This is a genomic window from Azohydromonas sediminis (assembly GCF_003574675.1).
Lineage (GTDB): Bacteria > Pseudomonadota > Gammaproteobacteria > Burkholderiales > Burkholderiaceae_C > Calidifontimicrobium > Calidifontimicrobium sediminis.
In genome coordinates, this window is record NZ_QOAZ01000017.1 from 1 (window position 1) to 53,563 (window position 53,563).

The following is a 53,563-nucleotide window of genomic DNA, read 5'->3' on the forward strand; positions in this document are numbered from 1 at the left end:
AGCCGCGCCAGCTCGCGCCCGCTGCCCACGCCTTCGAGCGTGGCGTACAGCCACAGCGCAAACAGGATGCGCGGGTCGATCGCCGCGCGTCCGGCATTGCTGCCGCGCGCCTTGATCGCATCGGTCAGCCGGCTCAGGTCCTGCCGCTCGACGTAGCCCCATACCAGCCGCGCTCGGTGATCCTCGCCCAGCAGCGACTCCAGGTCCGATGCTCGCAGTTCGATCTGCTTGCGGTTGGGCTGCAGCAGCCGCGGCGGCTGCGCGCGCAGCGCAACGGCTCGCGCTTGCACGGCGGCCTGCACCGCTTGCTCATCGACGCGCGCCAAGTCCTCGAACAAAACCCCGGCCACGCTGTCTTGGTGCTTCGGATCGCTCATGCCCAACAGCAAGCCAGAGACATGCCAGCACGAGGGCAGCGGACGAAAAACTCTCACGCTCTCAGGCCCGGCCCTGCGCGGCGACCGCGGCGGCGGCCTTCGCGGCTGCCTCGGGGTCGCCGAGGTAGTAGCTGCGGATCGGCTTGAGGTCGGCGTCGAGCTCGTAGACGAGCGGGATGCCGTTGGGGATGTTCAGCCCGACGATGTCGGTGTCGCTGATGCCGTCCAGGTACTTGACGAGCGCGCGCATGCTGTTGCCGTGCGCCGAGATCAGCACGCGCTGGCCGGCGCGGATCGCCGGCGCGAGGCGCTCGTTCCAGCACGGGATCACGCGCGCGACGGTGTCCTTCAGGCACTCGGTCAGCGGGATCTGCTCCGGCGCGAGCTTGGCATAGCGCGGGTCGTGGCGCTGGCCGCGCGGGTCGTCGGGGGCGAGCGGCGGCGGCGGCACGTCGTAGCTGCGGCGCCAGAGGAGCACCTGCTCTTCGCCGTACTGGCGCGCCGTCTCGGCCTTGTTCAGCCCCTGCAGACCGCCGTAGTGGCGCTCGTTGAGGCGCCAGTCGTTGACCACCGGCAGCCACGTGCGGTCGAGCTCGTCAAGCGCGTACCACAGCGTCCAGATCGCGCGCTTGAGCACCGAGGTGTATGCGATGTCGAAGTCGTAGCCCGCCTCGCGCAGCAGCCGCCCCGACTCGCGCGCCTGCGCGACGCCGGTCTCGGTCAACGGCACGTCGGTCCAGCCGGTGAAGCGGTTGTCGCGGTTCCAGGTCGATTCGCCGTGGCGGATCATCACCAGCTTGTACATGGCGCGCGCGTCGGTGGGAAAGGGGCGCGAATTCTATAATTCGTGGCTTCGCCAAAGCCTTTCGTCTCCTCCGTGCTGGACTTCCTGCTGCAGAACTGGATGCTCGTGCTCGTGGCCGTCGTCTCGGGCGGCATGCTGCTGTGGCCGGCACTCGGGCGCGGCGGCCCCGGCGCGGTGACGGTCAACGAGGCCGTGCAGCTGATCAACCGCGAGAAGGCGGTGCTGATCGACGTGTGCGAGCCGTCGGAGTACGCCGCCGGCCACGCGGTGGGCGCGCGCAGCGTGCCGCTGGGCACGCTCGAGACGAGCAAGGCGCTGCCGAGCAACAAGACACTGCCGCTCGTCGTCGTGTGCCAGAGCGGCGCGCGCGCGTCGCGCGCGGTGGGCGTGCTGCGCAAGCTCGGCTACGAGAACGCGCGCGTGCTCGCCGGCGGCATGGGCGCGTGGCGAGAGGCCAACATGCCGATCGAGAAATCCTCCTGAGGCGCGCGGCGCGGCTTGGGCCGACACCGTGCCGGGTTTTGCCGCCGCCGTGACAATGCGGTGACAGCCGTCCGGGGAGGCGGCATCGCGAGTCCACGATGAACCGAGTGAGGATGTACACGACGGCGGTGTGCCCGTACTGCGTGCGCGCCAAGCAGCTGCTGCGCCAGCGCGGTGTCGAGGACATCGAGGAGATCCGCGTCGACCTCGATCCCGCGCAGCGCGTCAAGATGATGGAGCTCACCGGCCGGCGCACCGTGCCGCAGATCTTCATCGGCGACACGCACGTCGGCGGCTGCGACGACCTGATCGCGCTCGACCAGCGCGGCGGCCTCGTGCCGATGCTCGGTGCGGGCTGACCCCGCCCGGGCGCCGCGCGGCGCTCGGCGATAATCGGCGCGTCTGCCCGCGACTTCGCGGGCTTTGTTTCGTGAGAGCACGCCATGGCCGAGCAAGACGCACAACCGGTGTTCAACATCCAGCGCATGTACCTGAAGGACTTGTCGCTGGAGCAGCCCAACTCGCCGCGCATCCTGCTCGAGCAGGCGCAGCCGCACGTCGACATCAACCTCGGCGTGTCGGCCGAGCCGATCGCCGACGGCGTCTACGAGGTCTGCGTGACCGCGACGGTGACGACGCGCGTGCAGGACAAGACGCTGTTCCTTATCGAGGCCAAGCAAGCTGGCATCTTCGAGATCCGCAACCTGCCCGACGACCAGATGCAGGCCATCATCGGCATTGCGTGCCCGGGCATGATCTATCCGTACCTGCGCGCGATCGTCTCCGACGTCTGCACGCGCGCCGGCTTCCCGCCGGTGATCCTGTCGGAAGTCAACTTCCAGGCGATGTTCGAGGCGCAGCGCCAGCAGCAGCTCGGCGGCAACGGCAGCGGCGTCATCGCCAGCGCCTGAGTGCCGCGGCGCGCGCGCCGTCTGCGACCGCCGTACCCGACGTTTCTCCCGCCATGCGCATCAGCGTGCTCGGCGCCGGCGCCTGGGGCACCGCGATGGCGGTGCACGCGGCGTCGCAGCACGACGTGCTGCTGTGGGGTCGTGACGCGGCGCAGGTCGCGTCGATGCAGCGCGAGCGGCGCAACGAGCGTTACCTGCCCGGCGTCGCGCTGCCCGCGGCGCTGGCGCTGGGCGCCGACCTCGACGCGGCGCTCGCGCACGCGCGCGACGGGCTGGCCGTGATCGCGACGCCGATGTCGGCGCTGGCGTCGATGCTCGCCGTCGTGCCTGCCAGCGCCGGCGTGCTGTGGCTGTGCAAGGGCTTCGAGGCCGGCAGCGGGCGGCTCGGTCACGAGATCGCGCAGGCGCTGCGCCCGGGTCTGCGCGGCGGCGTGCTGTCGGGGCCGAGCTTCGCCGAGGAGGTCGCGCGCGGGTGCCCGACCGCACTCGTCGCGGCCAGCCACGACGCGACGCTGGGCGAGCAGGCCGTGGCCGCGTTCCACGGCGGCACGCTGCGCGTCTACACGTCGGACGACCCGGTCGGCGTCGAGGTCGGCGGCGCGGTCAAGAACGTGATGGCGATCGCCACCGGCGTGTGCGACGGCCTGCAGCTCGGGCAGAACGCGCGTGCGGCGCTGATCACGCGCGGGCTGGCCGAGATGACGCGCCTGGGCGTCGCGCTCGGCGCGCGCGCCGAGACTTTCATGGGCCTGTCGGGCCTCGGCGACCTCGTGCTGACGGCCACCGGCGACCTGTCGCGCAACCGGCGCGTCGGGTTGCGGCTGGCCGCTGGCGAATCGCTGCCCGACATCCTGGCCGCGCTGGGCCACGTCGCCGAAGGCGTCTACAGCGCGCGCACCGTGCTCGCGCGTGCACGCGCGCTCGGCGTCGCGATGCCGATCACCGAAGCGGTGGTCGCGCTGCTCGACGGCACGCTGACGCCGGCGCAGGCCGTCGAGCGCCTGATGTCGCGGCAGGCGCGCGCCGAGGGCGACGCGCGCAGCGAGCGCGTCGCCGACCGCTGACGCGGTCAGACGCTGCCTTCGTAGCCGCAGCGTCGCCACGCCTCGAACACCGCGACGGCGACGGCGTTGCTCAGGTTCAGGCTGCGCTGGCCGGCGCGCATCGGCAGCCGCAGCCTCTGCGCGGGCGCGAAGCGCTCGAGCACGTCGGCCGGCAGTCCGCTGTCCTCGCGGCCGAACACGAGCCAGTCGCCGCGGCGCCAGTCGACGTCGTCGAAGCGCCGTTCGGCGCGCGTCGTGAACGCGAAGCAGCGCATCGGCGGCGGTGCGCACTCGCTGCACAGCGCCGCCCACGATGCGTGGCGCCGCACGTCGGCCCACTCGTGGTAGTCGAGGCCGGCGCGCCGCAGCAGCCGGTCCTCCATTGCGAATCCCAGCGGCTCGACGAGGTGCAGCGTGCAGCCGGTGTTGGCCGCCAGGCGGATCACGTTGCCGGTGTTCGGCGGGATCTGCGGCTGCACGAGCACGAGGTGGAACATCGCGCGGCGCCCCGTTCAAGCGTCGTCGGGCCGAGGCGTGCGCGCCAGCGCCCACACCTGCACCTCGGCCGCGCCGGCGTCGTGCAGCGCGCGCGTGGCTTCGGCCACCGTGGCGCCGGTGGTCATCACGTCGTCGACGAGGGCGATGCGCCGGCCCCGCACGCGGTGCGCGTGCGCCGGCTCGACACCGAAGGCACCGCGCACCGCGGCCGCCCGTGCCTCGCGCGGCAGCTCGGCCACGTGCGGCGTCTCGATCCAGCGCTGCAGCACGTCAAACCGGGCCGGCAGCGCGAGCCGGTGCGCGACGCGCCGCGCGAGCTCCCACGCCTGGTTGTAGCCGCGCTCCGCGAGTCGCCGCGGTGCCAACGGCACCGGCAGCAGCAGGTCCACACCGGCGGCGGCGTCGCGGCAGGCGGCCGCGAGCAGCTGCGCCAGTGCCGGCGCGCGATCGAGACCGCCTGCGAACTTGAACGCGGCGATCGCGTCGGACCACGGGAAGGCGTAGTCGACGGCGGCGAGCGCGGCGGCGAACGGCGGTGGCGCGCGAAGGCAGTCGGCACACGTCGTGACGCCGTGCGGCACCGCGATCGCGCAGCGCACGCAGCGTGGGTGCGCCGCGGCGAAGCGTGCGACGCAGTCGCCACAGCAGCGCGCGTCGCTCCACTGGCGGCAGACGATGCAGCGGCTCGGCCAGTGCAGGGTGGACAGGGGCGGCCGCAGCGCGTGCATCGGCTCAATATACTGACCGTCGAGGCGATGCGATGCGCCGTCTGCCGATCCTGCCGTGCCTTCGCGTCCCGTCGACTCCACCGCCCTTGCGCGCATCGTGCGCCGGCTCGCGGCCGCGCCGGCGGCGCCGTGGCTGCACACCGAAGTGGCGCGCCGAATGGGCGAGCGGCTGGCGCTGATCCTGCGCACGCCGGATTCGGTGTTGCAGTGGTGGGGGGGCTGCGGCGGTGGCGACGACGTGCTCGCTTCGGCTTACCCCGCAGCGCGGATGTGGAGCGTCGAGCCCGGTGCCGAAGCGGTGCGCCGGCGCGAGGCCGCGCTGCGCAGGCCATGGTGGTCGGCGCGCCGCTGGACCACGGCGACGCCCGTCGTGCTCGACGAGGCCGACACCGTGACGGCGCGCGTCGGGCTGCTGTGGTCGAACATGGCGCTGCACTGGATGGCCGATCCGCGCGCGACCTTCGCACGGTGGAAGCGCGCGCTGGCCGACGACGGCTTTCTGATGTTCTCGACCTGCGGCCCCGACACGCTGGCCGAGTTGCGCGCGCTGTACCGCGAGCACGGCTGGCCGTCACCGGCGGCCGACTTCGTCGACATGCACGACCTCGGCGACATGCTCGTCGAGGCCGGCTTCGCGGATCCCGTGATGGACCAGGAGCAGATCGTGCTGACCTGGCCCGACGCCGAGTCGGCCCTCGCCGAATTGCGACTGCTCGGCGGCAACGCCGATCCCCGGCGCTGGCCCGCGCTGCGCACGCCGCGCTGGCGACGCGAGCTGTGCGACGCACTCGCTGCGCGCCGCGACGCGCAGGGGCGCATCCGGCTGCGCTTCGAGATCGTCTACGGCCATGCGTTCAATGCGCCGCCGCGGGCCAAAGTGGCGGCACGCACCGAGGTCGCGCTCGACGACTTCCGTGCAATGACACGACGCCCTTCGCCGTCAACCGGGAAAGACCGCATATGAGTGTGCGCTAGAATTCTTTGCGAGAGGTTGCGAGAGATCAAAGTGATCGGAGCCACGCGATGTCATCGCGCGGCGTTCGGCGGGTCAGCAGTTCCATCCCGAGCCCCACGTCGCGTCATGAGCATCGCCGTCGCTTCGAGTCCGTGGTCGACAGCATTGACCGACGCCGCTTGGTCGGTGCGCGAGGTGTCGGGAGGCCAAGGTGTGGAGTGGGTGCTGCGGCGCAACTGTTCGATGACGCCGCGGCAGGTGATGGGGGTTTACCTGTCGCTGTGCGCCGTTTCGTCGGTGATCGCGACGGTGTTCTGGTGGCACGGGGCATCTGCTGTTCTGTGGTTCGCCGGTCTCGAGCTGTCGGCGGTCGGCGTCGCGTGGCTGGTGTATGCCTGTCACGCCACCGACCGCGAGACGATCACGGTCGAGCGCGGCGTCGTGCGCGTCGAGCACCGGTGCGGCCGGCGCGTCGAACAGGTGCAGTTCGACCCGACCTGGCTGCGCGTCGAGCCGGCGGGGGGTCTGGTCGAACTGTCGGCGCCGGGCGGGCGGGTGCGCGTGGGGCGCTACTTGCGCACGCAGTGTCTGCCGGCGTTGGTGCAGGAACTGCGGCGCGCGGTGCAGTGGAGCAGTGGATGCGCGCCATGGGCGAGCAGCGGACGTGAATGGGTAACGGGAACGCAGAGCAAGTGACGATGACGACGACGATGCAACTCGCCAGCCGCCTGCGCGGTGCGGCGTTCGGGCTGACGGCGCTGGCGGCCGCGCCGGTGTGGGCTCAGGTCAACAACCTCGCGGGCGGTCCGGCCGTCAATCAGCTCAACCTGCCGGTGCCGGCGACGCGCATCGCCGCCGACATCGAGTGGCTGCACTGGATGATGCTGGTCATCTGCGCGGTGATCTTCGTCGTCGTCTTCGGCGTGATGTTCTATTCGATCATCAAGCACCGCAAGTCGGTCGGCCACAAGCCGGCGAACTTCCACGAGAGCGTCGCCGTGGAGATCGCGTGGACGGTGGTGCCGTTCCTGATCGTCATCGCGATGGGCGCGATGGCCACCAAGACGGTCGTCGCGCAGAAGGACACGAGCAACGCCGACCTGACGATCAAGGTCACCGGCTACCAGTGGAAGTGGGGCTACGACTACCTCAAGGGCGAGGGCGAGGGCATCGGCTTCCTGTCGACGCTCGACGCGTCGCACCGCGAGGCATCCGACAGCGGCAAGCCGCCGGCGATGGACGACTACCTGCTCAAGGTCGACAACCCGCTCGTCGTGCCGGTGGACAAGAAGATCCGCATCGTCACCACCGCCAACGACGTGATCCATGCCTGGATGGTGCCGGCCTTCGGCGTGAAGCAAGACGCGATCCCCGGCTTCGTGCGCGACAACTGGTTCCGTGCGACGAAGACCGGCGACTTCTACGGCCAGTGCGCCGAGCTGTGCGGCAAGGAGCACGCGTTCATGCCGATCCACGTCAAGGTGGTCACGCAGCAGGAATACTCGCAGTGGGTCGCGGCCAAGAAGGCCGAGATGCAGGCGGCCGCCGACGACCCGAACAAGACGTGGGAACTGGCCGACCTGATCGCGCGCGGCGAGAAGGTCTACGCGGCCAACTGCGCGGCCTGCCACCGCGCCGACGGCAAGGGGGCGGGCCCGATCAAGCCTCTCGACGGCAGTGCGATCGTCACCGGCGATCCGGCCGCGCAGATCGCGATCCTGCTCAACGGTGCCGCCAACGGTGCGATGCCGGCGTGGCGACAGCTTTCGGACACCGAGATCGCCGCCGTCATCACCTATACCAAGAACGCGTGGAGCAACAAGACGGGCAAGCTGGTCCAGCCTGCCGAGATCGTTGCCGCCCGCAAGTAAGTCCGTTCGTCGCAGAGGGAACCCCATGAGCGCTGTCCTCGACCACCCCGCCGGTCACGCCCACGACCACGCCCACGATCACCCCCACGGCTGGCGCCGCTGGGTGTTCGCGACGAACCACAAGGACATCGGCACGCTGTACCTGTTGTTCAGCTTCACGATGCTGATGATCGGCGGCGTGCTCGCGCTGGGCATCCGCGCCGAGCTGTTCCAGCCGGGCCTGCAGTTCGTCAACCCCGAGCTGTTCAACCAGCTCACGACGATGCACGGCCTGATCATGGTGTTCGGCGCGATCATGCCGGCCTTCGTCGGCTTCGCGAACTGGATGATCCCGCTGCAGATCGGCGCGTCGGACATGGCGTTCGCGCGCATGAACAACTTCAGCTTCTGGCTGATGATCCCGGCGGCGATCATGCTGGTGGCGTCGTTCTTCATGCCCGGCGGCGCGCCGGCCGCGGGCTGGACGCTGTACGCGCCGCTGACGCTGCAGATGGGCCCGTCGATGGACGCCGGCATCTTCGCGATGCACATCCTCGGCGCGAGCTCGATCATGGGCTCGATCAACATCATCGTCACGATCCTGAACATGCGCGCGCCGGGCATGACGCTGATGAAGATGCCGCTGTTCGCGTGGACGTGGCTGATCACCGCCTACCTGCTGATCGCCGTGATGCCCGTGCTCGCCGGCGCGATCACGATGACGCTGACCGACCGCCACTTCGGCACGTCGTTCTTCAACCCCGCCGGCGGCGGTGACCCTGTGATGTACCAGCACATCTTCTGGTTCTTCGGGCACCCCGAGGTCTACATCATGATCCTGCCGGCGTTCGGCATCGTCAGCGCCATCGTGCCGGCCTTCGCGCGCAAGAAGCTGTTCGGTTACACGTCGATGGTCTACGCGACGGCGTCGATCGCGATCCTGTCGTTCATCGTCTGGGCGCACCACATGTACACCACCGGCATGCCGGTGACGGGCCAGCTGTTCTTCATGTACGCGACGATGCTGATCGCGGTGCCCACCGGCGTGAAGATCTTCAACTGGGTCGCCACGATGTGGAAGGGTTCGATGACCTTCGAGACCCCGATGCTGTGGGCCGTGGGCTTCATCTTCGTGTTCACGATGGGTGGCTTCACCGGCCTGATCCTGTCGATGGCGCCGATCGACCAGCAGCTGCACGACACCTACTACGTCGTCGCGCACTTCCACTACGTGCTGGTCGCCGGCTCGCTGTTCGCGATGTTCGCCGGCGTCTACTACTGGGGTCCGAAGTGGACCGGCGTGATGTACAACGAGACGCGCGGCAAGATCCACTTCTGGGGGTCGATGATCTTCTTCAACCTCACGTTCTTCCCGATGCACTTCCTCGGGCTGGCCGGCATGCCGCGCCGCTACGCCGACTACCCGATGCAGTTCGCCGATTTCAACGCGATCGCCTCCGTCGGTGCGTTCGGCTTCGGGCTGATGCAGGTCTACTTCTTCTTCGCCGTCGTGCTGCCGATGATGCGCGGCCAGGGCGAAAAGGCACCGCAGAAGCCCTGGGAAGGTGCCGAGGGCCTCGAGTGGGAAGTGCCGTCGCCGGCGCCGTTCCACACCTTCGAGACGCCGCCCAAGCTCGACGCGACGGCGACGAAGGTGATCGGCTGATCGATTCGGTGCGAGGTTCGCAACGATGGCTCCGACCCCCGAGCAGCGCAAGGCCAACCTGCGGCTGGCCCTGATCCTGGCCACCGTCGCGCTGGTCTTCGCGCTGGGCTTCGTCGCACGCTTCGTCCTCTTCGGCCGCTGAACGGGAAGGCTGCGTCGACATGGATCCTCGCCCCGCGTCGCGCACGCTGCGCAGCGACAACCTGCGCATGGTGGGCAAGCTCACCGTCGTCGCGGTGATGATGTTCGGCTTCGGCTACGCGCTGGTGCCGATGTACCGCGCGATCTGCGAGGCGCTGGGCATCAACGTGCTGTCGGTGTCGGAGCGCGTCACCAGCGGCCTCGGGCGACCAGGGACGGCGGTCAACACGCAGGTCGACACGAGCCGCACGATCACGGTCGAATTCGACGCCAACGCGCGCGGGCCTTGGGACTTCAAGCCCGCGGTGCGCTCGATCACGGTGCACCCGGGCGAGCTCGCCACCGTGATGTACGAGTTCCGCAACGTGCAGAACCGCACGATGGCCGCCCAGGCGATTCCGAGCTATGCGCCACGCCAGGCGACGGCGCACTTCAACAAGCTCGAGTGCTTCTGCTTCAACGAATACACGCTCGCGCCCGGCGAGACGAAGCAGTGGCCGGTCGTGTTCGTGATCGACCCCAAGCTGCCGAAGGACGTGACGACGATCACGCTGAGTTACACGTTCTTCGAGGTGGCCGGCAAGGGCTTGCAGGCGCAGTCCCGCGCGCAGGAGCCGCGGTCGTGAACAAGCCGAGCGGCGACTTGTCCGACGCGCTCGCGCGCAAGGGATCGTTCGTGCAGACGCTGCGCGCGGTCGCGTGGTCGTTCTTCGGCGTGCGGCGCTCGCGCGAGTACGAGCAGGACGTGCAGAAGCTCAACCCGGTGCACGTCATCGTCGCCGGCGTGCTGGCGGCGGCGGCGTTCGTGCTCGCGCTGGTGTTTTTGATCCGATGGGTGGTGGGCAGCGGCGTCGCCGCGGGCTGACACCGCCGTCAACGTTCTTGGTTCGAGGAGAGAGAAAGCAAATGGCGGCAGCGACGCACGGCGGTCAGACCCCGTACTACTACGTGCCCGGGCCCTCGCGGCACCCGGTGATGACGGCCATCGGCCTGTTCTTCGTGATCCTGGGCGCCGGGCAGTGGGTCAACGGCCACGGCTGGGGCGCCTACGCGCTGCTGTTCGGTCTGCTGTGGTGGGCCGTCGTGATGTGGCAGTGGTTCGGCGACGCGATCCGCGAGAGCGAGGGCGGCCTGTACAGCCAGCGCATCGACGTCTCGTACCGCTGGAGCATGAGCTGGTTCATCTTCAGCGAGGTGATGTTCTTCGCCGCGTTCTTCGGTGCGCTGTACTGGGCGCGGGTGCACTCGGTGCCGATGCTCGGCAACCTCGACCACCAGATCCTGTGGCCCGACTTCAAGGCCGTCTGGCCCAGCGCGTCGCCGGGCGCCACGGCGTCGCCGGCGGGCACCGTCGAACCGTTCCAGACCATCGGCCCGTGGCCGCTGCCGACGATCAACACCGCGCTGCTGCTGACCTCGGGGGTGACGCTGACGATCGCCCACCACGCGCTGATCGCCAACCAGCGCGCCAAGACGATCTTCTGGATGTGGATCACCGTCGCGCTGGGCGCGACCTTCCTCGGCGTTCAGGCCTACGAGTACATGCACGCCTACCGCGACCTGAACCTCAAGCTCAGCTCGGGCGTGTTCGGCTCGACTTTCTTCATGCTGACCGGCTTCCACGGCTTCCACGTGTTCGTCGGCATGCTGATGCTGATCTTCATCACGCTGCGTCTGATGAAGGGCCACTTCACGCCGCAGCGCCACTTCGGCTTCGAGGGCGCCGCGTGGTACTGGCACTTCGTCGACGTGGTGTGGCTCGGCCTGTACGTCGTCGTCTACTGGATGTGACGACGCGCGCCGCCTCGGCGACCCGCGCAAACGCCGCCCCGTGGCGGCGTTTGTGCTTTGTGCGCCGGCTCAGCGCCCGGCGGGGATGCCGGTGGGCTGGATCCAGCCCATCCAGTAGCTGAACAGGATGAACGCGAACAGCGCCACCGACAGCCCGACGCGCACCGCCAGTGCGCGCGCCATGTGCGCCGTCGCCGGTGCGCCGGGGTCGCGCTTGCGCAGCATGAACACGCCGGCACTGCCGAGGGCGGCGACGATGCCCGCCAGCGCGAGCACGATGATGAGCTTCATGGCGTCCGATTGTCCGCCATGCCGCGGCTGAGCGAGCGCCAGCGCGGCTGGCTCGTGCTCGCCGCCGCCGTCGTCGCGGCCAGCGTCACGGCGCGGCTGGGCGTGTGGCAGCTCCACCGCGCGCAGCAGAAGATCGCACTGCAGCACCAGATCGACGCGCGCAGCGCACTTGCGCCACTGCCCGCCGACGCGCTCGCGCGCAGCGCCGACGAGGCGGCCGCGCAGCACCACCGCCGCATCCGCCTCGTCGGCCAATGGCGTGACGCGCACAGCGTGTGGCTCGACAACCGGCAGATGGAGGGGCGCCCGGGCTTCTACCTCGTGACGCCGCTGCAGCTCGCCGACGGCACGGCCGTGCTCGTGCAGCGGGGCTGGGCGCCGCGGGACCCGCACGACCGCACCCGGCTGCCGGCGGTCGCGAGCCCGGCGGGCGACGTCGTCGTCGAGGGCCGCATCGCCCCGCCGCCCGCTCGGTTGTACGACTTCGGCGGCCTCGAGAGCGGTCGCATCCGGCAGAATCTCGAGCTCGACGCGTTCGCCCGCGAAACGGGTCTGACGCTGCGGCCCCTGTCGGTGCTGCAGCTCGACGCCGGTGTCGACGATGGCCTGCAGCGCCGCTGGCCGCAGGTGGCCGTCGACGTGCACAAGCACTACGGCTACGCCTTCCAGTGGTTCGCCTTGTGCGCGCTCATCACGGGTCTGTATGTCTGGTTCCGAATCGTCCAACCCCGCCGCCGGCGCTGAGCCGCTGCGCTTCACGGTGCACTCGCTGCCGCGCGCCGAGCTCGCCGACGAGGCGCGGCGGGTGCGCGCCGGGCGCTGGAAGCTGCTGGGGCTCGTGCTGTTCGCGGCGCTGCCCGTCATCGCGTCGTACTTCACGTACTACGTGATCCGCCCCGAGGGCCGCACGAACTACGCCGAACTGATCGTGCCGCCGCGACCGCTGCCCGCGCTCACCCTCACCGACCTCGACGGCCACCGCGTCGACGCCGCATCGCTCAAGGGCCAGTGGCTGCTCGTCGTCGTCGGCCCGGCCGCGTGCGGCGAGGGCTGCGAGCAGCGGCTGTTCCTGCAGCGCCAGCTGCGCGAGATGACGGGGCGCGAACGCGACCGCATCGACAGACTCTGGCTCGTCACCGACGACGCGCCGGTCGCTGCGGCGCTGCGCGAGGCGCTGGCGGCGCCGCCGGCCACGCAGGTGTTGCGCGTGCCGGCCGCCGAGCTCGCCGCCTGGCTCGCGGCGGCGCCTGGCGAGTCACTCGACGCGCACCTGTACATCGTCGACCCGATGGGCCAGTGGATGATGCGCGCGCCGGTGCGCCCCGACCCCGCACGGCTCAAGCGCGACCTCGAGCGGCTGCTGCGCGCGTCGTCGTCGTGGGACCGCCCAGGCCGCTGACCGCTGACATGGCTGCCGCCCGCCGCGCCCACGGCGCATCTTCCCTCTCCAGCGATACCGCTGGCACCACGGCGAGGCGCGATCCGTCGCGAACGCCGGTCGTTCGCGGCGACGTCGGCGCTGGCCCGATGCGGCGCGACGGTGCGTGCTGACCCCATGGACACGCAGCCGCTCATCGACATCGCCCCGATCGCGCGCCTGGCGCTGCTGGGCATCGTGCTGGCCACCGGCCCGCTCGCGTGGGTCTGGCTGCGCCACCGCGATGCGGCGCCGGCGCGGCGGCTGCACGCGCTGACGCTGCTGACCGCGTTCCTGACCTTCGACCTCATCGTGTTCGGTGCCTTCACGCGGCTGACCGACTCGGGCCTCGGCTGCCCGGACTGGCCCGGCTGCTACGGCCACGCGAGCCCGATCGGCGCGCGTGCCGACATTCACGCGGCGCAGACGGCGATGCCCACCGGCCCGGTCACGCACGGCAAGGCGTGGATCGAGATGGTGCATCGCTACCTCGCCACCGGCGTCGGCGTGCTGATCACGGTGATGGCGATCGTCGCGTGGGTCGAGCGCCGGCGCGGCACGCCGGGGCTGCCGTCGCCGTGGTGGGCCACCGCGACGCTGGCGTGGGTCTGCGTGCAAGGCGCATTCGGCGCGCTGACCGTCACGCTCAAGCTGTATCCGGCGATCGTCACCGCGCACCTGCTCGGCGGGCTCGCGCTGCTGGTGCTGCTGCTGGTCCAGGCGCAACGCTTCGCCCCGCGCGCGCTGACGCTGCCGGGGCGCACGCACGCGGCGCTGTGGATGCTGGCCGCCCTGGTGCTCGTGCAGATCGCGCTCGGCGGCTGGGTCAGCACCAACTACGCCGTGCTCGCGTGCCCCGACTTCCCGACCTGCCACGGCCGCTGGTGGCCCGAGATGGACTTCGCCAATGCCTTCGTGCTGCGGCGTGAGCTGGGCGTGGCCGCCGACGGCAGCTACCTGCCGTTCGCGGCACTGACGGCGATCCACTACACGCACCGCCTGGCCGCCTACGTCGTGCTCGTTGCGATGGGCCTCGTCGCCGCGCTGCTGTGGCGCCACGAACGGCGCGGCGCGGTGGCCCTGCTCGCGCTGGCGGCGTGGCAGTTCGCCAGCGGCCTGTCCAACGTCGTGCTCGGCTGGCCGCTCGCGGCCGCACTCGCCCACACCGCGGGTGCGGCGCTGCTGGTCGCGCTGCTCGCGGTGCTGCTGACGCGCGCGGCGTTCGCGCGCGCCGGCGGTCCGGCGCTGTCCGCGACGCCGTCTGTGCGGCTGGCGTCGCGCACCGGCTGACGACGACCGACAATCGTGCTTGCGATGAGCGCTTCGTCCGACCACGCCCCCCTGGCCGCCGCGCCGGCCGCCGCCTCGCCGCGTCCGGTGGCGTCGCGGCTGCGCCAGTACTACGTGCTGACCAAGCCGCGCGTCGTCCAGCTGATCGTGTTCTGCGCCCTGATCGGTATGCTGCTGGCCACGCCCGGCATGCCCGACTGGCGCGTCGTGCTCGCCGCGGTGGCCGGCATCTGGCTGGTGGCCGCGGCGGCCGCAGCGTTCAACTGCCTGATCGAGGAGCACATCGACGCGCGCATGGCGCGCACCGCGTGGCGGCCCACTGCGAAGGGCGAGCTCACGCGCGTGCAGACGCTGAGTTTCTCGGCGCTGCTGTGCGCGGCCGGCAGCGCGCTGCTGTACTGGGCCGTCAACCCGCTGACGATGTGGCTGACGCTGGCGACCTTCGTCGGCTACGCGGTCGTCTACACGGTCGTGCTCAAGCCGCTGACGCCGCAGAACATCGTCATCGGCGGCGCCTCCGGCGCGATGCCGCCGCTGCTCGGGTGGACCGCGGTGCGCGGCGAGGTCGGCGCCGAGGCGCTGCTGCTGGTGATGATCATCTTCCTGTGGACGCCGCCGCACTTCTGGGCGCTGGCGCTGTACCGCACCGAGGACTACCGCCGCGCCGGGCTGCCGATGCTGCCGGTCACCCACGGCGCCGAGTTCACGCGGCTGCAGATCCTGCTGTACACGCTGATCCTGTTCGCCGCGACGCTGCTGCCGTTCGTGCACGGCATGAGCGGCTGGATCTACCTGGCCGCGGCCGTCGTGCTCGGCGGCTGGTTCGTCGTGCTGGCGTGGCGCCTGTGGCGCGACTACAGCGACGCGCTCGCGCGCCGCACGTTCCGCTTCTCGATCTGGCACCTGTCGCTGCTGTTCGCGGCGCTGCTGGTCGACCACTACCTGATGCCATGGCTGTTCTGATTTCGCGCCGCGCGCTCGGCGTGGCTGCCGCACTGACGGCGTTGTTCGCGCTCGCCGGTTGCGACCGCGTGAGCGGGCTCGCCGGCGTCGCCGGCAGCGGGGGCAAGTCGTCGTTCAAGGCGATCGACATCACCGGCGCCGACTACGGGCGCGAGCTGTCGCTGACCGACACCGAGGGCCGGCGCCGCACGCTGGCCGACTTCCGCGGCAAGATCGTCGTGCTGTTCTTCGGCTTCACGCACTGCCCCGACGTGTGCCCGACGACGATGGTCGAGCTCGCCGAGGCCAAGCGCCAGCTCGGCGCCGACGGCGACCGCATCCAGGGCATCTTCGTGACGATCGACCCCGAGCGCGACACGCCCGAGCTGCTGAAAGCGTACGTGTCGAACTTCGACCCGAGCTTCGTCGCGCTGCGCGGCGATGCCGACGAGACGAAGAAGGCCGCGCGCGAGTTCAAGGTGTTCTACGCCAAGGTGCCCGGCAAGACGCCCGACAGCTACACGATGGACCACACGGCCGGCTCGTACGTGATCGATGCGCAGGGCCGGCTGCGGCTGTTCACGCGCTATGGCAGCGGCGTGCAGGCGCTCGTCGACGACCTGAAGCTGCTGCTGGCCGAGGCCAAGGCGGGCTGACCGCTCGACGAAAAGGCGCCCCGCAGGGCGCCTCGAGACCGGCTGGGCCGGCGCTCAGACCGCTTCGGCCAGCGCCTTGCGCATCTTCTTCATCGCCGCCGCCTCGATCTGGCGGATGCGCTCGGCACTGACGCCGTACTCGGCGGCCAGCTCGTGCAGCGTCATGCCGCCCGAGCCGTCGTCGTTGACCTGCAGCCAGCGCTGCTCGACGATGCGGCGGCTGCGCGGATCGAGCACTTCGAGCGCGTGCTGCAGCCCCTCGCCGGCCAGGCGGTCGCGGTGACGCGCCTCGAGCAGGCGCGTGGGCTCGTGGGCCTCGTCGGCCAGGTACGCGATCGGCGCGTAGGTGTCTTCGCTGTCGTCGGCCGGCGCCTCGAGCGCGACGTCGCCGCCGGCCAGCCGCGTCTCCATCTCGAGCACGTCTTCGCGCTTGACGTTGAGCTCGCGCGCGACGGTGTCGATCTCGGCGGCGGTCAGCGTGCTGCGGTGCGTGTCGGCGTCGGTGGCCTCGCCCTTGAGCGATTGCTTCAGCGAGCGCAGGTTGAAGAACAGCTTGCGCTGCGCCTTCGTCGTCGCGACTTTGACCATGCGCCAGTTGCGCAGGATGTACTCGTGGATCTCGGCGCGGATCCAGTGCAGCGCATAGCTGACCAGGCGCACGCCCTGCGACGGGTCGAAGCGCTTGACGGCCTTCATCAGGCCGATGTTGCCTTCCTGGATCAGGTCGCCCTGCGGCAGCCCGTAGCCCAGGTACTGGCGCGACACCGAGACGACGAGCCGCAGGTGCGACAGCACCAGCCGGCCGGCGGCTTCGAGGTCGCCGTGCTCGCGCAGGCGACGCGCGCAGTCGGCTTCCTCCTGCGCCGTCAGCAGCGGGATGCGGTTGACGGCACTGATGTAGGCGTCGAGGTTGCCGAGCGACGGCACGACGGCCCACGGATCACGGACGGTCAAGGCATGGGTGGCAGTAGCATTCATGTTTTATTTGAGCGCCCTGCGGGGTTTTTGGTTCCGCACATGTTAGCACTCAAGACTCCAGAGTGCTAACCGGCGGTGAGCGGCGCCGCCGCGACGGACCGTCGACAGTACGTGAGCGCATACTGTCGATCAATGGCTGGGCTTTTCGGAGCCCTCAGCCGGCCGCCGGCACGGCAACAATTTATTTGAGACCAAAATCGCCGGCAGACGTTCAGCGGTATCGCGCTGGCTCTTGACCGATCTCAATTCGCGCGCACCGTGGCCGGCCGACGATGGCGGTCGCTGCCCCTCACGAGTCCGGAGACGCGCCGATGGCGACGAACTACATCCGCTGGTTCCGCGACCTGTCGCTGGCCGACCTGCCACTGGTCGGCGGCAAGAACGCCTCGCTCGGCGAGATGTTCCGCGAGCTCGCGCCACTTGGCGTGCGCATCCCCGACGGCTTTGCCGTCACCGCGCAGGCGTACCGCGACGCGCTCGACGCCGCCGGCGCCTGGGGCGAACTGCACGAACTGCTCGACCGCCTCGACAAGCGCGACACCGACGCGCTGGCGCGCGCCGGCGCCCGGGCGCGCGAGATCGTCTACGCGGCGCCGATGCCCCGGGCCGTCGAGCAGCAGCTGCGCGAGGCCTGGCGCACGCTGAAGGCGCAGGTCGGTCCCGACCTGAGCGTGGCGGTGCGCAGCTCCGCCACCGCCGAGGACCTGCCGACCGCGAGCTTCGCCGGCCAGCACGACACGTACCTCAACATCCGCGGCGAGGAGATGCTCGTCGACGCCGTCAAGCGCTGCCAGGGATCGCTGTTCACCGACCGCGCGATCAGCTACCGCATCGACCAGGGCTTCGACCACTTCAAGGTCTACCTGTCGGTCGCGGTGATGCAGATGGTCAGGAGCGACCTCGCGTCGAGCGGCGTCATCTTCACGATCGACACCGAGAGTGGCCACCCCGACTTCGTCTTCGTCACCGCCGCGTGGGGGCTGGGCGAGAACGTCGTGCAAGGCGCCGTCGACCCCGACGAGTTCTACGTCCACAAGCCGACCTACCGCCTCGGCCATCGCGCCGTCGTGCGGCGCACGCTCGGCGACAAGCAGGTACACATGGTCTACGCGCACGGACGCACGCGCGAGCCGGTCATCAACCTGCCGACGCCGAAGTCGCTGCGCGCGCGCTACTGCCTGAGCGACGACGACGTGCTCGAACTCGCCGGCGCCGCGATCGCGATCGAGGACCACTACGGCCGGCCGATGGACATCGAGTGGGCCAAGGACGGCCCCGACGGCAAGCTCTACATCGTGCAGGCGCGGCCCGAGACGGCGGCGTCACAGAAGCGCGCCCACGTGCTCGAGGAATACGTGCTCGACGGAACCGGCCCGGTGCGCGTGCAGGGGCGCGCGGTGGGCGCCAAGATCGCCGCCGGCGCCGCGCGGCGCATCACGTCGGCGGCGCGGCTCAACACGTTCCGCCCCGGCGAGGTGCTCGTGGCCGACACGACGACGCCCGACTGGGAGCCGGTGATGAAGACGGCCGCGGCGATCGTCACCAACCGCGGCGGGCGCACCTGCCACGCGGCGATCGTCGCGCGCGAACTCGGCATCCCCGCCGTCGTCGGTGCCGAGCACGCGACCGAGGCGCTCGCCGACGGCGAGACGGTCACCGTCTCGTGCGCCGAGGGGGCGGTGGGCCGCGTCTACGCCGGCGCGGTGCCGTTCCACAAGGAGATGAGCGATCTCGCGGGGCTGCAGAAGCCCGCCACCGAGATCATGGTCAACCTCGGCAACCCGGAGCTCGCGTTCCAGGTCAGCCTGATGCCGTGCGACGGCGTCGGGCTCGCGCGGATGGAGTTCATCATCAACGAGTACATCAAGGTGCACCCGATGGCGGTGCTGCACCCGCAGCGCATCCAGGACGCGGCGGTGCGCGCGCAGGTGGAATCGCTGTGGGCGCAGCACGCCGATGGCGCGGCGTACTTCGTCGAGAAGCTGAGCGAGGGCATCGGGACGATCGCCGCCGCGTTCTGGCCGCGGCCGGTGATCGTGCGGCTGTCGGACTTCAAGAGCAACGAGTACGCGGCGCTGCTCGGCGGGCGCGACTTCGAGCCGCACGAGGAGAACCCGATGATCGGGTTCCGCGGCGCGTCGCGCTACATCCACCCGGCGTACGAGGAGGGCTTCGCGCTCGAGTGCATCGCGCTGCACCGCGTGCGCGACGTGATGGGGCTCACCAACCTGAAGGTGATGGTGCCGTTCTGCCGCCGCCTGGACGAGGCGCGGCGCGTGCTCGACGTGATGGCGAAGCACGGCCTGAAGCGCGGCGAGAACGGCCTCGAGGTCTACGTGATGTGCGAGATCCCGAACAACGTGCTGCTGATCGACGAGTTCAGCGCGCTGTTCGACGGCTTCTCGATCGGCAGCAACGACCTGACGCAGCTCACGCTGGGCGTTGACCGCGACAGCGCGATCGTCGCAGAGAGCTTCGACGAGCGCGACCCCGGGATGCTGAAGATGCTCAGGCTCGCCGTCGAGGGCGCCAAGCGCAACGGCCGCCACAGCGGCATCTGCGGCCAGGCGCCGTCCGACCACCTCGAGATCGCGCAGTACCTCGTCGAGCTCGGCATCGACAGCATCAGCCTGACGCCCGACCGCGTGCTCAAGACGATGCAGGCCGTGCGGCAGATCGAGCAGGCGCTAGGCGCACCGCGCCGCGCGGACGCGCCGCTCTCGTGATCGGCTACAAAGCAGCCTGCGGCGCACACCGCGGCACAAAGAGGAGAAGGCGAATGATCGGCAAGTGGAGCGTGGCGGCAGCGTCGGTGCTGATCGCCGCGTCGGCGTGGGCACTCGAGGTCGGCGGGGTCCAGCTGCCCGAGCGCGCGACGCTGGCCGGCAAGGAACTGGTGCTCAACGGCGCGGGCGTGCGCACGCGGCTGATGTTCAGGGTCTATGTCGCGTCGCTGTACCTACCGGCCAAGGCGGGCGACCTCGCCGGCACGCTGGCGCAGAGCCCGCGCCGCGTGCAGCTCGACATGCTGCGCGACGTCGGCGCCGAGGACCTCGTCAACGCGCTCGTCGATGGCATGAAGGGTGCCAATGCGGCGCAGGACCTCGCCGCCGTCAAGCCGCAGACCGACCAGCTCGTCGCGCTGATGAAGACCATCGGCGAGGCCAAGAAGGGCGACGTCGTGACGATCGATTACGTCGACGGCGAGACGCGCGTCGGCCACAACGGCAAGGCGCTCGGCGCGATCGCCGGCGCGGCGTTCAACGACGCGCTGCTGCGCGTGTGGCTGTCGGACAAGCCGGTGCAGGCCGACCTGCGCAAGGCGATGCTGGGCGGCTGAGGGCGCTGCCCGCGGGCGGTCCTTTGACGGCCGGTCGGGCGCCGATCAGACGCACCCGAGCTGCGACGCGACGGCCGGCGTCGCGTTGACGCTGGCGATCTGCATCGCGGGGCGCTGCGCCGGCAGCACGCGCCACAGCTCGTCGGCGAAGGCGGGGCCCACGTCGGTGATGCCGTCGAAGTCCAGCGTCGCCGACGCGAACTGCTCCAGCCGCCACGCGGCGCGCCGCGCCAGCGCGCGCGACTCGAGCACGCCGTCGGCAGCGAGCAGCCGCAGCGGCACGACGGTGTGGTCGATGCCGCCGCGCGTGCCGTCGCGGCTGGCGGCGCGCAGCACGCCGTCGAGCGTGCGCGTCGTGTCCAGCGCGATCGCGACGTAGACCGAGGTCCCCTGGCGCGGCAGCGCGCGCGTGGCCTGCCAGCGGCCGTCGTCCCAGGCCAGACGGCGCCAGCCGCTGGCGTTGGCGTGCAGGTCGAACACGTCGGCCAGACGCGCCACGTGGTACAGGCCGCGGCCGCTGTGGCGCGCCGGTTGCGTCGTCAGGCGGCCTTTGGCGAGCTCGAGCATCGCCTGTGCCGGGTCGTCGATCGCGAAGGCCTCGCGGATCGCGTCGAAGGCACCACGCCCGTCGTCGGACACCAGCAGCTGCACCTGCACCGGCGTCTGCCGCATCGACACCGTCACGGTGCTGCCGCCGCTGTGGTCGACGGCGTTGTTGACCAGTTCGGTGAACGCGTGCTGCACCATGCGCCTGACCGCCGGCGGCAGGTCGAAGCAAGGCGCGAAGTCGCGTGTCCACGCGCGCGCCTCGTCGAGGCCGGCGAGCGCGTAACGCTGCACGACCTGGCGCAGCGGCCCGGGCCGGTAGACGGGCCGCGAGCGGCTGCCGTCGCGCGCGAGCCAGCCCAGCGCGACGAGTCGCCCGAGCAGGCGTGCCGCGCCGGCGCGCCGTGCGCCGGTGCGCGTCGCGACGGCGGCGGCGAGGTCGCGCGGATGCTGCAGCGCCAGCGCAGTGATCCAGGTCGTGACGTCGTGCAGGTTCAGGCGGGCCATGGCAGTGCGGTCGCGCGCGTCCAGCGATGTCGGCAGTGTCGGCGCCGGCGCCGCGGCCCGACCCTCCGATCAGCGGTGGCATTGCCGCCCACTCGCGCCGATCGGCGGCCGCGCCCCCGCGCCCCGGGGGGCGTCGGGGCGCCGGCGCGGCGTCGGCGCGCCGCGCGTCGATACACTGCGCGCTGGCGTGCCGCCGCGCCCCCCGGCGCGCCGCCGGCCGCAGCGTCTTCCGTCACCACTTCGAGAGACCGCCATGCCCCTCGTTTCGATGCGCCAGCTGCTCGACCACGCCGCCGAGAACGGCTACGGCATTCCCGCGTTCAACGTCAACAACCTCGAGCAGGTGCAGGCGGTGATGACCGCCGCGGCCGAGGTCGGCGCGCCAGTGATCCTGCAGGCCAGCGCCGGTGCGCGCAAGTACGCCGGCGAGCCGTTCATCAAGCACCTGATCCAGGCCGCGATCGAGCAGTGGCCGCAGATCCCGCTGGTGATGCACCAGGACCACGGGCAGAGCCCCGACGTGTGCCGCGGCGCGATCGAGCTCGGCTTCTCGTCGGTGATGATGGACGGCAGCCTCGAGGCCGACGGCAAGACGGTGGCCAGCTACGACTACAACGTCGACGTGACGAAGAAGGTCGTCGAGATGGCGCACCGGCTCGGCGTCACCGTCGAGGGCGAGCTCGGCTGCCTCGGCTCGCTCGAGACGATGAAGGGCGACAAGGAGGACGGCCACGGCGCCGAGGGCACGATGACGCGCGAGCAGCTGCTCACCGACCCCGAGCAGGCGGCCGACTTCGTCAAGCGCACCCAGCTCGACGCACTGGCGATCGCGATCGGCACCAGCCACGGCGCGTACAAGTTCAGCCGCAAGCCCACCGGCGACATCCTCGCGATCGGCCGCATCAAGGAGATCCACCAGCGCATCCCGAACACGCACCTCGTGATGCACGGCAGCTCGAGCGTGCCGCAGGAGCTGCTCGAGCAGATCCGCCAGTACGGCGGCAAGATGAAGGAGACCTACGGCGTGCCGGTGTCCGAGATCCAGGAGGCGATCAAGTACGGCGTGCGCAAGATCAACATCGACACCGACATCCGCCTGGCGATGACCGGCGCGGTGCGCAAGTTCCTCGCCGAGAACCCCGACAAGTTCGACATGCGCGAGTGGATGAAGCCCGCGCGCGAAGCCGCGTACCGCGTCTGCAAGCAGCGCTACCTCGAGTTCGGCTGCGAAGGGCAGGCCGCCAAGATCAAGCCGGTGCCGCTGTCCGAGATGGCGCAGCGCTACGCCAGGGGCGAACTCGCCCAGACGGTGGTCTGAGGCGGATGCTGGTACGCCAAGACCGGGCCACGGCACACGCCCTGGCCCGTCGCCGGCGGGGGTCTCGGTGAGCGACGATCGCGCAAGCGCACCCGACGACGAGTTTTCGCAGTCGCTCGATCTGCTGATCCGCACGAGTGCGAACAAGCTCGTTCGCGACGCCGACCCGCAGGCCTACCTCGACTGGATCGCGCGCCACGGCGCGTCGATCGGCCCCGGCGTGCTGCCGCCGTCGATGCGCGGCGAAGCCCACGCGGTCGACGCGTCGCGGCTGATGCGCCTGATCGGCCACATGATCTATGCGGCGACGCCGCTGCCGCAGCACCGGTTCCAGCCCCGCCGCCTGCCGCTGCCGGGCCGCAACGACCCGTGCCTGTGCGGCTCGCTGCGCAAATTCAAGCAGTGCTGCGAGCCGATGATGGCGGCGTTGCCGAGGCTGTCCGAGGCGATGACGACGCCCGCCGTGCTCGACGCGATGGGCAAGAAGGCGTGGCGCGAGCTGCCGGCCTCGCGCATCGCGCCGCGCCTGGTCGACGAGGCCGCCGCGATGCTGCGCCACGAGCATCGGCTGGCCGACGCCGTCGCGCTGCTCGAGCCGTGGGCCGCGCAGCCGGGGCCCTACCCGGACGAATGGGCCGACCTGCTCGACCTGCTCGGCGACCTGTACGCCGACCTCGGCAAGCCGCGCAAGCGCAAGGCGCTGGCGCAGGCGATGATCGAGCGCGGCGGGCCGCTGGTGCAGGCCAAGGGCTGGCAGCGCCTGGCGCTGATGGCCGCCGACGCCGGCAAGCCCGACGAGGCCCGCGCCGCGTTCACGAACGCTCAGCGGCTCGCGCCCGACGACCCCGCGCTCGCGCTGCTCGACGTCACGATGCTGCTGGGCCTCGGCGAGGCGGCGCAGGCGCGCGCGCGCGCGCAGTTCCACGTCCGCCGCCTCGAGCGGATGAACGCCGACGGCCGCCACGACGACCTGATCGCCGCGCTGCATCGGCTCGGCGAACAGGGTTTCGCCTACTTCGAGCACGCGACGCTCGAACACGACCCGCAACTCGGCCGGCTCGACGCGTGGCTGGCCGCGCTGCCGCCGCCGCAGCTGCGGCTGGACCTGCGCGACGCCGGCGCCGACGACCTCGGCGAACTGCGCCCGGCCAAGGCGCTCGACCGCGCGCTCGAGCGCTGGCACGCCGTGTTCGACGCCGGCGCGCCGACGCTGGTGGCGCTGCACGCCGACGGCGGCGACGCGTGGCGCGGCTTCGGCAAGTGGATGGCGCTGCTCGAGGCCGAGCCGGCGCTCGGCGACAGCTTCGAAGTCATCGACGGGCTGCTGCTCGCGCTCGAGGCGCACCCGAGTCCGGCGTCGGCCGCCCTGTCTCGGCGTCTGCTCGAGCGGGGACTTGCGCTGTGGGCGCAGCTGCGCGAACGCTTTCCGCGCGCACGCTGCGAGTGGGGCGTGTGGTCGAACCGGCCGGCGCTGCGCGTGCTCGCGCAGCACGTCGTCGCCGACGACACGCCCACCGCCGAGCGCAGCTTCGACGTGTTGCGCCACCTCGTCGAGGTGCTGAACCCGAACGACAACCACGGCTTTCGCACCCGTCTGGCCGCCGTGCTGCTGCGCCGCGGCCTGCACGCCGACGCGCTCGCGCTCGCCGAGCGCTACCCCGACGACAGCGACGAGATGGCGCTCGCGCACGTGCTCGCGCTGTGGCACCTCGGGCGGCGTGGCGAGGCCACGTCGCTGCTGGCCGAGACGCTGCGTGCGAACCGCCACCTCGCGAAGGTGCTGCGCTCGACCGTGAAGCCGAAGCCGCGCGAGAGCGCGTATGTCATGCTCGGCTCGCTGCAGGAGGCGCAGCTCGCGTACCGCGACCAGTTCGACCTTTGGCAGGAGCCCGCGCTGCGCGAGATGGTCGAGGGCGTGGTCCGTAGAATCGGCCGATGAGGTCGTCCCGATGACGAGCGCGCTGTTCGAATCGCACCTGCACTCGCTGCCGCTGGTCGCGCGCGGCAAGGTGCGCGACAACTACGCGGTCGGCACCGACCGGCTGCTGATGGTCGCCACCGACCGCCTGAGCGCGTTCGACGTCGTGATGGGCGAGCCGATCCCGGGCAAGGGCGAGCTGCTCACGCGCATGGCGCTGTTCTGGTTCGAGCGCCTCGCGCACGTGGTGCCGAACCACCTGACCGGCGACGACCCGACCGCCGTCGTCGCGCCCGACGAGGTCGAGCAGGTGCGCGGCCGCTCGATGCTCGTCAAGCGGCTGAAGCCGCTGCCGATCGAGGCGGTGGTGCGCGGCTACCTCGCCGGCTCGGGCTGGAAGGAGTACCGCGAGTCGGGCAGCGTGTGCGGCGTCGCGCTGCCGCCGGGGCTGCGCAACGCGCAGCAGCTGCCGCGGCCGATCTTCACGCCGGCGACGAAGGCCGAGGCCGGCGCGCACGACGAGAACATCACGTTCGCGCAGGCCGCCGGCATCGTCGGCGCCGAGCTCGCGGCGCGCGTGCGCGACGTGTCGATCGCGCTGTACACCGAGGCGGCGGCGTATGCGCTCGAGCGCGGCATCATCATCGCCGACACCAAGTTCGAGTTCGGCCTCGACGAGCACGGCACGCTGACGCTGATGGACGAGATCCTGACGCCCGACTCGTCGCGCTACTGGCCGGTCGAGAGCTACGCCGCGGCGCTCGAGCGCGGCGACAACCCGCCGAGCTTCGACAAGCAGTTCGTGCGCGACTGGCTCGAGTCGGTGCGCATCGACGGGCGGCCGTGGAACAAGAAGGCGCCGGCGCCGGCGCTGCCGGCCGAGGTGATCGCCGCCACCGCGGCCAAGTACCGCGAGGCGCTGAACCGACTGCTGTCTCCGGCCCCCTGAGGCGATGGCGTCGCGGCTGCTGGCCCGGCTCGACGCCGCGATCGCCACGACGCGGCAACCGATCGAGCTGGCCTGCCTGCGCGCCGAGCGCGCCGCCTTCCTCGCGCGCCAGGGCAGGCTGGACGACGCGCGGCGCACGCTGGCCGACCTTCACGCGCGCTTCGCGCTGCGTCCGCACCCGGCGGTCAGCGCGTGGACCGCACTCGCCGAGGGGATCTGCGACTACTTCGAGTCGATGGCGCCGCACGCACGCGACCGGCTGCAGCGCGCTCACGTGCTCAGCCGCGCCGCCGAACTGGCGCCGCTGCGCGTGCTGGCCGCCGCGTGGCTGGCGCACCTGGAGCTGATGGCCAGCGACATGACGCCGATGGCGGCACACCTCGTCGAGGCGCTGCGCGACGCGGCGCCCGACCACCACGCGGCGCGCTGGCGCGCCTGTCTCGTCGCCGCGTCGGCGTACCACTACGCCGGCCGTGCCGACCGCGCACGTCCGTGGTACGACCTCGCACGCCAGCACGCCGTGGCCGACGGCGACGAGGCGGCGCTGTCGTCGCTGATGTTCAACCGGGCGACGCTGCAGGCCAGCCAGGCGCGCATCGCGGCGGTGTTCGGCTGCGCCGACGCGGCCGACGCGGCGGCGCTGGCGCACGAGGCGCTGCTGGGCGTCGAGTCGACGGCGTCGTTCGAGCACGGCATCGGCGGCGCGTCGCTGCCGTCGATGGTGCCGGTCGTGCGCGCGCAGCTGCTCGTCGACGAGGGGCGCTGCGCCGAGGCGTTGGCGCTGTACGAGCAGTGGTTCGAACGCGCGATGGCCGACGGGCAGGCGCGGCTGCGGGCGTATTTCCTCGCCGACATTGCGTGGTGCCGGCTGCAGCTCGGCCGCGAGGCCGCCGCGCGCGCCGATCTCGCGCAGTCGCTGCAGGCCGTGGCCGGCTGCGAGACGGACGACCGCGCGGTGGCCGCGGCGCGCATCGCGCAGGTCCTGGCCGCGCTCGGCGACGATGCGCAGGCCACGGTGTGGCGCGGCCGCGCCGAGCGCGACCTCGCGGCACACCGCGCCGAGCAGCAGCGCCTGGCCGCGCTGCTCGACGACGCGCTGGCGGCTTCGTGAGGCGCTGCCGGTGGTGCGCGGCTTGGCGCGTCAGAACAGCGCCATGCTCAGCTTGCGCCGGTACTGGTCGACCACCGGGTCGACCGGCGCTGCGGCGGCCTTGCCGGTGACCTCGAGCGCGCCCTTGGCCTCGGGCGCGGCCTTGGCCAGCGGCTTGGTCATCAGCTGCAGGATCGCGACGTAGGTCTTGCGTGCGAGCTCGTCGCGCCAGCCTTTGTCGCGCATCACGATCTCGAGCAGTTCGTCCATCGCCTGCGTGAAGCGCCCGGCCGCGAAGTGCGTCTGCGCGAGCTCGAAGCGCGCGTCGAAGTCGCGCTTGTTGTCCGCGATCGCCGCGGCCAGCGCGTCGGCGCTGCGCGCCTTCGGCGCCGCCTCGCACGCCTCGAGCCAGCGGCCCACCGCGTCGAAGCGGGCGTCCAGCGCCGCCTTTGCAGCCACCGGTTCGAACGCGGCGCGCGCCGCCGCCACCTGCCCGCGCTCGAGCAGCAGCTTGACGTAGTCGTAGCGCGCGTCGTCGTTGCCGGGGTCGATCGCCACCGCCTGCTGCAGCCGAGCCAGCGCGGCGTCGGTGTCACCGCCGGCGGCCAGCGCCTCGGCGGCGGCGGTTTCGGCGTCGGCCTGCATCGCCTCGGCGGTGGGCACGTGGCGGTTGAGGAAGGCGCGCACCTGCGCCTCGGGCAGTGCGCCGACGAAGCCGTCGACCGGCTGTCCCTTGTCGAACAGCACGCAAAACGGGATCGAGCGCACGCCGAACGCCTGGCTCAGCTGGCCGGCGATCTCGGGCTGCTCGTCGCTGTTGAGCTTGGCCAGCTTGAAGCGTCCGCCGTAGTCCACCTCGAGCTTTTCGAGGATCGGCCCCAGCGTGCGGCAGGGCCCGCACCACGGCGCCCAGATGTCGAGCAGCACGGGCTGCTGCATCGAGGCCTGGATCAGGTCGGTTTCGAAGTTCTGCAGGGTGATGTCGATCATGGCGGATCCTCGGGCACCGGCGTCGCGCGCGGCGCGCCGCCTACAATTCCACGCTTTCCTGCATTGTGGAGCATCCCCGTGAGCGTCGCCCCTGAAAGCGCGCCGATTGGCTCGCCGCTGGTCGGCGTCGTGATGGGCTCGAAGAGCGACTGGGCGACGCTCGAGGCGGGCGCGAAGCTGCTCGCCGAATTCGGCGTGCCGCACGAGGTACGTGTCGTCTCGGCGCACCGCATGCCCGACGACATGTTCGCCTACGCCGAGACCGCGGCCTCCCGCGGGCTGCGCGCGATCATCGCCGGCGCCGGCGGTGCGGCGCACCTGCCGGGCATGCTCGCGGCGAAGACGACGGTGCCGGTGCTCGGCGTGCCGGTGGCCAGCCGCCACCTGCAGGGCGTCGACTCGCTGTACTCGATCGTGCAGATGCCCAAGGGCATCCCGGTGGCCACCTTCGCGATCGGCGAGGCCGGCGCGGCCAACGCGGCGCTGTTCGCCGTCGCGCTGCTGGCCACCACTGATGCGGCGCTGCGTGCCCGGCTCGACGCCTTCCGCGCGCGCCAGACCGCCGATGCGCGCGCGATGACGGCGCAGCTGGGGCAGCCGTGAAGCGCGTCATCCTGCCCGGCAGCACCGGCCCCGACGGCCGTCCGGCGACACTGGGCGTGATGGGCGGCGGCCAACTCGGGCGCATGTTCGTGCAGGCGGCGCAGGCGATGGGCTACTTCACCGCGGTGCTCGACCCCGACCCGACGAGCCCCGCGGGGCTCGTCGCGCACTACCACGTGCAGTGCGGCTACCTCGACGAGCAGGGCCTCGCGCAACTGATGCAGCGCTGCGCGGCGATCACGACCGAGTTCGAGAACGTGCCGGCGCAGGCGCTGCTGTCGCTGGGCGCGCACCGGCCGGTGTCGCCGGGCGCCGACGCCGTCGCGGTGTGCCAGCACCGCGCGGCCGAGAAGGCGCAGTTCGGTCGCGCCGGCGTCGCGTGCGCGCCTTACGCCGTGATCGAGACCGACGCCGACCTCGCCGCCGTCGACGCGGCACTGCTGCCCGGCATCCTGAAGACGTCGACGCTGGGCTACGACGGCAAGGGCCAGGTGCGCGTGGCCACGCGCGACGAGCTCGCCGCCGCGTGGGCGTCGCTCAAGGGCGTGCCCTGCGTGCTCGAGAAGCGCCTGCCGCTGGCCGCCGAAGTCAGCGTGATCGTCGCGCGCGACGCGCACGGGCACATGGTGCAGTTCCCGCTGCAGCGCAACTGGCACCGCGACGGCATCCTCGCCGTCACCGAAGTGCCGGCGCGCGGGCTGCCCGACGGCATCGCGGCGCGCGCGCTCGACGCGGCGCACGCGATCGCCGCGTCGATGGACTATGTCGGCGTGCTGTGCGTCGAGTTCTTCGTTCTCGACGACGGCGCGCTGGTGGCCAACGAGATGGCGCCGCGCCCGCACAACTCGGGCCACTACACGATCGACGCGTGCGACCAGTCGCAGTTCGACCTGCAGGTGCGCACGACGGCCGGGCTGCCGCTGGTGGCGCCGCGGCTGCACTCGCCGGCGGTGATGCTCAACCTGCTCGGCGACCTGTGGTTCGATGCCGACGGCCGCGAGCGCACGCCGCCGTGGGCCGACGTACTCGCACTGCCCGGCGTGCACCTGCACCTGTACGGCAAGGCGTCGCCGCGGCGCGGGCGAAAGATGGGGCACCTGACGGTGACGGCGGCCGACGCCGACGCCGCGCGCGACGTCGCGCAGCAGGCCGCCGCGCGGCTCGGGCTGCCGCTGCTGCCGGCGCTCTGACGGCCCCGTCCCACGGCGATGCCGCTGCTCGACGCGCGCGATCCGGCGGCCGTGGCCGAGGCGGCGCGTCGCCTCGCTGCCGGCGAACTGGTTGCGTTTCCGACCGAGACCGTCTACGGGCTCGGTGCACGCGCCGACGACGACACGGCGGTCGCGCGCATCTTCGCCGCCAAGGGCCGGCCGGCGGACCACCCGCTGATCGTCCACGTCGCCGACGCGGCGGCGGCCGCGCGCTTCGCGGCCAGGCTCGAGCCGCTCGCGCAGCGGCTGATCGCGGCGTTCTGGCCCGGGCCGCTGACCTTGATCGTGCCGCGCGCCGACGGCGTCGCGCGTGCCGCCGCCGGCGGGCAGGACAGCATCGGGTTGCGCTGCCCGTCGCACCCGGTGGCGCACGCGCTGCTCGCGGCCGCGGCGCGGCTCGGCGTGCCCGGCGTCGCGGCGCCGAGCGCGAACCGCTTCGGTCGCGTGAGCCCGACGACGGCCGCGCACGTCATCGCCGAGTTCGGCGACGCGCTCACCGTGCTCGACGGCGGCGCGTGCCCGGTGGGCATCGAGTCGGCGATCGTCGACGTCACGCGCGGCGTGCCGGTGCTGCTGCGCCCGGGCGTGCTGACGCGCGAGCGGCTCGAGGCCGCCGCCGGCCAGCCGCTGGCCGCGCCCGACGCGCGCGCCCCGCGCGCCAGCGGCACGCTGGCGTCGCACTACGCGCCGGCGGCACGCGTGCGCCTGTTCGACACCGAGTCGCTGCGCGCGGCGCTGGCCGCACCGCCGCCCGGTGTGTGCGTGGCGGTATATTCGCGCGCGCCGGTGGCGGCGGGTGGCGTCGCGCTGCAGCGCCGCATGCCCGACGACGCCGAGGCGGCGGCACGCGAACTGTTCGCGACGCTGCGCGAGCTCGACGCCGCCGGCGTCGACCAGATATGGGTCGAGCGGCCGCCCGCGACCCCCGCCTGGGAAGGCGTGCGCGACCGCCTGCAGCGCGCCGCCGCCTGAACGCCCGACCCGCCCGCGACTGTCCCCGATGGAGCCCGCATGATGTCCAGCGCCCCTGCGCCTCGCTGTCCGACCGCCCGCCGCGCGTGGCACTGGTTCGCCGCCCTCGCCACCGCGTGGCTCCTCGCGGGCTGCGGCGGCAGCCAAGTGCAGGAGTTCGACGCGCAGCGTCTGTTCGTGTTCGGCGACGAGATGAGCGCGATCAACGCCGACGGCGCGAACGGGCGCAAGTACACGATCAACGGCTTGACCAGCGCTAGCGAGCGCGACTGCCGGCTGAACCCGATCTGGGTGCAGTCGGTCGCGTCGCAGGTCGGTCTCGTGTTCGCCGAGTGCAACCCGAGCGCGGCCACGCCCGCCGCGTTCATGCGCGCCACACCCGGCGCGCGCGTCGCCGACGTGACGGCCGCACTGGCGGCCTATGCGGGCGAGAGGGCTGCGCGCGACCTCGTCACGGTCGCGGTCGGTCTGCACGACGTGCTCGATGTCTACGCAACGTACAACGGCAGCAACGAGGCCGCGCTCGCCGCCGATCTCGAGTCCCGCGGCGAGGCGCTGGCCATTGCGATCAACGGCGTCGTGCGCCTGGGCGGCCCCGTCGTGCTCGTCGCGACCGTGATCGACGTCGGCAAGACGCCGTATGCACGCGCCGAAGAGGCCGCCTTCGCCGGCCGTGCGGCGCTGCTGACGCGGCTCGCGCAGGCCTTCAACAGCGGGCTGCGGCTGGGCATCGTCAACGACGGCCGCGTGATTGGCCTCGTCGACGCGTTCGAGCAGGTGCAGGCGATGGTCAGCACGCCGTCGAGCTACGGTCTGACCAACGTCACGGGTGTCGCGTGCAACAACGCCGCGCCCTGGCCGGACACGTCGCCGGACCCGCTGCTCGACTGCACCAGCGCGACGCTCGTCAGCGGCGCGACGAACGACGGCTGGCTGTGGGCCGACCTGCTGCGCCTCGCCCCGCGCGGTCAGGCGCGGCTGGGTAGCGTCGCGCTCAGCCGCCTGAGCAACAACCCGTTTTGACCGACGCGTCGCTGCTCAGCGCGAGTGGCGCTTCGCGCGCCGCTGCGCGCGCACGACGCCGACCTTGACCGCGAGGATGCTCGCCGCCAGCGCGAGCGTCACGGCGTTGGCGACGATGATCGGCCACTCGCCCAGCGCGATGCCGTAGACCAGCCACAGCGCGACGCCCGCCGTGAAGCACGCATACATGCCCAGCGAGATGCCGGCCACGTCGCGCGTGCGGAAGGTCAGCCACGCCTGCGGCACGAACGATGCCGTCGTCAGCGTCGCCGCGGCGTAGCCGATCCACGTTCCCCACTCCGCCGTCATCGCCGGCCGTCCCCGGGCCGCGTCACGGGCGGCGCGCGGCGTCGTCGAGCGTCCACTGCACCAGCGCGTCGAGCGCCGGTCGCGCGGCCTGCGCGTTGGCGTGCTGCACGACGGCCACCAGCACGTAGCGCCGCCCGCTCGTGCCGAGCACGTAGCCGGCCACCGCGGCGACGTCGCGCAGCGAGCCGGTCTTCAGGTGCGCGCGCCCGGGCTGCGCGCGCGAGCGCCGCAGCGTGCCGTCGACGCCGCTGGCCGGCAGCGACGACATCAGCTCCGACATCACCGGGCTCGCCCACGCCGCCTGCAGCAGCCGCGCGAGCGAGTGCGCCGTCAGCCGCGTCTCGCGCGACAGGCCCGAGCCGTTGTCGAGCCGTAACGCCCCGTCGGGCTCGCCGAAGCGCTCGAGCGCCCAGCGCGTGAGCAGATCGCGTGCGGCCTGCGGCGTGGCCGGCGTGCGCGGCGTCTGCGTCTGCGCGGCCAGCGTCAGGAACAGCTGCTGCGCCATCACGTTGTTGCTGAACTTGTTGATGTCGCGCACGACGGCGGCCAGCGGCGGCGACTCGAACTCGAAGCTCGGCGGTGCGGCCGGCGCGGTGCCGTCGCGCACCGTGCCGGCCAGCCGCCCGCCGCCGGCGCGCCACAGCGCGCGCAGCAGCCGCGCGTTGTAGCTCGCGGGGTCGGGATACGCGACCGGCCAGCTGCGCTCGCCGCACGCGAGCGGGTAGCTGCCTTCGAAGCGCACGCGCTGCGGATCCTCGAGCGTGGCTTTCAGCCCGCCGCGCCAGTCGCCGCACGCCTCGCGCGACAGCGGCACTTCGGCGTCGACCATGACGCCGTCGAGCAGCGGCTCGGCGCCGACGCGCGCGACGCCGCGCGCCGCGTCGGGCACGAAGCGGTACGTGACGGCCTTGTAGTTCAGCAGCAGCGCGTCGGGCTGCACGTTGTACGGCCGCAGCCACTCGCCGTCGAAGTCGGCGGGCGTGCCCTGCGCTTCGGCGAACGCGCTGCGGTCGAGCACGATGTCGCCGCGGATCTCGCGCACGCCGAGCTGGCGCACGCGCTCGAGCAGCAGCCAGGTGCGCTCGAGCGTCAGCGTCGGGTCGCCACTGCCGCGGATCACGAGCGCGCCGTCGAGCACGCCGTCCCTGACCGGGCCGTCGAGCCACACGCCGGTGCGCCAGGTCCACGCGGGGCCGAGCAGGTCGAGCGCGGCGTAGGTCGTCAGCAGCTTGGTCAGCGACGCCGGGTTGACGGCGTCGCGCGCGTGGTGCTGCAGCAGCGGCGCCGCGGCGCCGACCTCCTGCACGACGACGGCCATCGCCTCGGCCGGCACGCGGGCGCGCTGCAGCTCGCGCGCGACCTCGCCCGGCAGCGCCTGCGCGACGGCCGCGCCGGCACCTGCCCACAGGGCGGCCGCGAGCCAGACCGTGACGGTGCGCAGCGACATGCGGTGATGATCGCACGGCTACACTGACCGCCATGTCGGTGCCGTCGTCTTCCCGCGCGCGCGCGATCGGCGCGGCCAGCGCGGTCGCGGTGCTGCTGATCTGGTCGTCGTTCATCGTCGTCGCGCGCTACGGCGCACGGCTGACGCTGACACCGTTCGACGTCGCGTTCGTGCGCTTCGTGTTCTCGGGGCTGGTGGGTCTTGCCGTGCTCGCGGTGCTCGCGCCGCGCGGCGCGAGCCCGCTGGCCGGGCTCGGCTGGTGGCGCGTCGCGGCGCTGGCCGGCACCGCCGGCATCGGCTACTGCAGCCTGGCCTACAGCGCCTTCTTCTTCGCGCCGGCCGCGCACGGCGCGGTGCTGATGCCCGGCTCGCTGCCGCTGTGGACGGCGCTGGCCGCGCTCGTGCTGCTGCGCGAGCGGCTGACGGCGCGCCGCATGCTGGGCCTGGTGCTGATCGTCGCCGGCGATCTGCTCGTCGGCGGTGCGAGCCTCGCGCGCGCGTTCGACGGCGACACGACGTGGCGCGGCGACCTGATGTTCCTCGCCGCCGCGATGTGCTGGGGCACCTACACGGTGCTGTGCCGGCGCTGGCAGGTCGGCGCGGTGGCGGCGACGCTGGCGATCGCCGTGGGCTGCCTCGCGAGCTACGTGCCGCTGTACGCGCTCGGGGCCGCGATGGGCTGGTGGCCGAGCGCACTCGCCGCCGCGTCGTGGACCGAGATCGGCGCGCAGGCGCTGTACCAGGGCGGGCTCGCGATGTGGGTGGCCGGCGTCGCGTTCACGCACGCGGTGCGCACCTTCGGCCCGGTGCGCACGACGATGGTCACCGCGCTGGTGCCCGGCATCGCCGCGCTCGCGGCGGTGCCCTTGCTCGGCGAGCCGCTGGGCGCGCACGCGCTGGCGGGGCTCGCGTGCGTGACGCTCGGGCTGTTCGTCGGGCTGCGTGCGGTGCCGGCGCCGGCACCGGCGGCCGCGCTGGCGGCGACGCGTTGACGCGGCGGGCGGGTGCATGGCAGCGAGACTGGTCGCGATCGACACTTCGACCGAGCGGATGGTGCTCGCCGTCGCGACCCCCGACGGTGTGTTCACGCGCGACGAGGCCGGCGGGCCGCGCACCTCGACGCGGCTGCTGCCGGCGCTGCACGAGCTGCTCGCCGAGGCGGGACTCGCGCTCGCCGAGGTCGACGCGATCGCATTCGCGCGCGGCCCCGGCGCCTTCACCGGCCTGCGCGCCGCGTGCGCCGTCGCGCAGGGGCTCGCACTCGGCCTCGGGCGGCCGGTGCTGCCGCTCGACAGCCTGCTCGTCGTCGCCGACGCGGCGCGCGCGCAGGGCGCCGGCGACGACGTCACCGTCGCGATGGACGCGCGCATGGACGAGATCTACGCCGGCCGCTACGTGCACGACGGCGCGCGCTGGCGGCTGCGCCAGCCGCCGGCGCTGTGGGCGCTGCCGCCGCTGGTCGACGCGTGGCAGCGTGAGCCTCCGGCCGAGGTGGCCGGCTCGGCGCTGAACGTGTTCGGCGACCGGCTGATGCTGCCGCCGTGCGTCGTGCAGTGGCCCGAACCGGGCGACCGCGGCGCCGCGCTGATGCGGCTCGCGCAGACGGCCTGGCGCGACGGCGGCGGTGTCGACCCCGCCGACGCGCTGCCGCTGTACCTGCGCGACAAGGTCGCGCTGACGACGGCCGAGCGCGCGGCCGCAGCGGCACGGTGAGGTGGCGGTGAACCCCCGACCGCGTCCCGACGACGCGCCGGCGCCCCGCCTGGCGCCGATGACGCTCGACGACGTCGACGCGGTGTACGCGCTCGAGGTCAGCGCCTACAGCTTCCCGTGGACGCGCGGCAACTTCGTCGATTCGCTGGTGGCCGGTCACCTCGCCGAAGTGCTGCGCGCCGCCGACGGTGAAGTCATCGGCTATTTCGTCGCGCTGCCCGGTGTCGACGAGATGCACCTGCTCAACCTCGCGGTGGCGCCGGCGCACCAGCGCCGCGGCCACGCGCGGCGGCTGCTCGACGAACTCGTCGCGCGCAGCGTCGCGCGCGGCGCGCGCAGCCTGTGGCTCGAGGTGCGCGAGAGCAGTGCGCCGGCGCAGGCGCTGTACCGGCGCTACGGCTTCGTGCCGGTCGGCCGGCGGCGCGGCTACTACCCGGCCGCGCACGGCCGGCGCGAAGACGCCGTGCTGATGAGCCTGGACCTGGCGCCCTGGTCCGCCGGGAGTCGCGATGGCATGGACTGAACGCCAGCGCGCGATGCTGCGCGAGATGGGCATCGAGCTGTGGCCGGGGGCGACGGTGACGAGCCCGCCGCTGCAGCCACCCGCAGCGGCTGCGCAGGGCGCGGCCCCCGCGCCGGTGCCGCCTGGCGCACCCGCTGCGCCGTCACCCGCGACGTCGCGCGGCGACGTCGCGACGATGGACTGGCCCGCGCTGCGCGCGGCCGTCGCCGCGTGCCAGGCGTGCGCGCTCGCGCAGTCGCGCCGGCAGACCGTGTTCGGTGTCGGCCACGAGCGCGCGCACTGGATGATCGTCGGCGAAGCGCCCGGCGAGCAGGAGGACCTCAAGGGCGAGCCCTTCGTCGGCCCGGCGGGCCGGCTGCTCGACGCGATGCTCGACGCGCTGGGCCTCACGCGCGAGCCGGGCCCGCCCGAGCGGCAGGTCTACATCGCCAACACGCTCAAGTGCCGCCCGCCGGGCAACCGCAACCCGCTGCCCGAGGAGATGGCGCGCTGCGAGCCCTTCCTCGTGCGCCAGATCCAGCTCGTGCGCCCGCGCATCCTGCTCGCGATGGGGCGCTTCGCGGTGCAGGCGCTGCTGCGCACCGACGAGCCGATCGGCCGTCTGCGCGGGCGCGTGCACCGCTACCAGGGCGTGCCGCTCGTCGTGACCTACCACCCGGCGTACCTGCTGCGCCAGCCCGCCGACAAGGCCAAGGCCTGGGACGACCTGTGCCTGGCCGCCGAGGTGCTCGAAGGGCAGGGCGCCGCCGGGGCGTGAGCGCCGGCGGGGCTGCGGCTCAGCGGCCGCCGTCGGAGGTCTTGCCGCTCTTCGTCTTGACCGGCCGCTTCCACCCGGCGATCGTCACCTGCCGGCCGCGTGCGAGCGTCAGTTCGCCGGCCGGTGCGTCGTCGGTGATCGTCGAGCCGCCGCCGATCGTCGCGCCGGCGCCGATCGTCACCGGCGCGACGAGCACGCAGTTCGAGCCGATCAGCACGTCGTCGCCGATCACGGTGCGGTGCTTGTGGACCCCGTCGTAGTTGGCCGTGATGCTGCCGGCGCCGTAGTTGACGCGCTCGCCGACCGTCGCGTCCCCGAGGTAGGCGAGGTGGTTGGCCTTCGCGCCGCGCGCCAGCGTCGAGTTCTTCACTTCGACGAAATTGCCGATGTGCACCTCGTCGCCGAGCACGGCGCCCGGGCGCAGCCGCGCATACGGGCCCACGCGCGCGTCGGCGCCGACCTGCGCGCCGTCGAGGTGGCTGAACGCCTCGATGCGCGCGCCGGCGGCTACTGTCGTGTCGCGCAGCACGCAGTGCGGCCCGACCGTGACGCCGTCGCCGAGCACGACGCGGCCCTCGAACACGCAGCCGACGTCGATCTCGACGTCGGTGCCGCACTCGAGCGTGCCGCGCACGTCGATGCGCGCCGGGTCCGCCAGCCGCACGCCGGCCGTCATCAGCGCGTCGGCGTGGCGGCGCTGCAGCCGCCGCTCGAGGTCGGCGAGCTGCTGCGGACTGTTGACGCCCAGCGCTTCGGTCTCGTCGGCCACCGGCAGGCCGACGACCGGCACGCCGTCGGCCACCGCCATCGCGACGACGTCGGTCAGGTAGTACTCGCGCTGCGCGTTGTCGTTCTTCAGCGCGGCGACCCACCGCCCGAGCGCGGCGGTGGGTGCAGCCATCATGCCGGTGTAGACCTCGCCGATCGCCCGCTGCGCTGGTGTGGCGTCCTTCTCCTCGACGATCGCGAGCACGCGCTCGCCGTCGCGCACGATGCGCCCGTAGCCGTGCGGGTCGGCCGGCGTCATCGTCAGCAGCGCCAGGCGCTCGCCGCCGCACGCGTCGACGAGGGCGCGCGCGGTGGCCGCGGTGACCAGTGGCACGTCGCCGTTGAGGATCAGCGTCGTCGGCGCGTGGGGGTCGAGCGCCGGCACCGCCTGCTGCACCGCGTGCCCGGTGCCCAGCTGCGGCTCCTGGCGCACGAACACGCGCCCGGGCGCGGCACACGCCGCCTCGACCTCGTCGCCACCGTGGCCGACGACGACGACGACGCGCGATGCCGCCACGCCGGCAGCGGCGTCGAGAACGTGCTGCAATAGCGCGCGCCCACCGAGCCGGTGCAGCACTTTCGGCCGCTGCGACTTCATGCGGGTGCCGCGGCCGGCGGCGAGGATCACGACGTTGTGGCCCATCAAAGCATCCTTGGGTAGCGCACGGATTATCCGGGCGCTGTGGCTGCTCGCCGTCGCGGCGATCGTGACGGGTTGCAGCGCGGTGCGCCTGGGCTACAGCCAGGGCCACGAGCTCGCGTACTGGTGGCTCGACGGCTACGTCGACTTCACCGCCGAGCAGTCGCCGCTCGTGCGCGACGCGCTGCGCGGCTGGTTCGCGTGGCACCGCGCGACGCAGCTGCCCGAGTACGCCGAGCTGCTGCGCGACGCGCAGCAGCAGGTGCTGCAGCCGGCGCAGCCCGAGCAGGTGTGCCGCTGGGCCGACGCGCTGCAGCAGCGCGCGCAGGTGGCGATCGAACAGGCGCTGCCGTGGCTCGCCGAGCTCGTGATCGCGCTGACGCCGGCGCAGCTCGCGCACCTCGAGCAGCGCCTCGCGAAAGGCAACGCCGAGTTCCGCGCGCAGTTCCTGCCCGACGACGCGGCCGCGCGCCAGCGCGCACAGGTCGAGCGCATGCGCGCGCGCCTCGAGAACGTCTACGGGCGCCTGGACCGCGCGCAGCGCGAGCGGCTCGCGCAGGCGATGGCCGCTTCGCCCGCCGACCCCGAGCGCTGGTACGCCGAGCGGCTGCAGCGCCAGCACGACCTGCTGGCAACGCTGCGCGCGGTGCAGGCGCTGCCGCCAGCCGAGCGCACGCCGCAGCGCGTGCAGCCGATGCTGGCCGAGCTCGCGCAGCGCATCACGGCGTCGCCGCGCGCCGAGTACCGCGAGCACCAGCAGCGCCTGAAGCGCTTCAACTGCGAGCTGATCGCGCGCATGCACAACGACACGACGCCGGCGCAGCGCGAGCGCGCGGCGGCCCGGCTGCGCGGCTGGGAAGACGACGCGCGCGTGCTCGCGGCGGTGAACGGGACGTAGGCGTCCGGCTTCGGCCCGTCGCGGTCGCTCGTGACGCCTTGACTGCGAAGGTGGGTGCCCGGCACGCGGCGTGGGCATGCGTGCTCCGGCCCACCTCGCGCGGCAGCGGCGGTGCACTGCGGTCGCCCTGCCGTCCGCAGCGTGGTGCCCTGGCACGGTGGGCGGCGAGCGCGAATGGGGCCTGCGCCCGCACGCCCACGCCACGCGCCGTCCCAACGCTGGCGCACTGCACGCGCTAGCAGGACGTCGACCGTGGAGCGCAGGGAGATGGCGGTACCTGGGTGCGCAGGCCCCATTCGCGCACGCGCCGGCGTCGGCAGGCCACGTGCGGTGCCGAGCGCACCGCGCTTCGTACACCGCCGACGGGTCCGCGCGAGGTGGGCCGAAGCACACAGGTGCCGCCATCGCCCTGCCGCCACCACCGGTGCAGGTCCTGCCCGCGGTCACCACCGTCGCAATCAAGCCTTCACGAACGACCGCCACAGGCCGCAAGCGGCCGCACGGCGCCGTCCGTGCGACGGCGCTTCGGGCCCGATCAGCCGTCGCGCGGGTCGTCGCGCACGATGCGGATCGCAGATGGCGCCGGCGCGCACGGCTCCTCGTCGAACGCGATGTCGCCGTCGGGGTCGGCGACGCCGGTGCGCTGCAGCGTCTCGAACGGGTACAGCTTGCGGTCCATCAGGTGCGACGGCACGACGTTGGCGAGCGCGGTGAACATGTTGTCGATGCGTCCCGGGAAGCGCCTGTCCCAGTCGCGCAGCATCTGCTTGATCTGCGCGCGCTGCAGGTTGGGCTGGCTGCCGCACAGCGTGCACGGAATGATCGGGAACTGGCGGTGCTCGGCCCAGCGTTCGAGGTCGACCTCGGCGACGTAGGCCAGCGGGCGGATCACGATGTGGCGGCCGTCGTCGCTGACCAGCTTCGGCGGCATGCCCTTGAGACGGCTGCCGAAGAACATGTTCATCAGCAGCGTCTGCAGCATGTCGTCGCGGTGGTGGCCGAGCGCGATTTTGGTCGCGCCGAGCTCGCTCGCGACGCGGTACAGGATGCCGCGGCGCAGCCGCGAGCACAGGCTGCACATCGTCTGCCCCTCGGGGATCAGGCGCTTGACGATCGAGTACGTGTCCTGCGTCTCGATGTGGAACGGGACGCCGAGCGAGCGCAGGTACGTCGGCAGCACGTCGGCCGGGAAGCCCGGCTGCTTCTGGTCGAGGTTGACGGCGACGATGTCGAAGGCGATCGGCGCGCGCCGGCGCAGCCCGAGCAGGATGTCGAGCAGCGCGTAGCTGTCCTTGCCGCCCGAGACGCACACCATGACCTTGTCACCGGGCTCGATCATGTTGAAGTCGGCGATCGCCTGGCCGACCAGGCGGTGCAGGCGCTTGTCGAGCTTGCGCAGCTCGAACTCGGCGCGGCGCGGGTCGGCGGCCGGCGTGGTCACGGCGGTGTCAGGCGAGGTCGTGGACATGGACGTCGGCGACGGCGGACGCGCCGTCGCAAGGCGGGAACACGTTGGGTTGGATGATGCGCGCCCGGCCGCGGCGCACCGTGCGCCTGGCGAGCAGGCGCAGCCGCTCGACCGACAGTCGCCGCAGCGCGGTGGGGCCGTTCATGCGAGGTACCCGAAATCGCGATCGTGCGGCTGCAGGTGCTGGCCGGCGTCGACGAGCACCGTCGTGCCGGTGCTCGCGCGCGCGGTCAGCAGGAAGTGCACCGCGTGCGCGATGTCGTCGGGCCGCGCGCCGTAGCCGAGCAGCGCCTTGGCCTGCAGCTGCGCGAGCCTGGCGTCGTCGATCTGCGCGCTGCCCAGCGTGAGGCCGGGCGCGACGCCGCACACGCGCACGCGAGGCGCGAGCGCCTGCGCGAGCAGCGTCGTCGCGCACTCGAGCGCGGCCTTCGACAGCGTGTACGACAGGCAGTCGGGGTTCGGATTCCACAGCTTCTGGTCGAGCAGGTTGACGACGCAGCCCGGCTCGGTGGCGCCGCGCGCGGCGAGGTGCTCGTGCAGTGCCTGCGCGAGCACGACGGCCGGCGCGGTGTTGGCGCGCCAGTGGCGTTCCATCGCGGCGTAGCTGAAGTCGGCCGCGTGGTCCGGCTCGAACAGCGAGGCGTTGTTGACGACGGCGTCGAGCCGGCCGAAGTGCGCGACGACGGCCGGCACCAGCGCCCGGCAGGCGGCCTCGTCGGCGAGATCGGCCGCGAACGCGGCGGCGGCGGAGCCGGCCGCCACGGCGTCGTCGACGGTGCGCCGGGCGTCGGCCTGCGAGCGGTGGTAGTGCACCGCGACGTCGTGGCCCTGGCGCGCGAGGTGCAGCGCGATCGCGCGCCCGAGGCGGCGGGCGGCGCCGGTGACGAGCACGACGGGGCGGGCGGACATGGGCTTCCTACAATCGGTCGATGAACGAGCGCTCGGCCCGGAGGGCGACGGCGGCGTCGCCGGCCGGCGGCGCGCAGCCGGCCAGTGTATCGACGCCGCTGCAGCGGCACATCGCGCAGGCCATCGCCGCGGCCGGCGGCTGGCTGCCGTTCGACCGCTTCATGGCGCTGGCGCTGTACGCGCCGCAGGGCGGCTACTACGCGCGCGGCGACCGCCAGTTCGGCCTCGGGCCGGCGTCGGGCAGCGACTTCGTCACCGCGCCCGAGCTGTCGCCGTACTTCGGCCGCGCACTGGCGCGGCAGGTCGCGCAGTGGCTCGACGCGGCCGGCGCCGACACGGTGTGGGAGTTCGGCGCCGGTTCGGGGGCGCTGGCCGAGCAGCTGCTCGACGCGCTCGGCGAGCGCGTGCGCCGCTACGCGATCGTCGACGTCTCGCCGGCGCTGGCGGCGCGCCAGCGCGAGCGGCTGCGGCGCTTCGGCGCGCGCGTCGAGTGGCTGGCCGAGCTGCCGGCGCGGCTGCACGGCGTCGTCGTCGGCAACGAGGTGCTCGACGCGATGCCGGTGCAGCTGCTGCACTGGGACGGCGAGCGCTGGTGGGAGCGCGGCGTCGCGCTCGACGGCGAGCGCTTCGTCTGGGCCGACCGGCCGACCGAGTTGCGCCCGCCCGTCGATGCCGGCTTCGTGCCCGGGACCGTGACCGAACTGCACCGGCAGGCGTGCGCGTTCGTGGCGACGATCGCCGAGCGGCTCGACCGCGGCGCCGCGCTGTTCGTCGACTACGGCTTCCCGCAGGCCGAGTACTACCACCCGCAGCGCACCGGCGGCACGCTGATGTGCCACCGCGCGCACCGCGCCGACGCCGACCCGCTCGCCGACGTCGGTGACAAGGACATCACGTCGCACGTCGACTTCACGGCGGTCGCGCTCGCGGCACAGGACGCCGGTGCCGACGTGCTCGGCTACACGACGCAGGCGCGGTTCCTGATCAACTGCGGGCTGCTCGACCTGCTGGCCGACGCCGACCTGCGCGAGCGCGCAAACGCGCAGAAGCTGCTGACCGAGCACGAGATGGGCGAGCTGTTCAAGGTGCTCGCGTTCGGCCGCGGCATCGACGTGGCGCCGCTGGGCTTCGCCGCCGGCGACCGCACGCACACGCTGTGAGGCCGCGATGCGCTGGCTGATCGTGTTCCTGCTCGCGTTCCTCGTCTTCAACGGGCTGCGCGCGTGGCTCGAGAAGATCGGCCTCGGCCGCCTGCCGGGCGACTTCAGCTTCCGCCTCGGCGGGCGCGAGTGGTACGTGCCGCTGGCCAGCAGCCTGCTGCTGAGCCTGATCGCGATGGCGATCGGCGCGCTGGTCTGACCGGCGCCGGCGCCGCTTCAGCCCTCGAGCGACCACTCGTTCCCGCAGTGGCGGCAGCGCACGCGCAGCCGCCGCCCGCCGGCTTCTTCGGCGGCGACCTCGAGGCGGCCGTAGGTCTGGCACTGTGCGCACACCGCCTGGTTGGCCACCTGCTCGGCGTGCATCAGGCGGTACAGGTAGCGGCGCAGCGCGACGACGCCGACGACGCCGCACAGCCCGATCGCCGCGAAGTTGCCCAGCCGCGCGTCTGTGCCGCCCAGGCTCAGCCCTTCGAAGGCCGCGGCCAGGCCGATCGTGCACAGGAAGGTCAGCACCAGCCACGCATGGCTGCCGAGCAGCTCGCGCTCGTACCACTTGCGAAACCCGTGCTTGCGGATGCCGTCGGCCAACCCCATGCCACGCTTCCGGACTGCCCGTGGCCGTCGAGCGTAGCGCAGCCGCGCCCGCCGCGCGGGCCGGGGGGCTCGCCGCCGTCAGGACGCCGCGGCGATGCCGGCGTCGGCGAGCGCGGCCACGCGGGCGCGGCGGATCGCGGCGCCGATCTGCGGGCCGGGCACACCGCCGGCGGATGCGGCGATCGCTGCCGTGTCGACCGCGCGCGCGACGTCGAGTGCGCGCTGCAGCCGCTCGCGCGGCGGGTACGGCTCGTCCTCGCGCCCGCTGCGTCCGCGCGCGTCGCACTCGCACGCGAGCAGCAGCTGCGCGAAGCGTTCGGGCCGCCGCAGCGCGTCGCAGCGCTCGAGCAGGCGCAGCACGCCGGCGGCGTCGAGCCCGGCGCTGGCGTGCACGTGCCCGTGCTCGCGCGCGGCGAGCACGGCGAGCTCGTGGCAGTCGCCGGGCACCTTCAGCCGGCGGTCGATCGCCTCGACGAGCTGCACGCTGCGTGCCTCGTGGCCGAGGTGGCGCGGCCACTCGTCGCGCGGCGTCGTGCCCTTGCCGAGGTCGTGCCCGAGACAGGCCCAGCGCACCGGCAGCGGTGCGTCCAGGCGCGCCGCGGCGTCGAGCACGAGCATCAGGTGCACGCCGGTGTCGACCTCGGGGTGGTGCTGCGCGGGCTGCGGCACGCCCCACAGGCGGTCGACCTCGGGCAGCAGCACCGCGAGCGCGCCGCAGTCGCGCAGGACCTCGAACATGCGGCTCGGGCGCGGCTCCATCAGCCCGCGCGCGAGCTCCTGCCACACGCGCTCGGGCACCAGCGCGTCGACCTCGCCGGCGTCGACGAGGCGACGCATCAGCGCCGTCGTCTCGGACGCGACGCTGAAGTCGGGCAGCCGCGCCGCGAAGCGCGCGACGCGCAGGATGCGCACCGGGTCCTCGGCGAATGCGTCGGTGACGTGGCGCAGCACGCGCGCGGCCAGGTCGCGCCGGCCGCCGTAGGGGTCGATGACGTCGCCGCTGTCGGGGTCGATCGCCATCGCGTTGATCGTCAGGTCGCGCCGCGCGAGGTCCTGCTCGAGCGTGACCGATGCGTCGGCGTGGAACGTGAAGCCGTGGTAGCCGCGCGCGACCTTGCGCTCGGTGCGCGCGAGCGCGTACTCCTCGCCGGTCGCGGGATGCAGGAACACCGGGAAGTCGCGCCCGACGGGCCGGAAGCCCGCCGCGAGCATCTGCTCGGGCGTCGCGCCGACGACGACGTGGTCGACGTCGCCCACCGGCCGGCCGAGCAGCCGGTCGCGCACGGCGCCGCCGACGACGTAGCTCTTCACCGTCGGCCGGCCCGCTGGCTCGCCGCTGGCAGGCTCAGTCGCGGTGCGCCCGCGCGCGCAGCGGCGTCAGGCGCGCGCGGCCGGCACCGCTGCCGAGGTAGGTCGGCACGATCGCTTCGAGCGCCGAGGGGACGATGCCCAGCGCCTCGAGGCCCGGCAGCTGGCCCGTCGCGACGTTGGGCACCTGCATCGACAGCAGGTTGTCGCGCGACATCAGCGGCTCGCCCGGCGCGAGCTCCATCAGCCGTGCCTGCAGGCTCGCGAGCGCGCCGGGCAGCGGCAGCACCGGGCGCTCGTGCCCGGCGATGCGCCCGGCCAGCCGCACCAGCTCGGCCAGCGTGTAGACGGTCGGGCCGACGCACTCGTAGGTCTGGCCGATCGCGTCGCGGCGCTCGAGGGCGACGACGATCGCGCGCGCGACGTCCTGCACCCACACCGGCTGGAAGCGCGCCTGCGCGCCGCCCAGCGGCACCAGCGGCAGCACGCCCTGCAGCTTCGCGAACAGGTTGATGAAGCGGTCCTCGGCGCCGAAGATCACCGACGGGCGCAGGATCGTCAGCTCGAGGCCGGCGTCGCGCAGCACCGCTTCGCCCTCGGTCTTCGAGCGCAGGTACAGCGACGGCGCGTTGGGTCCGACGCCCAGCGCGCTGACGTGCACGAGCCGCCGCACGCCGGCATCGCGCATCGCCTTCGACAGCCGGCGCGGCAGCTCGACATGGACTTCGCGGAAGCGGGCCTCGTCGCCGTGCAGGATCGCGATCAGGTTGACGACGGCGTCCTGGCCGGCGACCAGCCGAGCCAGCGCACGGTCGTCGCGCACGACGTCGGCCTCGACGACTTCGACGGTGGGCAGGTAGCGGATCGTGCGCCCGGCGCGGGCGCGGCGCGTGGGCACCGTGATCGTGCCGCCGGCACCACCGCTGCGCTCGACGAGTTCGGCGCAGGTGGCGCGGCCGACGAAGCCGGTGCCGCCGAGGACGAGGATGCGATTCATCGGGGACGAGGACAGTCTGAGGGGTTCCACGGCAGGGTTCAGGGCAGTTCGTCGTTGGCCGGCGGCGCGTCGGCCGGCCGTGGCCCGATCGGTGGGCCCAGCCGTGCCTTCAGCGACGGCGGCTCGCTGCCGAGCACGACGGCATAGTAGGCCGCGTTCGACAGCACCTTCTTGACGTAGTCGCGGGTTTCGTTGAACGGGATCGTCTCGGCCCACATCGCCGGCTCGAGTTCGGGCCCGTCGCGCCAGCGCCGCGGCCGTCCGGGCCCGGCGTTGTACGCCGCGGTGGCCAGCGCCGGCGAGCCGCCGAAGTCGTCGAGCACGAGCCGCAGGTAGGTGGTGCCCAGCCGCAGGTTGGTCTGCAAGTCGTCGATCATCTGCGGCGTGTACGTCAGGCCGAGGCGGCGTGCGACCCAGCGTGCGGTGGCCGGCATCACCTGCATCAGTCCCGAGGCGCCGACGCCCGAGCGTGCGTCGGTCACGAAGCGCGATTCCTGGCGGATCAGGCCGTAGACCAGGGCCGGGTCGAGGCCGGCATCGCGCGCGCGCTCGACGACGGCGTCGCGAAACGGCGTCGGGAAGCGCTGCGCGAGGTCGACCTCGGCGCGCGTGCGCTCGCTGGTGTTGATGCAGCGGTCCCACACGGCGCGCGAGCACGCCAGGTGCGCCGCGGCGAGCAGCTCGCGGTCGCCCATGCCGATCAGCGAGAAGTTCCACTCGCGCACGCCCTCGCTGCGCAGGCCCAGCGCGAGCGCGTGCAGCGCGCGCGCGAGCCCGGGGTGGCGCTGCGCGGCCGCGCGCTCGGCGGCGCTCAGCGGTGCCGGCGCCGGCGGCACCGCCGGCGTGCGCCCGAGGTCCTCGGCGGCGAGCTTGCCGTAAAAGTGCATCTGCCCGGCGATCGACGCCAGCGCCTGCCGCGCCGCGCTGCGCTGGGCCTCGCCGGCCTCGCCGTCGGCGGCCAGCGCGAGGTCGGCGCGCGCGCCCCAGTAGACCCACGCCGGGTCGCTGCGTGCGGCCGGCGTCATCGCGTCGATCGCCTGGCGCACTGCGTCCCAGCGCGTGGGCTTGCTGCGCAGCGCCGCGCGCACCTGCCAGGCCAGCGTGTCGTCCGACCACGCGCTGGCGCCGTCGCCGGCACGTTCGGCATAGGCGCGCGCCTGGGCGTACCGCTCGAGCGCCTGCGGCTGCAGCCGCAGCGCCGTCCAGCGCGCCGTCTGTGCCCAGGCCCACGCGGCGGCCTCGGGCTCGAGCCGGCCGGCGAGTCCGGCCTCGAGGCGGCGCGCCGCCCGCTCGGCGTCGAGCGCGGCCAGCCGCGCGAGCGCGAGCACGTCCAGGCCGTCGGGGCGGCGGCCGAGCGGTGTGCGGTCCAGCGTCGCTTCGGGCTGGTCCCACCAGTTCGCGTCGGCGCCGCGCACCGGCGGCGCGAGCAGCGTGAGCGCCTGCCGCGCAGCGGCGGCGCGCTGCTGCTCGGTGGCCAGCCGCGCTTTGCGCCACACGTCGGCGGGGCCGAACACGCCGGCGGCCAGCAGCGTGCGCGCGAGCAGGTGGCAGCCGTCGTCGGCGTCGCGCTGGGCGAACCAGGCCGCGCGCGCGGCGTCGCCGACGTCGCGGCCCTCGAGGTGCGCAGCCACCAGCGCGTAGCACGCGACCTGGCGGTCGTCGTTCATGCGAAAGCGCGGCAGGTCGCGCCGGAAGTCGTCCCAGTCGCGGCGGCGGCCGAGTTCGAGCAGCCAGTCGTTGCGCAGCCGGTCCTCGACGTAGGTGTCGGGCCAGCGCGCGTAGAAGGCCTCGACTTCGTCGGCCGTGACTTCACGCAGCCGGCGGCTGAGCTCCCAGTAGTCGACCCAGGGCGCGAGCGGGTGCTTCAGCGGCTCGATGCGGCGCTTGGCGTCGGCGAGCGCGCGCGCGTCGCCCTTGCGCAGCGCCTCGCGCGCGTCGAGGACGATGCGGTCGCCGGGCGTGGCCGGCTGGGCGATGGCGGTGGCGGCGCACGCCGCCGCCGCGAAGACCGTCGCAACGCGTGCGAGACACCGATGAAACGTCTTCCACTGCATGGCATCGACCCCGTGGCAATGTAACGCACACCCCCGGCGCGGCGGTGACGGGGGGGCGAAGGTACGGTGCGCCCAAGCCGTGGTGTAGCGCATCGGCGTCGCACCCGCCACGGCGAAAAGCGCGGCGCCGCGGGCGCGCCGGCGGCGATCACGGGCGTGGCGGCGGCGCAGCCCCTTGCGTCGAGCAGCCGCGGGTCGGCGGCTCGAGCCGCGCGGCCGCGGCCGAGGGCGCCGGCGATGCGCGCGACAATGCGGGCACGATGTCGTCCGCTGAATCCCGTCCGCTGCCGCCGCTCGAGCCGTCACGCGACAAGGCGCTGCTGCGCCGCCAGCTGCAGGCCGAGCGTCAGGCACTGATCGACCGCCACCAGCGCGCCGCGCACCTGCAGGAGGTGCTGCGCGTGTGGCTGATCCACCGCCCCGAGACGGCGATCGGTGCGTACTGGCCGATCAAGGGCGAGTTCGACGCGCTGCCGGCGCTGTACCGCTGGAGCGAGGCCGAGCCGGGGCGGCGCATCGGCCTGCCGGTGATCGACCGCGCGACCCGGCAGTTGCGCTTCCACGTCTGGTACCCCGGCTGCCCGATGGAGGAAGACGCCTACGGCATCCCGAAGCCGAAGGACACCGAGCGCTTCGAGCCGTCGCTGCTGCTGGTGCCGTGCGTGGGTTTCGGCCCACGCGGCGTGCGGCTGGGCTACGGCGGCGGCTTCTACGACCGCACGCTCGCGGCGCTCGCGCCGCGGCCCTTCACTGTCGGCGTCGCCTACAGCCACGGCTTCATCCCGTGGCTGCTCGCCGAGCCGCACGACGTGCCGCTCGACGCCATCCTCACCGAGGAAGGCGTCGCGTGGCAGCGCGACGAATAGGCGCCGCGCCGCCTTGCGGCGTCAGAAGCGCTTGCCGAAGCCGATGCCGACGAGCAGCGGATCGATCTTGAACGTCCCGACCTTCGTCCCGAACGACGACACCTCGGTCTTGATCTGCACCTTCTTGACGTCAACGTTGAACAGCCAGCCGCCGCCCAGCGGCACGTCGACACCAGCGCCGATCGCCAGTCCGAAGCTGTCGCGCTTGAGGCTCGGGTCGAGCGCGGCCTCGACTGCAGGGTCGAACTTGACGCTCGTCAGGTTCGTGTAGTTGATGCCGAGGCCGACGTAGGGCCGCCAGCCCATGCCGGTGAAGTGGTACTGCAGCGACAGCGTCGGCGGCAGGTGCTTGATCGAGCCGATCTTGGTGTCGCCGGAGCGCACGTTGTGAGACTGCGGGTAGGTCAGGATCAGCTCGGCCGCCAGGTTCGGCGTGAAGAAGTAGGTGATGTCGACCTCGGGGAACGCCTTGTCGTTGACGCTCAGGTCGAGACCGGTGTTGTCCTTGTTGGCCGGGTCCAGGTACAGCGCGCGCGCCCGCACGATCCAGTTGCCGCTGTCCTGGGCGTGCACCGGTGCGACGGCAGCGGTGGCGGCAATGGCCGCGGCCGCGAGGGCGACGGCGCGCGCAGTGGCTTTTTTCATGGTGTTCCTCATCAGCAGAGTCGGGGGTTGTGGCCGGATGGCTCGACGACCATTGGAGCCGTCACCCGCCTCGCGCACCTTGCGCTTCGTCAACGCCGCGACACTGCTGTGGCCCGCGTGCGACGCTACAGCCCGAGCCGGCGGCAGATCTCGAGCGTCGGGCCCGCCTGGTTCATCGTGTAGAAGTGCAGCCCCGGCACACCGGCGGTCGTCAGCTGGTCGACGAGGTCGGTGACGACGTCGAGGCCGAACGCGCGGATCGACTCGACGTCGTCGCCGAAGCCCTGCAGGCGCAGGCGGATCCAGCGCGGGATCTCGGTGCCGCAGTTGTCGGCGAAGCGGATGATGCCGCTGGCGTTCGTGATCGGCATGATCCCGGGCACGATCGGGATGTCGACGCCGAGCGCGTGCGCCTCGTCGACGAAGCGGAAGTACGCGTCGCTGTTGAAGAACATCTGCGTGATCGCGCTGTCGGCGCCGGCGCGCACCTTGGTCGCGAACGCTTTCAGATCGTCGGACGGCGTGCGTGCCTGCGGGTGCATCTCGGGGTACGCGCCGACCTCGATGTGGAAGCGCCGGCCCGTCTCGGCGCGGATGAACGCGACGAGGTCCGACGCATAGCGGAACTCGCCGAGCGCGCCGGCGCCGAAGCCGCTGGGCAGGTCGCCGCGCAGCGCGACGAGGCGGCGCACGCCGGCGGCGTCGAACTCGCGCAGCTTCGCGCGGATCGAGTCGCGGCTCGCGCCGACGCAGCTGAAGTGCGGCGCCGCGTCGACGCCTTCGGCGAGGATGTCGCGCACCGTCTGCAGCGTGCCTTCCTGCGTCGAGCCGCCGGCGCCGTAGGTCACCGAGCAGAACTCGGGCTTCAGCGCATACAGCTCGCGCCGCGCGGCGGCGAGCTTGGCCACGCCGTCGGGCGTCTTCGGCGGAAAGAACTCCAGGCTGATCGGGGTCTTGCGGGAGGGGTGGGTCATCGGTCACTCCGGCGTCCGCGGCGCGTGACGCGCCCAGACGAAGAACTCGGTGTTGCCGTCGCCGCCGCGCACCGGGCTCGCGAGCCAGCGCTGCACGGCGAGGCCGGCGTTGCGGCACGCCGCCTCGACGCGCTCGCGCACGGCGCCGTACAGCGCCGCGTCCTTCACGACGCCGCCCTTGCCGAGCTGCGCGGGCTGCAGCTCGAACTGTGGCTTGACGAGCAGCAGCAGGTCGCCGTCGGCGGCCAGCAGCGGGGCGAGTGCCGGCAGCACGTGCGCGAGCGAGATGAACGACAGGTCGCCGACGACGAGGCCGAAGCCGCCGGCGGGCATCGCGTCGCCGAGCGCGGCCGCGTCGAGGTGGCGTGCGTTGACGCCTTCGAGCGCGACGACGCGCACGTCGGCGCGCAGCCGCGGGTGCAGCTGGCCGTGGCCGACGTCGACGCCGACGACGCGCGCCGCACCGCGCGCGAGCAGCACGTCGGTGAACCCGCCGGTGCTCTGGCCGACGTCCAGCGCCGTCCTGCCGCGCACGCCGAGGCCGGTGGCGGCCAGCGCGCCGTCGAGCTTGAGCCCGCCGCGCGAGGCCCAGCGCAGCTCGGCGTCGTCGACGACTTCGATCTCGCAGCCGGCCGGCAGCTCGTCGCCGGCCTTGCGCGGGGTCGTCCACGCGCTGACGCCGTCGCGGCGCCAGCGCACCGCGCCGCGCGCGATCAGCCGCTGCGCGGCCGATCGCGTCGGGGCCAGCCCTTGCGCGACCAGCAGCTGGTCGGCGCGCATCGACGTCGCGCGGTTCAGTAGCGGTACGTGTCGGGCTTGTACGGCCCCTGCTTGGGCACGCCGATGTAGGCGGCCTGCTCGTCGGTGAGTTCGGTCAGCATCGCGCCGAGCTTCTTCAGCTGCAGCCGCGCGACCTTCTCGTCGAGGTGCTTGGGCAGCGTGTAGACCTTGCCGACCTCGTAGTAGTCGGCGTGCGTGAACAGCTCGATCTGCGCGATCGTCTGGTTCGCGAACGAGCTCGACATCACGTAGCTCGGGTGTCCGGTCGCGCAGCCGAGGTTCACCAGGCGCCCCTTGGCGAGCAGGATGATGCGCTTGCCGTCGTCGAAGATCACGTGGTCGACCTGCGGCTTGATCTCCTCCCAGCGGCACTTCGCCTCGAGCGCGGCGACGTCGATCTCGTTGTCGAAGTGGCCGATGTTGCAGACGATGGCCTGGTCCTTCATCTTCGCCATGTGCTCGAACGTGATGACGTTCTTGTTGCCGGTGGCGGTGACGAAGATGTCGGCCTTGTCGCACGCATAGTCCATGGTCACGACGCGGTAGCCTTCCATCGCGGCCTGCAGCGCGCAGATCGGGTCGACCTCGGTGACCCACACCTGCGCCGACAGCGCGCGCAGCGCCTGCGCGCTGCCCTTGCCGACGTCGCCGTAGCCGCACACGACGGCGACCTTGCCGGCCACCATGACGTCGGTGGCGCGCTTGATGCCGTCGACCAGGCTCTCGCGGCAGCCGTAGAGGTTGTCGAACTTGCTCTTCGTGACGCTGTCGTTGACGTTGATCGCGCGGAACATCAGCTCGCCGCGCGCGGCCATCTGCTTGAGGCGGTTGACGCCGGTCGTCGTCTCCTCGGTGACGCCGATGATCTGCGCGCTCTTGCGGCTGTACCAGGTCGGGTCCTCGGCGAGCTTGGCGCGGATCGCGGCGAACAGCACGCGCTCCTCCTCGCTGCCGGGATTCGAAAGCACCGAGGCGTCGCGCTCGGCCTTCTTGCCCAGGTGCATCAGCAGCGTCGCGTCGCCGCCGTCGTCGAGGATCATGTTCGGGCCTTCGCCGTCGGTGCCCTTGGCGCCGAACTCGAAGATGTGGTGCGTGTAGTCCCAGTAGTCGGCCAGCGTCTCGCCCTTGTAGGCGAACACCGGGGTGCCGCCGGCGGCCAGTGCGGCGGCGGCGTGGTCCTGCGTGCTGAAGATGTTGCAGCTGGCCCAGCGCACCTTCGCGCCGAGCGCCTGCAGCGTCTCGACGAGCACCGCGGTCTGGATCGTCATGTGCAGCGAGCCGGTGATGCGCGCGCCCTTGAGGGGCTGGCTGGCGGCGTATTCGTCGCGGATCGCCATCAGACCGGGCATCTCGGTCTCGGCGATGCGGATCTCCTTGCGGCCCCAGTCGGCGAGCGACAGGTCGGCCACGGCGAAATCCTGGTCCAGGGTGGGCTTGAGGATGGCGTTCATCACGATCTCCGGTCACAGGTGCGGTGGCGCACCGCGGCCGCGCGTCGTGACAGCTCACCCACGCGCAGACTCGGTGCGGGTGAGCGCCGTTGCAGGGACGGGACTTTCGAGCCTGGGGCGCCGGCCGTATCGCGTGCCGGGCCTTGCAACGCTCCTCGAAAGCGGCCGCGAGTGTAGCAGCGCGCGTGCACGCGTGCCGGCCGGCGCGCCGAGGCCGCCTGCCGCCGGCGGGCATCGTGCACGGCGGCGCACGCCTCAGCGCGCGAGCTGCTGACGCAGCTTGGGCAGGTAGGCGTCCAGAGCCGCCAGCTCCGCCGCCGTCACGGGCCGCAGCGCCGTGTTGACCACCGTCGGCGGCGCCGCGGCGTCGGGCGCATAGCGTCCCAACGCGGCGCGCAGCCGCTCGACGTCGGCGGCTGCCAGCCCCGGCCGGGCGACGTAGACGGGGCCGGGCATCGTGCCCGCGTCGGCGAGCACGCGCACCCGGCGCGGCGCGCCGGCCGGTGCGATGTCGAGCTGCGTCGCCGCCACCGCGAGCGCGTCGATCTCGCCGCGGTCGAGCGCGTACAGCGCGCTGTCGATCGCGGCCTGCGGCGCGACGCGGTAGTCGCGCTCGGCCTCGAGGCCACGTGCCTGCAGCCAGGTCATCACGATCACGGCCGGCAGCGACAGCCGGTCGAGCACGCCGACGCTGCGCCCGCGCAGCGCCTGCGCGTCGGCCAGCGCGCTGTCATCTCGCACCAGCAGTTGCGCCGTCGTGCGCTGCAGCGTGCCGGCCAGCGGCACGAAGCCCCAGTCGACGCTGGCCAGCCGCGCGATGTGCGCCGGCACCAGCGTCAGGTCGTCGGGCTCGCGGCGCATCCGTTCGATGAGCGCCGGCACGCTGCGCGCCGTGTACAGCTCGACCGGCCGGCCGAGCTCGCGCTCGAGGTGCTCGCGCAGCGGCTTGAACGCGGCGAGCATCGCCATCGGCGACAGGAACGGCACCAGCGCGACGCGCAGCGGCGCCGGCTGGGCGCGCACCCGCCGCGGCGCGAGCGCGGCGGCACCGAGCGCCACGGCGCAGGCGGCCACGGCGGCGGGCAGGCGGCGGCGCGCGATCATCGCCGCGTGCCCCGTGCGGCGGTGCGCCGGTCGATCTCGTCGAGCAGGTGGCCGACGTCGAGCGGCTTCGTCAGATAGGCGTCGAAGCCGGCGGCACGGGCGCGCTCGATGTCGGCCGGCAGCGCGTTCGCGCTCAGCGCGACGAGCGGGATCGCGCGCGTGGCCGCGTCGGCGCGCAGGCGCCGGCACAGCTCGATGCCGTCGATGCCCGGCAGGTCGATGTCGATCACCGCCAGGTCGGGCTGCAGCGAGCGCGCCAGCGCCAGTCCCGCCAGGCCGTCGCGTGCGGTGCTCAGCGTGGCGCCGGGGCGCAGCGTCATCAGCTGTTCGAACAGCGCCAGGTTCGACGGGTTGTCCTCGACGTACAGCAGGCGCACGCCGTCGCCGCGGCGTTCGGCGGCCACCGTGGCGGCGCCGGCGGCCGGGGCCTGCGCCGGTGGCGCCGCGGCCGGCAGGTCGAAGCTGAACAGTGCGCCGGCGCCGGGCTGCGACTCGACGTGCAGCGAGCCGTTCATCAGCTCGACCAGGCGCTTCGTGATGACCAGTCCGATGCCGGTGCCGTCGACGGTTTCGCCTTCGGCCTCGAAGCGCGTGAACGGCTGGTACAGCCGCTCGAGCTGCTCGGCGGTGAAGCCGCGGCCGGTGTCGGCGACGCCGACGACGACGCGGTCACCGCGCCGGTTCGCCGTGACGGTCACGCTGCCCTGCGGGCGGTTGTACTTGACGGCGTTGGACAGCAGGTTGCCCAGCACCTGCAGCAGGCGGCGGCGGTCGGCGCGCGCCCACAGCGTCTCGTCGACGTGGTGCGCGAGCGCGACGCCGCGCTCGGCGGCCTGCGTCTGCACGAGGCCGAGTGCCTCGCCGACGACGCCGGCGAGCTGGACCGTCTCGAGCGACAGCGACATCGCG

General features: G+C 72.7%; 59 protein-coding genes and 1 riboswitch (1 of these 60 cut by a window edge). Of the genes, 35 read left to right on the top strand and 24 right to left on the bottom strand.

What is annotated here, in order from left to right; translation table 11 throughout:
• Both DRV96_RS10345 and gpmA read right to left on the bottom strand, forming a co-directional pair.
• On the bottom strand, positions 1-377 hold a 377-nt coding region (locus DRV96_RS10345; protein WP_473199547.1), incomplete at its 3' end, for a transposase.
• A 61-nt stretch (positions 378-438) separates the two neighbouring features.
• Positions 439-1,182 carry a 2,3-diphosphoglycerate-dependent phosphoglycerate mutase gene (gene gpmA, locus DRV96_RS10350; RefSeq protein WP_119290658.1) on the bottom strand — a complete coding sequence of 248 codons (744 nt, stop codon included), beginning with the start codon at positions 1,180-1,182 and terminating at the stop codon, positions 439-441.
• A 75-nt stretch (positions 1,183-1,257) separates the two neighbouring features.
• On the opposite strand from gpmA, the gene DRV96_RS10355 reads away from it, so the two are divergent.
• From DRV96_RS10355 to DRV96_RS10370, 4 genes are all read left to right on the top strand, one after another.
• Positions 1,258-1,665 carry a rhodanese-like domain-containing protein gene (locus DRV96_RS10355; RefSeq protein WP_119290798.1) on the top strand — a complete coding sequence of 136 codons (408 nt, stop codon included), beginning with the start codon at positions 1,258-1,260 and terminating at the stop codon, positions 1,663-1,665.
• 98 nt (positions 1,666-1,763) lie between these two features.
• Positions 1,764-2,024 (top strand): glutaredoxin 3, encoded by a 261-nt coding sequence (grxC, locus tag DRV96_RS10360; RefSeq protein ID WP_119290660.1) that lies wholly within the window; start codon positions 1,764-1,766, stop codon positions 2,022-2,024.
• An 84-nt stretch (positions 2,025-2,108) separates the two neighbouring features.
• Positions 2,109-2,576 carry a protein-export chaperone SecB gene (gene secB / locus DRV96_RS10365; protein ID WP_119290662.1) on the top strand — a complete coding sequence of 156 codons (468 nt, stop codon included), beginning with the start codon at positions 2,109-2,111 and terminating at the stop codon, positions 2,574-2,576.
• A gap of 53 nt (positions 2,577-2,629) precedes the next feature.
• Complete coding sequence (locus DRV96_RS10370; RefSeq protein ID WP_119290664.1) at positions 2,630-3,640, top strand: NAD(P)H-dependent glycerol-3-phosphate dehydrogenase; 1,011 nt, start codon at positions 2,630-2,632, stop codon at positions 3,638-3,640.
• A gap of 5 nt (positions 3,641-3,645) precedes the next feature.
• Here DRV96_RS10370 and DRV96_RS10375 read toward each other — a convergent pair whose 3' ends face one another.
• A complete protein-coding gene (locus DRV96_RS10375) occupies positions 3,646-4,116 on the bottom strand; it encodes a tRNA (cytidine(34)-2'-O)-methyltransferase (RefSeq protein ID WP_119290666.1) in 471 nt (156 codons plus the stop codon).
• A 15-nt stretch (positions 4,117-4,131) separates the two neighbouring features.
• Positions 4,132-4,845 carry a ComF family protein gene (locus DRV96_RS10380; protein WP_119290668.1) on the bottom strand — a complete coding sequence of 238 codons (714 nt, stop codon included), beginning with the start codon at positions 4,843-4,845 and terminating at the stop codon, positions 4,132-4,134.
• Positions 4,846-4,900: 55 nt separating this feature from the next.
• Here DRV96_RS10380 and DRV96_RS10385 point away from each other — a divergent pair, with 55 nt between their 5' ends.
• From DRV96_RS10385 to DRV96_RS10415, 8 genes are all read left to right on the top strand, one after another.
• Positions 4,901-5,809: a class I SAM-dependent methyltransferase gene (locus DRV96_RS10385; protein ID WP_119290670.1), complete on the top strand. Its 909-nt coding sequence runs from the start codon at positions 4,901-4,903 to the stop codon at positions 5,807-5,809.
• Between the two features lie 117 nt (positions 5,810-5,926).
• On the top strand, positions 5,927-6,496 hold the full coding sequence (locus tag DRV96_RS10390; protein WP_119290672.1) for a DUF2244 domain-containing protein: 570 nt from the start codon (positions 5,927-5,929) through the stop codon (positions 6,494-6,496).
• Between the two features lie 2 nt (positions 6,497-6,498).
• Positions 6,499-7,671, top strand: coding sequence for a cytochrome c oxidase subunit II (gene coxB, locus DRV96_RS10395; protein ID WP_119290674.1), 1,173 nt, complete (start codon positions 6,499-6,501; stop codon positions 7,669-7,671).
• 25 nt (positions 7,672-7,696) lie between these two features.
• The gene (ctaD, locus tag DRV96_RS10400; protein ID WP_119290677.1) at positions 7,697-9,316 is read left to right on the top strand and encodes a cytochrome c oxidase subunit I; all 1,620 of its coding nucleotides are present in this window, start codon (positions 7,697-7,699) and stop codon (positions 9,314-9,316) included.
• Between the two features lie 25 nt (positions 9,317-9,341).
• The gene (locus tag DRV96_RS18400; RefSeq protein ID WP_210757022.1) at positions 9,342-9,458 is read left to right on the top strand and encodes a cytochrome oxidase small assembly protein; all 117 of its coding nucleotides are present in this window, start codon (positions 9,342-9,344) and stop codon (positions 9,456-9,458) included.
• 19 nt (positions 9,459-9,477) lie between these two features.
• Positions 9,478-10,083 carry a cytochrome c oxidase assembly protein gene (locus tag DRV96_RS10405; protein WP_119290679.1) on the top strand — a complete coding sequence of 202 codons (606 nt, stop codon included), beginning with the start codon at positions 9,478-9,480 and terminating at the stop codon, positions 10,081-10,083.
• The gene (locus tag DRV96_RS10410) at positions 10,080-10,322 is read left to right on the top strand and encodes a DUF2970 domain-containing protein (RefSeq protein WP_119290681.1); all 243 of its coding nucleotides are present in this window, start codon (positions 10,080-10,082) and stop codon (positions 10,320-10,322) included. Before DRV96_RS10405 ends, DRV96_RS10410 begins: the two co-directional genes overlap by 4 nt.
• Positions 10,323-10,363: 41 nt before the next feature.
• Positions 10,364-11,248 (top strand): cytochrome c oxidase subunit 3, encoded by an 885-nt coding sequence (locus DRV96_RS10415; RefSeq protein ID WP_119290684.1) that lies wholly within the window; start codon positions 10,364-10,366, stop codon positions 11,246-11,248.
• Positions 11,249-11,317: 69 nt separating this feature from the next.
• On the opposite strand, the gene DRV96_RS10420 is transcribed toward DRV96_RS10415, so the two are convergent.
• Positions 11,318-11,539: a twin transmembrane helix small protein gene (locus tag DRV96_RS10420; RefSeq protein ID WP_119290686.1), complete on the bottom strand. Its 222-nt coding sequence runs from the start codon at positions 11,537-11,539 to the stop codon at positions 11,318-11,320.
• A gap of 18 nt (positions 11,540-11,557) precedes the next feature.
• Here DRV96_RS10420 and DRV96_RS10425 point away from each other — a divergent pair, with 18 nt between their 5' ends.
• From DRV96_RS10425 to DRV96_RS10445, 5 genes are all read left to right on the top strand, one after another.
• A complete protein-coding gene (locus DRV96_RS10425) occupies positions 11,558-12,283 on the top strand; it encodes an SURF1 family protein (RefSeq protein WP_119290688.1) in 726 nt (241 codons plus the stop codon).
• Complete coding sequence (locus tag DRV96_RS10430) at positions 12,243-12,938, top strand: thioredoxin domain-containing protein (RefSeq protein WP_119290690.1); 696 nt, start codon at positions 12,243-12,245, stop codon at positions 12,936-12,938. Before DRV96_RS10425 ends, DRV96_RS10430 begins: the two co-directional genes overlap by 41 nt.
• Positions 12,939-13,094: 156 nt before the next feature.
• The gene (locus DRV96_RS10435) at positions 13,095-14,246 is read left to right on the top strand and encodes a COX15/CtaA family protein (protein ID WP_119290693.1); all 1,152 of its coding nucleotides are present in this window, start codon (positions 13,095-13,097) and stop codon (positions 14,244-14,246) included.
• Between the two features lie 24 nt (positions 14,247-14,270).
• On the top strand, positions 14,271-15,209 hold the full coding sequence (gene cyoE / locus DRV96_RS10440; RefSeq protein ID WP_119290695.1) for a heme o synthase: 939 nt from the start codon (positions 14,271-14,273) through the stop codon (positions 15,207-15,209).
• Entirely contained in the window at positions 15,197-15,844 is a 648-nt protein-coding gene (locus DRV96_RS10445) for an SCO family protein (RefSeq protein ID WP_119290698.1), read from the top strand. The genes cyoE and DRV96_RS10445 overlap by 13 nt, the downstream gene beginning before the upstream one ends.
• 54 nt (positions 15,845-15,898) lie before the next feature.
• On the opposite strand, the gene rpoH is transcribed toward DRV96_RS10445, so the two are convergent.
• On the bottom strand, positions 15,899-16,822 hold the full coding sequence (gene rpoH / locus DRV96_RS10450; RefSeq protein ID WP_119290700.1) for an RNA polymerase sigma factor RpoH: 924 nt from the start codon (positions 16,820-16,822) through the stop codon (positions 15,899-15,901).
• A 311-nt stretch (positions 16,823-17,133) separates the two neighbouring features.
• On the opposite strand from rpoH, the gene ppsA reads away from it, so the two are divergent.
• Positions 17,134-19,548, top strand: coding sequence for a phosphoenolpyruvate synthase (ppsA, locus tag DRV96_RS10455; RefSeq protein WP_119290702.1), 2,415 nt, complete (start codon positions 17,134-17,136; stop codon positions 19,546-19,548).
• Positions 19,549-19,601: 53 nt separating this feature from the next.
• Positions 19,602-20,162: a chalcone isomerase family protein gene (locus tag DRV96_RS10460; protein ID WP_119290704.1), complete on the top strand. Its 561-nt coding sequence runs from the start codon at positions 19,602-19,604 to the stop codon at positions 20,160-20,162.
• A 45-nt stretch (positions 20,163-20,207) separates the two neighbouring features.
• Here the strand turns inward: DRV96_RS10460 and DRV96_RS10465 are convergent, their stop codons facing one another.
• Complete coding sequence (locus DRV96_RS10465; protein WP_119290706.1) at positions 20,208-21,215, bottom strand: ATP-binding protein; 1,008 nt, start codon at positions 21,213-21,215, stop codon at positions 20,208-20,210.
• Positions 21,216-21,468: 253 nt separating this feature from the next.
• On the opposite strand from DRV96_RS10465, the gene fba reads away from it, so the two are divergent.
• The 4 genes from fba (at position 21,469) to DRV96_RS10485 (ending at position 26,511) form a co-directional block, all read left to right on the top strand.
• Complete coding sequence (gene fba, locus DRV96_RS10470; RefSeq protein WP_119290708.1) at positions 21,469-22,533, top strand: class II fructose-bisphosphate aldolase; 1,065 nt, start codon at positions 21,469-21,471, stop codon at positions 22,531-22,533.
• A gap of 67 nt (positions 22,534-22,600) precedes the next feature.
• Positions 22,601-24,472: an SEC-C metal-binding domain-containing protein gene (locus tag DRV96_RS10475; RefSeq protein ID WP_119290710.1), complete on the top strand. Its 1,872-nt coding sequence runs from the start codon at positions 22,601-22,603 to the stop codon at positions 24,470-24,472.
• Between the two features lie 10 nt (positions 24,473-24,482).
• Positions 24,483-25,400, top strand: coding sequence for a phosphoribosylaminoimidazolesuccinocarboxamide synthase (locus DRV96_RS10480; RefSeq protein WP_119290712.1), 918 nt, complete (start codon positions 24,483-24,485; stop codon positions 25,398-25,400).
• Positions 25,401-25,404: 4 nt separating this feature from the next.
• On the top strand, positions 25,405-26,511 hold the full coding sequence (locus DRV96_RS10485; RefSeq protein ID WP_119290715.1) for a hypothetical protein: 1,107 nt from the start codon (positions 25,405-25,407) through the stop codon (positions 26,509-26,511).
• A 30-nt stretch (positions 26,512-26,541) separates the two neighbouring features.
• Here DRV96_RS10485 and DRV96_RS10490 read toward each other — a convergent pair whose 3' ends face one another.
• Complete coding sequence (locus tag DRV96_RS10490) at positions 26,542-27,480, bottom strand: tetratricopeptide repeat protein (protein WP_119290716.1); 939 nt, start codon at positions 27,478-27,480, stop codon at positions 26,542-26,544.
• 132 nt (positions 27,481-27,612) lie between these two features.
• On the opposite strand from DRV96_RS10490, the gene purE reads away from it, so the two are divergent.
• The 4 genes from purE to DRV96_RS10510 are packed head-to-tail and all read left to right on the top strand — an operon-like array spanning position 27,613 to position 31,289.
• Positions 27,613-28,083, top strand: a complete 471-nt coding sequence (purE, locus tag DRV96_RS10495; protein ID WP_210757024.1) for a 5-(carboxyamino)imidazole ribonucleotide mutase — start codon at positions 27,613-27,615, stop codon at positions 28,081-28,083.
• Complete coding sequence (locus DRV96_RS10500; protein ID WP_119290718.1) at positions 28,080-29,273, top strand: 5-(carboxyamino)imidazole ribonucleotide synthase; 1,194 nt, start codon at positions 28,080-28,082, stop codon at positions 29,271-29,273. The genes purE and DRV96_RS10500 overlap by 4 nt, the downstream gene beginning before the upstream one ends.
• A gap of 18 nt (positions 29,274-29,291) precedes the next feature.
• Positions 29,292-30,266 carry an L-threonylcarbamoyladenylate synthase gene (locus DRV96_RS10505; RefSeq protein ID WP_119290720.1) on the top strand — a complete coding sequence of 325 codons (975 nt, stop codon included), beginning with the start codon at positions 29,292-29,294 and terminating at the stop codon, positions 30,264-30,266.
• A 39-nt stretch (positions 30,267-30,305) separates the two neighbouring features.
• A complete protein-coding gene (locus DRV96_RS10510) occupies positions 30,306-31,289 on the top strand; it encodes an SGNH/GDSL hydrolase family protein (protein WP_119290722.1) in 984 nt (327 codons plus the stop codon).
• 15 nt (positions 31,290-31,304) lie between these two features.
• Here the strand turns inward: DRV96_RS10510 and DRV96_RS10515 are convergent, their stop codons facing one another.
• On the bottom strand, positions 31,305-31,598 hold the full coding sequence (locus DRV96_RS10515) for a SemiSWEET transporter (RefSeq protein ID WP_119290724.1): 294 nt from the start codon (positions 31,596-31,598) through the stop codon (positions 31,305-31,307).
• Between the two features lie 22 nt (positions 31,599-31,620).
• Complete coding sequence (gene dacB, locus DRV96_RS10520) at positions 31,621-33,045, bottom strand: D-alanyl-D-alanine carboxypeptidase/D-alanyl-D-alanine endopeptidase (protein ID WP_119290726.1); 1,425 nt, start codon at positions 33,043-33,045, stop codon at positions 31,621-31,623.
• 32 nt (positions 33,046-33,077) lie between these two features.
• Here dacB and DRV96_RS10525 point away from each other — a divergent pair, with 32 nt between their 5' ends.
• Genes DRV96_RS10525 through DRV96_RS10540 form a run of 4 tightly spaced genes read left to right on the top strand, consistent with a single transcriptional unit; the run spans position 33,078 to position 36,038 of the window.
• Positions 33,078-34,037, top strand: a complete 960-nt coding sequence (locus tag DRV96_RS10525; protein WP_119290728.1) for a DMT family transporter — start codon at positions 33,078-33,080, stop codon at positions 34,035-34,037.
• Positions 34,038-34,053: 16 nt separating this feature from the next.
• Positions 34,054-34,758 (top strand): tRNA (adenosine(37)-N6)-threonylcarbamoyltransferase complex dimerization subunit type 1 TsaB, encoded by a 705-nt coding sequence (gene tsaB / locus DRV96_RS10530; RefSeq protein WP_119290730.1) that lies wholly within the window; start codon positions 34,054-34,056, stop codon positions 34,756-34,758.
• A gap of 58 nt (positions 34,759-34,816) precedes the next feature.
• Positions 34,817-35,281, top strand: coding sequence for a ribosomal protein S18-alanine N-acetyltransferase (rimI, locus tag DRV96_RS10535; protein WP_119290803.1), 465 nt, complete (start codon positions 34,817-34,819; stop codon positions 35,279-35,281).
• A complete protein-coding gene (locus DRV96_RS10540; RefSeq protein WP_119290732.1) occupies positions 35,268-36,038 on the top strand; it encodes a uracil-DNA glycosylase in 771 nt (256 codons plus the stop codon). Before rimI ends, DRV96_RS10540 begins: the two co-directional genes overlap by 14 nt.
• 19 nt (positions 36,039-36,057) lie before the next feature.
• Here DRV96_RS10540 and glmU read toward each other — a convergent pair whose 3' ends face one another.
• On the bottom strand, positions 36,058-37,449 hold the full coding sequence (glmU, locus tag DRV96_RS10545) for a bifunctional UDP-N-acetylglucosamine diphosphorylase/glucosamine-1-phosphate N-acetyltransferase GlmU (protein ID WP_119290734.1): 1,392 nt from the start codon (positions 37,447-37,449) through the stop codon (positions 36,058-36,060).
• A 10-nt stretch (positions 37,450-37,459) separates the two neighbouring features.
• Between glmU and DRV96_RS10550 the strand changes: the two genes are divergently transcribed.
• Complete coding sequence (locus tag DRV96_RS10550) at positions 37,460-38,344, top strand: DUF6279 family lipoprotein (RefSeq protein ID WP_119290736.1); 885 nt, start codon at positions 37,460-37,462, stop codon at positions 38,342-38,344.
• 535 nt (positions 38,345-38,879) lie between these two features.
• Here the strand turns inward: DRV96_RS10550 and ttcA are convergent.
• The 3 genes from ttcA to DRV96_RS10560 are packed head-to-tail and all read right to left on the bottom strand — an operon-like array spanning position 38,880 to position 40,721.
• Entirely contained in the window at positions 38,880-39,812 is a 933-nt protein-coding gene (gene ttcA / locus DRV96_RS10555; RefSeq protein ID WP_119290739.1) for a tRNA 2-thiocytidine(32) synthetase TtcA, read from the bottom strand.
• Positions 39,793-39,957: a hypothetical protein gene (locus tag DRV96_RS18050; RefSeq protein WP_162911016.1), complete on the bottom strand. Its 165-nt coding sequence runs from the start codon at positions 39,955-39,957 to the stop codon at positions 39,793-39,795. Before DRV96_RS18050 ends, ttcA begins: the two co-directional genes overlap by 20 nt.
• Entirely contained in the window at positions 39,954-40,721 is a 768-nt protein-coding gene (locus DRV96_RS10560; RefSeq protein WP_119290741.1) for an SDR family oxidoreductase, read from the bottom strand. Before DRV96_RS10560 ends, DRV96_RS18050 begins: the two co-directional genes overlap by 4 nt.
• A gap of 20 nt (positions 40,722-40,741) precedes the next feature.
• Between DRV96_RS10560 and DRV96_RS10565 the strand changes: the two genes are divergently transcribed.
• Entirely contained in the window at positions 40,742-41,881 is a 1,140-nt protein-coding gene (locus tag DRV96_RS10565) for a class I SAM-dependent methyltransferase (RefSeq protein WP_119290743.1), read from the top strand.
• Between the two features lie 7 nt (positions 41,882-41,888).
• A complete protein-coding gene (locus DRV96_RS10570) occupies positions 41,889-42,080 on the top strand; it encodes a DUF2905 domain-containing protein (RefSeq protein WP_119290745.1) in 192 nt (63 codons plus the stop codon).
• A gap of 17 nt (positions 42,081-42,097) precedes the next feature.
• On the opposite strand, the gene DRV96_RS10575 is transcribed toward DRV96_RS10570, so the two are convergent.
• The 4 genes from DRV96_RS10575 to DRV96_RS10590 form a co-directional block, all read right to left on the bottom strand.
• A complete protein-coding gene (locus tag DRV96_RS10575; protein ID WP_119290747.1) occupies positions 42,098-42,475 on the bottom strand; it encodes a hypothetical protein in 378 nt (125 codons plus the stop codon).
• Positions 42,476-42,553: 78 nt separating this feature from the next.
• Positions 42,554-43,786: a multifunctional CCA addition/repair protein gene (locus tag DRV96_RS10580; protein WP_119290749.1), complete on the bottom strand. Its 1,233-nt coding sequence runs from the start codon at positions 43,784-43,786 to the stop codon at positions 42,554-42,556.
• A 34-nt stretch (positions 43,787-43,820) separates the two neighbouring features.
• A complete protein-coding gene (locus DRV96_RS10585) occupies positions 43,821-44,780 on the bottom strand; it encodes a complex I NDUFA9 subunit family protein (protein ID WP_119290751.1) in 960 nt (319 codons plus the stop codon).
• A gap of 38 nt (positions 44,781-44,818) precedes the next feature.
• Positions 44,819-46,834, bottom strand: a complete 2,016-nt coding sequence (locus DRV96_RS10590) for a lytic transglycosylase domain-containing protein (RefSeq protein ID WP_119290754.1) — start codon at positions 46,832-46,834, stop codon at positions 44,819-44,821.
• A gap of 260 nt (positions 46,835-47,094) precedes the next feature.
• Here DRV96_RS10590 and DRV96_RS10595 point away from each other — a divergent pair, with 260 nt between their 5' ends.
• A complete protein-coding gene (locus DRV96_RS10595; RefSeq protein ID WP_119290756.1) occupies positions 47,095-47,700 on the top strand; it encodes a 5-formyltetrahydrofolate cyclo-ligase in 606 nt (201 codons plus the stop codon).
• 21 nt (positions 47,701-47,721) lie between these two features.
• Here DRV96_RS10595 and DRV96_RS10600 read toward each other — a convergent pair whose 3' ends face one another.
• From DRV96_RS10600 to DRV96_RS10625, 6 genes are all read right to left on the bottom strand, one after another.
• Positions 47,722-48,345, bottom strand: a complete 624-nt coding sequence (locus tag DRV96_RS10600) for an OmpW/AlkL family protein (RefSeq protein ID WP_119290758.1) — start codon at positions 48,343-48,345, stop codon at positions 47,722-47,724.
• Positions 48,346-48,470: 125 nt separating this feature from the next.
• A complete protein-coding gene (gene metF, locus DRV96_RS10605; RefSeq protein WP_119290760.1) occupies positions 48,471-49,319 on the bottom strand; it encodes a methylenetetrahydrofolate reductase [NAD(P)H] in 849 nt (282 codons plus the stop codon).
• Positions 49,320-49,322: 3 nt separating this feature from the next.
• Complete coding sequence (locus DRV96_RS10610; protein WP_119290762.1) at positions 49,323-50,099, bottom strand: TlyA family RNA methyltransferase; 777 nt, start codon at positions 50,097-50,099, stop codon at positions 49,323-49,325.
• A gap of 14 nt (positions 50,100-50,113) precedes the next feature.
• Positions 50,114-51,550, bottom strand: a complete 1,437-nt coding sequence (gene ahcY, locus DRV96_RS10615; RefSeq protein ID WP_119290764.1) for an adenosylhomocysteinase — start codon at positions 51,548-51,550, stop codon at positions 50,114-50,116.
• A 74-nt stretch (positions 51,551-51,624) separates the two neighbouring features.
• A riboswitch (S-adenosyl-L-homocysteine riboswitch) is annotated at positions 51,625-51,713 on the bottom strand.
• A 92-nt stretch (positions 51,714-51,805) separates the two neighbouring features.
• The gene (locus DRV96_RS10620; RefSeq protein WP_119290765.1) at positions 51,806-52,654 is read right to left on the bottom strand and encodes a phosphate/phosphite/phosphonate ABC transporter substrate-binding protein; all 849 of its coding nucleotides are present in this window, start codon (positions 52,652-52,654) and stop codon (positions 51,806-51,808) included.
• Positions 52,651-53,563, bottom strand: partial view of a hybrid sensor histidine kinase/response regulator gene (locus DRV96_RS10625; protein WP_119290767.1) — the end only. Its footprint extends 1,355 nt past the window's final position; the window shows 913 of its 2,268 coding nt (coding positions 1,356-2,268); the start codon falls outside the window, past its right edge; the stop codon is at positions 52,651-52,653. Before DRV96_RS10625 ends, DRV96_RS10620 begins: the two co-directional genes overlap by 4 nt.

What these genes read in the sequence shown, in the direction of transcription:
- gpmA (WP_119290658.1), bottom strand. Translation starts at nt 1,182, where the DNA reads ATGTACAAGCTGGTGATGATCCGCCACGGCGAATCGACCTGGAACCGC.
- grxC (WP_119290660.1), top strand. Translation starts at nt 1,764, where the DNA reads ATGAACCGAGTGAGGATGTACACGACGGCGGTGTGCCCGTACTGCGTG.
- secB (WP_119290662.1), top strand. Translation starts at nt 2,109, where the DNA reads ATGGCCGAGCAAGACGCACAACCGGTGTTCAACATCCAGCGCATGTAC.
- DRV96_RS10370 (WP_119290664.1), top strand. Translation starts at nt 2,630, where the DNA reads ATGCGCATCAGCGTGCTCGGCGCCGGCGCCTGGGGCACCGCGATGGCG.
- DRV96_RS10375 (WP_119290666.1), bottom strand. Translation starts at nt 4,116, where the DNA reads ATGTTCCACCTCGTGCTCGTGCAGCCGCAGATCCCGCCGAACACCGGC.
- DRV96_RS10380 (WP_119290668.1), bottom strand. Translation starts at nt 4,845, where the DNA reads ATGCACGCGCTGCGGCCGCCCCTGTCCACCCTGCACTGGCCGAGCCGC.
- DRV96_RS10390 (WP_119290672.1), top strand. Translation starts at nt 5,927, where the DNA reads ATGAGCATCGCCGTCGCTTCGAGTCCGTGGTCGACAGCATTGACCGAC.
- coxB (WP_119290674.1), top strand. Translation starts at nt 6,499, where the DNA reads ATGACGACGACGATGCAACTCGCCAGCCGCCTGCGCGGTGCGGCGTTC.
- ctaD (WP_119290677.1), top strand. Translation starts at nt 7,697, where the DNA reads ATGAGCGCTGTCCTCGACCACCCCGCCGGTCACGCCCACGACCACGCC.
- DRV96_RS18400 (WP_210757022.1), top strand. Translation starts at nt 9,342, where the DNA reads ATGGCTCCGACCCCCGAGCAGCGCAAGGCCAACCTGCGGCTGGCCCTG.
- DRV96_RS10405 (WP_119290679.1), top strand. Translation starts at nt 9,478, where the DNA reads ATGGATCCTCGCCCCGCGTCGCGCACGCTGCGCAGCGACAACCTGCGC.
- DRV96_RS10415 (WP_119290684.1), top strand. Translation starts at nt 10,364, where the DNA reads ATGGCGGCAGCGACGCACGGCGGTCAGACCCCGTACTACTACGTGCCC.
- DRV96_RS10420 (WP_119290686.1), bottom strand. Translation starts at nt 11,539, where the DNA reads ATGAAGCTCATCATCGTGCTCGCGCTGGCGGGCATCGTCGCCGCCCTC.
- DRV96_RS10425 (WP_119290688.1), top strand. Translation starts at nt 11,558, where the DNA reads ATGCCGCGGCTGAGCGAGCGCCAGCGCGGCTGGCTCGTGCTCGCCGCC.
- DRV96_RS10430 (WP_119290690.1), top strand. Translation starts at nt 12,243, where the DNA reads ATGTCTGGTTCCGAATCGTCCAACCCCGCCGCCGGCGCTGAGCCGCTG.
- DRV96_RS10435 (WP_119290693.1), top strand. Translation starts at nt 13,095, where the DNA reads ATGGACACGCAGCCGCTCATCGACATCGCCCCGATCGCGCGCCTGGCG.
- cyoE (WP_119290695.1), top strand. Translation starts at nt 14,271, where the DNA reads ATGAGCGCTTCGTCCGACCACGCCCCCCTGGCCGCCGCGCCGGCCGCC.
- DRV96_RS10445 (WP_119290698.1), top strand. Translation starts at nt 15,197, where the DNA reads ATGGCTGTTCTGATTTCGCGCCGCGCGCTCGGCGTGGCTGCCGCACTG.
- rpoH (WP_119290700.1), bottom strand. Translation starts at nt 16,822, where the DNA reads ATGAATGCTACTGCCACCCATGCCTTGACCGTCCGTGATCCGTGGGCC.
- ppsA (WP_119290702.1), top strand. Translation starts at nt 17,134, where the DNA reads ATGGCGACGAACTACATCCGCTGGTTCCGCGACCTGTCGCTGGCCGAC.
- DRV96_RS10460 (WP_119290704.1), top strand. Translation starts at nt 19,602, where the DNA reads ATGATCGGCAAGTGGAGCGTGGCGGCAGCGTCGGTGCTGATCGCCGCG.
- DRV96_RS10465 (WP_119290706.1), bottom strand. Translation starts at nt 21,215, where the DNA reads ATGGCCCGCCTGAACCTGCACGACGTCACGACCTGGATCACTGCGCTG.
- fba (WP_119290708.1), top strand. Translation starts at nt 21,469, where the DNA reads ATGCCCCTCGTTTCGATGCGCCAGCTGCTCGACCACGCCGCCGAGAAC.
- DRV96_RS10480 (WP_119290712.1), top strand. Translation starts at nt 24,483, where the DNA reads ATGACGAGCGCGCTGTTCGAATCGCACCTGCACTCGCTGCCGCTGGTC.
- DRV96_RS10485 (WP_119290715.1), top strand. Translation starts at nt 25,405, where the DNA reads ATGGCGTCGCGGCTGCTGGCCCGGCTCGACGCCGCGATCGCCACGACG.
- DRV96_RS10490 (WP_119290716.1), bottom strand. Translation starts at nt 27,480, where the DNA reads ATGATCGACATCACCCTGCAGAACTTCGAAACCGACCTGATCCAGGCC.
- purE (WP_210757024.1), top strand. Translation starts at nt 27,613, where the DNA reads ATGGGCTCGAAGAGCGACTGGGCGACGCTCGAGGCGGGCGCGAAGCTG.
- DRV96_RS10505 (WP_119290720.1), top strand. Translation starts at nt 29,292, where the DNA reads ATGCCGCTGCTCGACGCGCGCGATCCGGCGGCCGTGGCCGAGGCGGCG.
- DRV96_RS10510 (WP_119290722.1), top strand. Translation starts at nt 30,306, where the DNA reads ATGATGTCCAGCGCCCCTGCGCCTCGCTGTCCGACCGCCCGCCGCGCG.
- DRV96_RS10515 (WP_119290724.1), bottom strand. Translation starts at nt 31,598, where the DNA reads ATGACGGCGGAGTGGGGAACGTGGATCGGCTACGCCGCGGCGACGCTG.
- dacB (WP_119290726.1), bottom strand. Translation starts at nt 33,045, where the DNA reads ATGTCGCTGCGCACCGTCACGGTCTGGCTCGCGGCCGCCCTGTGGGCA.
- DRV96_RS10525 (WP_119290728.1), top strand. Translation starts at nt 33,078, where the DNA reads ATGTCGGTGCCGTCGTCTTCCCGCGCGCGCGCGATCGGCGCGGCCAGC.
- tsaB (WP_119290730.1), top strand. Translation starts at nt 34,054, where the DNA reads ATGGCAGCGAGACTGGTCGCGATCGACACTTCGACCGAGCGGATGGTG.
- rimI (WP_119290803.1), top strand. Translation starts at nt 34,817, where the DNA reads ATGACGCTCGACGACGTCGACGCGGTGTACGCGCTCGAGGTCAGCGCC.
- DRV96_RS10540 (WP_119290732.1), top strand. Translation starts at nt 35,268, where the DNA reads ATGGCATGGACTGAACGCCAGCGCGCGATGCTGCGCGAGATGGGCATC.
- glmU (WP_119290734.1), bottom strand. Translation starts at nt 37,449, where the DNA reads ATGGGCCACAACGTCGTGATCCTCGCCGCCGGCCGCGGCACCCGCATG.
- ttcA (WP_119290739.1), bottom strand. Translation starts at nt 39,812, where the DNA reads ATGTCCACGACCTCGCCTGACACCGCCGTGACCACGCCGGCCGCCGAC.
- DRV96_RS18050 (WP_162911016.1), bottom strand. Translation starts at nt 39,957, where the DNA reads ATGAACGGCCCCACCGCGCTGCGGCGACTGTCGGTCGAGCGGCTGCGC.
- DRV96_RS10560 (WP_119290741.1), bottom strand. Translation starts at nt 40,721, where the DNA reads ATGTCCGCCCGCCCCGTCGTGCTCGTCACCGGCGCCGCCCGCCGCCTC.
- DRV96_RS10565 (WP_119290743.1), top strand. Translation starts at nt 40,742, where the DNA reads ATGAACGAGCGCTCGGCCCGGAGGGCGACGGCGGCGTCGCCGGCCGGC.
- DRV96_RS10570 (WP_119290745.1), top strand. Translation starts at nt 41,889, where the DNA reads ATGCGCTGGCTGATCGTGTTCCTGCTCGCGTTCCTCGTCTTCAACGGG.
- DRV96_RS10575 (WP_119290747.1), bottom strand. Translation starts at nt 42,475, where the DNA reads ATGGGGTTGGCCGACGGCATCCGCAAGCACGGGTTTCGCAAGTGGTAC.
- DRV96_RS10585 (WP_119290751.1), bottom strand. Translation starts at nt 44,780, where the DNA reads ATGAATCGCATCCTCGTCCTCGGCGGCACCGGCTTCGTCGGCCGCGCC.
- DRV96_RS10590 (WP_119290754.1), bottom strand. Translation starts at nt 46,834, where the DNA reads ATGCAGTGGAAGACGTTTCATCGGTGTCTCGCACGCGTTGCGACGGTC.
- DRV96_RS10595 (WP_119290756.1), top strand. Translation starts at nt 47,095, where the DNA reads ATGTCGTCCGCTGAATCCCGTCCGCTGCCGCCGCTCGAGCCGTCACGC.
- DRV96_RS10600 (WP_119290758.1), bottom strand. Translation starts at nt 48,345, where the DNA reads ATGAAAAAAGCCACTGCGCGCGCCGTCGCCCTCGCGGCCGCGGCCATT.
- metF (WP_119290760.1), bottom strand. Translation starts at nt 49,319, where the DNA reads ATGACCCACCCCTCCCGCAAGACCCCGATCAGCCTGGAGTTCTTTCCG.
- DRV96_RS10610 (WP_119290762.1), bottom strand. Translation starts at nt 50,099, where the DNA reads ATGCGCGCCGACCAGCTGCTGGTCGCGCAAGGGCTGGCCCCGACGCGA.
- ahcY (WP_119290764.1), bottom strand. Translation starts at nt 51,550, where the DNA reads ATGAACGCCATCCTCAAGCCCACCCTGGACCAGGATTTCGCCGTGGCC.
- DRV96_RS10620 (WP_119290765.1), bottom strand. Translation starts at nt 52,654, where the DNA reads ATGATCGCGCGCCGCCGCCTGCCCGCCGCCGTGGCCGCCTGCGCCGTG.